Source organism: Pseudomonas laurylsulfativorans (assembly GCF_002906155.1).
In the GTDB taxonomy this organism is placed as follows: domain Bacteria; phylum Pseudomonadota; class Gammaproteobacteria; order Pseudomonadales; family Pseudomonadaceae; genus Aquipseudomonas; species Aquipseudomonas laurylsulfativorans.
This window is the reverse complement of the sequence record NZ_MUJK01000009.1, coordinates 1-57,671: the sequence shown is the minus strand read 5'-3', so window position 1 is coordinate 57,671 and position 57,671 is coordinate 1. Positions and strand designations below refer to the sequence as shown.

At 60.9% G+C, this 57,671-nt stretch carries 48 protein-coding genes, 1 tRNA gene and 1 pseudogene (1 of these 50 running past the window's edge); 13 read left to right on the top strand and 37 right to left on the bottom strand.

Annotated features, from left to right (window positions below; genetic code table 11):
• Positions 1-822: the 3' portion of a LysR family transcriptional regulator gene (locus tag B0D71_RS23285; protein ID WP_103396816.1), read on the top strand. 99 nt of this gene lie to the left of the window's left edge; 822 of the gene's 921 nt are visible here — the last part of the coding sequence; its start codon lies off the left edge, out of view; it ends in the stop codon at positions 820-822.
• 94 nt (positions 823-916) lie between these two features.
• Here the strand turns inward: B0D71_RS23285 and B0D71_RS23280 are convergent, their stop codons facing one another.
• Positions 917-1,930: an ABC transporter substrate-binding protein gene (locus B0D71_RS23280; RefSeq protein WP_103396815.1), complete on the bottom strand. Its 1,014-nt coding sequence runs from the start codon at positions 1,928-1,930 to the stop codon at positions 917-919.
• 390 nt (positions 1,931-2,320) lie between these two features.
• Between B0D71_RS23280 and B0D71_RS23275 the strand changes: the two genes are divergently transcribed.
• The 3 genes from B0D71_RS23275 to B0D71_RS23265 are packed head-to-tail and all read left to right on the top strand — an operon-like array spanning position 2,321 to position 6,357.
• Positions 2,321-3,919 carry an ABC transporter permease gene (locus tag B0D71_RS23275; RefSeq protein ID WP_103396814.1) on the top strand — a complete coding sequence of 533 codons (1,599 nt, stop codon included), beginning with the start codon at positions 2,321-2,323 and terminating at the stop codon, positions 3,917-3,919.
• Positions 3,916-4,731, top strand: a complete 816-nt coding sequence (locus B0D71_RS23270; RefSeq protein ID WP_103396813.1) for an ABC transporter ATP-binding protein — start codon at positions 3,916-3,918, stop codon at positions 4,729-4,731. The genes B0D71_RS23275 and B0D71_RS23270 overlap by 4 nt, the downstream gene beginning before the upstream one ends.
• 15 nt (positions 4,732-4,746) lie before the next feature.
• On the top strand, positions 4,747-6,357 hold the full coding sequence (locus B0D71_RS23265) for an arylsulfatase (RefSeq protein WP_103396812.1): 1,611 nt from the start codon (positions 4,747-4,749) through the stop codon (positions 6,355-6,357).
• Positions 6,358-6,487: 130 nt separating this feature from the next.
• Here the strand turns inward: B0D71_RS23265 and B0D71_RS23260 are convergent, their stop codons facing one another.
• Positions 6,488-7,561 (bottom strand): fatty acid desaturase, encoded by a 1,074-nt coding sequence (locus tag B0D71_RS23260; protein ID WP_103396811.1) that lies wholly within the window; start codon positions 7,559-7,561, stop codon positions 6,488-6,490.
• A 100-nt stretch (positions 7,562-7,661) separates the two neighbouring features.
• Between B0D71_RS23260 and B0D71_RS23255 the strand changes: the two genes are divergently transcribed.
• The gene (locus B0D71_RS23255; RefSeq protein ID WP_103396810.1) at positions 7,662-8,666 is read left to right on the top strand and encodes an AraC family transcriptional regulator; all 1,005 of its coding nucleotides are present in this window, start codon (positions 7,662-7,664) and stop codon (positions 8,664-8,666) included.
• Positions 8,667-8,741: 75 nt separating this feature from the next.
• Here B0D71_RS23255 and B0D71_RS23250 read toward each other — a convergent pair whose 3' ends face one another.
• The gene (locus B0D71_RS23250; RefSeq protein WP_103396809.1) at positions 8,742-9,428 is read right to left on the bottom strand and encodes a Crp/Fnr family transcriptional regulator; all 687 of its coding nucleotides are present in this window, start codon (positions 9,426-9,428) and stop codon (positions 8,742-8,744) included.
• Between the two features lie 83 nt (positions 9,429-9,511).
• On the opposite strand from B0D71_RS23250, the gene B0D71_RS23245 reads away from it, so the two are divergent.
• Positions 9,512-10,036: an Mpo1 family 2-hydroxy fatty acid dioxygenase gene (locus tag B0D71_RS23245; protein WP_103396808.1), complete on the top strand. Its 525-nt coding sequence runs from the start codon at positions 9,512-9,514 to the stop codon at positions 10,034-10,036.
• Between the two features lie 106 nt (positions 10,037-10,142).
• Here the strand turns inward: B0D71_RS23245 and B0D71_RS23240 are convergent, their stop codons facing one another.
• The 6 genes from B0D71_RS23240 to dibA all read right to left on the bottom strand — a co-directional run bounded on the left by B0D71_RS23240 (position 10,143) and on the right by dibA (position 16,294).
• Positions 10,143-11,132, bottom strand: coding sequence for a sulfate/molybdate ABC transporter ATP-binding protein (locus tag B0D71_RS23240; protein ID WP_103396807.1), 990 nt, complete (start codon positions 11,130-11,132; stop codon positions 10,143-10,145).
• A gap of 3 nt (positions 11,133-11,135) precedes the next feature.
• Entirely contained in the window at positions 11,136-12,005 is an 870-nt protein-coding gene (gene cysW, locus B0D71_RS23235; RefSeq protein ID WP_007972954.1) for a sulfate ABC transporter permease subunit CysW, read from the bottom strand.
• Between the two features lie 13 nt (positions 12,006-12,018).
• Positions 12,019-12,837 (bottom strand): sulfate ABC transporter permease subunit CysT, encoded by an 819-nt coding sequence (cysT, locus tag B0D71_RS23230; protein ID WP_007972956.1) that lies wholly within the window; start codon positions 12,835-12,837, stop codon positions 12,019-12,021.
• 69 nt (positions 12,838-12,906) lie between these two features.
• The gene (locus B0D71_RS23225; protein WP_103396806.1) at positions 12,907-13,920 is read right to left on the bottom strand and encodes a sulfate ABC transporter substrate-binding protein; all 1,014 of its coding nucleotides are present in this window, start codon (positions 13,918-13,920) and stop codon (positions 12,907-12,909) included.
• A 74-nt stretch (positions 13,921-13,994) separates the two neighbouring features.
• The gene (gene oscA, locus B0D71_RS23220) at positions 13,995-14,177 is read right to left on the bottom strand and encodes a sulfur starvation response protein OscA (protein WP_056726967.1); all 183 of its coding nucleotides are present in this window, start codon (positions 14,175-14,177) and stop codon (positions 13,995-13,997) included.
• A 197-nt stretch (positions 14,178-14,374) separates the two neighbouring features.
• On the bottom strand, positions 14,375-16,294 hold the full coding sequence (dibA, locus tag B0D71_RS23215) for a phosphodiesterase DibA (RefSeq protein WP_103396805.1): 1,920 nt from the start codon (positions 16,292-16,294) through the stop codon (positions 14,375-14,377).
• A 147-nt stretch (positions 16,295-16,441) separates the two neighbouring features.
• On the opposite strand from dibA, the gene desA reads away from it, so the two are divergent.
• Both desA and B0D71_RS23205 read left to right on the top strand, forming a co-directional pair.
• Positions 16,442-17,623 carry a delta-9 fatty acid desaturase DesA gene (desA, locus tag B0D71_RS23210; RefSeq protein WP_103396804.1) on the top strand — a complete coding sequence of 394 codons (1,182 nt, stop codon included), beginning with the start codon at positions 16,442-16,444 and terminating at the stop codon, positions 17,621-17,623.
• 101 nt (positions 17,624-17,724) lie between these two features.
• A pseudogene (locus B0D71_RS23205) lies at positions 17,725-17,919 on the top strand (GGDEF domain-containing protein); the annotation flags it as partial.
• A 45-nt stretch (positions 17,920-17,964) separates the two neighbouring features.
• Here B0D71_RS23205 and B0D71_RS23200 read toward each other — a convergent pair.
• The 3 genes from B0D71_RS23200 to gabD all read right to left on the bottom strand — a co-directional run bounded on the left by B0D71_RS23200 (position 17,965) and on the right by gabD (position 22,221).
• Positions 17,965-19,179 carry a response regulator gene (locus tag B0D71_RS23200; protein ID WP_103396803.1) on the bottom strand — a complete coding sequence of 405 codons (1,215 nt, stop codon included), beginning with the start codon at positions 19,177-19,179 and terminating at the stop codon, positions 17,965-17,967.
• 136 nt (positions 19,180-19,315) lie between these two features.
• Positions 19,316-20,593 carry a 4-aminobutyrate--2-oxoglutarate transaminase gene (gene gabT, locus B0D71_RS23195; protein WP_103396802.1) on the bottom strand — a complete coding sequence of 426 codons (1,278 nt, stop codon included), beginning with the start codon at positions 20,591-20,593 and terminating at the stop codon, positions 19,316-19,318.
• Positions 20,594-20,778: 185 nt separating this feature from the next.
• Positions 20,779-22,221 carry an NADP-dependent succinate-semialdehyde dehydrogenase gene (gene gabD, locus B0D71_RS23190; RefSeq protein WP_103396801.1) on the bottom strand — a complete coding sequence of 481 codons (1,443 nt, stop codon included), beginning with the start codon at positions 22,219-22,221 and terminating at the stop codon, positions 20,779-20,781.
• Between the two features lie 352 nt (positions 22,222-22,573).
• Here gabD and B0D71_RS23185 point away from each other — a divergent pair.
• Positions 22,574-22,650 (top strand) — tRNA-Arg (locus B0D71_RS23185).
• Between the two features lie 83 nt (positions 22,651-22,733).
• Here B0D71_RS23185 and B0D71_RS23180 read toward each other — a convergent pair.
• Together B0D71_RS23180 and B0D71_RS23175 are read right to left on the bottom strand one after the other, a co-directional pair.
• The gene (locus B0D71_RS23180; RefSeq protein ID WP_240635731.1) at positions 22,734-23,003 is read right to left on the bottom strand and encodes a hypothetical protein; all 270 of its coding nucleotides are present in this window, start codon (positions 23,001-23,003) and stop codon (positions 22,734-22,736) included.
• A 42-nt stretch (positions 23,004-23,045) separates the two neighbouring features.
• Positions 23,046-23,606 carry a YbhB/YbcL family Raf kinase inhibitor-like protein gene (locus B0D71_RS23175; RefSeq protein ID WP_103396799.1) on the bottom strand — a complete coding sequence of 187 codons (561 nt, stop codon included), beginning with the start codon at positions 23,604-23,606 and terminating at the stop codon, positions 23,046-23,048.
• Positions 23,607-23,745: 139 nt separating this feature from the next.
• Between B0D71_RS23175 and B0D71_RS23170 the strand changes: the two genes are divergently transcribed.
• Positions 23,746-25,275, top strand: a complete 1,530-nt coding sequence (locus B0D71_RS23170) for an FAD-dependent oxidoreductase (RefSeq protein ID WP_103396798.1) — start codon at positions 23,746-23,748, stop codon at positions 25,273-25,275.
• 72 nt (positions 25,276-25,347) lie between these two features.
• Here the strand turns inward: B0D71_RS23170 and B0D71_RS23165 are convergent, their stop codons facing one another.
• From B0D71_RS23165 to B0D71_RS23115, 11 genes are all read right to left on the bottom strand, one after another.
• Positions 25,348-26,853, bottom strand: coding sequence for a YdgA family protein (locus B0D71_RS23165; RefSeq protein WP_103396797.1), 1,506 nt, complete (start codon positions 26,851-26,853; stop codon positions 25,348-25,350).
• Between the two features lie 282 nt (positions 26,854-27,135).
• Entirely contained in the window at positions 27,136-27,771 is a 636-nt protein-coding gene (locus B0D71_RS23160) for an NADH:ubiquinone oxidoreductase subunit N (RefSeq protein ID WP_103396796.1), read from the bottom strand.
• Between the two features lie 93 nt (positions 27,772-27,864).
• The gene (locus B0D71_RS23155) at positions 27,865-29,313 is read right to left on the bottom strand and encodes an efflux transporter outer membrane subunit (RefSeq protein ID WP_103396795.1); all 1,449 of its coding nucleotides are present in this window, start codon (positions 29,311-29,313) and stop codon (positions 27,865-27,867) included.
• Entirely contained in the window at positions 29,310-30,197 is an 888-nt protein-coding gene (locus tag B0D71_RS23150) for an efflux RND transporter periplasmic adaptor subunit (protein ID WP_103396794.1), read from the bottom strand. The genes B0D71_RS23155 and B0D71_RS23150 overlap by 4 nt, the downstream gene beginning before the upstream one ends.
• Positions 30,194-30,403, bottom strand: a complete 210-nt coding sequence (locus tag B0D71_RS23145) for a DUF1656 domain-containing protein (protein ID WP_007987399.1) — start codon at positions 30,401-30,403, stop codon at positions 30,194-30,196. The genes B0D71_RS23150 and B0D71_RS23145 overlap by 4 nt, the downstream gene beginning before the upstream one ends.
• A complete protein-coding gene (locus B0D71_RS23140) occupies positions 30,400-32,472 on the bottom strand; it encodes an FUSC family protein (RefSeq protein ID WP_103396793.1) in 2,073 nt (690 codons plus the stop codon). The genes B0D71_RS23145 and B0D71_RS23140 overlap by 4 nt, the downstream gene beginning before the upstream one ends.
• Positions 32,469-32,897: a MarR family winged helix-turn-helix transcriptional regulator gene (locus tag B0D71_RS23135; RefSeq protein ID WP_205886030.1), complete on the bottom strand. Its 429-nt coding sequence runs from the start codon at positions 32,895-32,897 to the stop codon at positions 32,469-32,471. The genes B0D71_RS23140 and B0D71_RS23135 overlap by 4 nt, the downstream gene beginning before the upstream one ends.
• A 132-nt stretch (positions 32,898-33,029) precedes the next feature.
• Positions 33,030-33,311: a type II toxin-antitoxin system RelE family toxin gene (locus tag B0D71_RS23130; protein ID WP_103396792.1), complete on the bottom strand. Its 282-nt coding sequence runs from the start codon at positions 33,309-33,311 to the stop codon at positions 33,030-33,032.
• Complete coding sequence (locus B0D71_RS23125; protein WP_103396791.1) at positions 33,301-33,546, bottom strand: type II toxin-antitoxin system prevent-host-death family antitoxin; 246 nt, start codon at positions 33,544-33,546, stop codon at positions 33,301-33,303. Before B0D71_RS23125 ends, B0D71_RS23130 begins: the two co-directional genes overlap by 11 nt.
• An 81-nt stretch (positions 33,547-33,627) precedes the next feature.
• Complete coding sequence (locus B0D71_RS23120) at positions 33,628-33,873, bottom strand: DUF2789 domain-containing protein (protein WP_103396790.1); 246 nt, start codon at positions 33,871-33,873, stop codon at positions 33,628-33,630.
• 130 nt (positions 33,874-34,003) lie between these two features.
• Entirely contained in the window at positions 34,004-34,465 is a 462-nt protein-coding gene (locus B0D71_RS23115; RefSeq protein ID WP_103396789.1) for an aminoacyl-tRNA deacylase, read from the bottom strand.
• A 199-nt stretch (positions 34,466-34,664) separates the two neighbouring features.
• On the opposite strand from B0D71_RS23115, the gene B0D71_RS23110 reads away from it, so the two are divergent.
• Positions 34,665-35,198 (top strand): NfeD family protein, encoded by a 534-nt coding sequence (locus tag B0D71_RS23110; protein ID WP_103396788.1) that lies wholly within the window; start codon positions 34,665-34,667, stop codon positions 35,196-35,198.
• A gap of 2 nt (positions 35,199-35,200) precedes the next feature.
• Positions 35,201-35,959, top strand: a complete 759-nt coding sequence (locus B0D71_RS23105; protein WP_103396787.1) for a slipin family protein — start codon at positions 35,201-35,203, stop codon at positions 35,957-35,959.
• Between the two features lie 18 nt (positions 35,960-35,977).
• Here the strand turns inward: B0D71_RS23105 and B0D71_RS23100 are convergent, their stop codons facing one another.
• From B0D71_RS23100 to B0D71_RS23045, 12 genes are all read right to left on the bottom strand, one after another.
• Positions 35,978-37,561: a glycosyltransferase family 39 protein gene (locus B0D71_RS23100; RefSeq protein ID WP_103396786.1), complete on the bottom strand. Its 1,584-nt coding sequence runs from the start codon at positions 37,559-37,561 to the stop codon at positions 35,978-35,980.
• 117 nt (positions 37,562-37,678) lie between these two features.
• Positions 37,679-39,250 carry an efflux transporter outer membrane subunit gene (locus tag B0D71_RS23095; RefSeq protein ID WP_103396785.1) on the bottom strand — a complete coding sequence of 524 codons (1,572 nt, stop codon included), beginning with the start codon at positions 39,248-39,250 and terminating at the stop codon, positions 37,679-37,681.
• Positions 39,247-40,317, bottom strand: coding sequence for an HlyD family secretion protein (locus tag B0D71_RS23090; RefSeq protein WP_103396784.1), 1,071 nt, complete (start codon positions 40,315-40,317; stop codon positions 39,247-39,249). Before B0D71_RS23090 ends, B0D71_RS23095 begins: the two co-directional genes overlap by 4 nt.
• Before the next feature lie 26 nt (positions 40,318-40,343).
• Entirely contained in the window at positions 40,344-41,864 is a 1,521-nt protein-coding gene (locus B0D71_RS23085; RefSeq protein ID WP_103396783.1) for an MFS transporter, read from the bottom strand.
• A gap of 212 nt (positions 41,865-42,076) precedes the next feature.
• A complete protein-coding gene (locus tag B0D71_RS23080) occupies positions 42,077-42,997 on the bottom strand; it encodes a LysR family transcriptional regulator (RefSeq protein ID WP_103396782.1) in 921 nt (306 codons plus the stop codon).
• Between the two features lie 117 nt (positions 42,998-43,114).
• Complete coding sequence (locus B0D71_RS23075) at positions 43,115-43,981, bottom strand: ABC transporter permease (RefSeq protein ID WP_103396781.1); 867 nt, start codon at positions 43,979-43,981, stop codon at positions 43,115-43,117.
• Between the two features lie 21 nt (positions 43,982-44,002).
• Positions 44,003-44,863: an ABC transporter ATP-binding protein gene (locus B0D71_RS23070; protein WP_103396780.1), complete on the bottom strand. Its 861-nt coding sequence runs from the start codon at positions 44,861-44,863 to the stop codon at positions 44,003-44,005.
• A gap of 5 nt (positions 44,864-44,868) precedes the next feature.
• The gene (locus B0D71_RS23065) at positions 44,869-45,894 is read right to left on the bottom strand and encodes an ABC transporter substrate-binding protein (protein ID WP_103396779.1); all 1,026 of its coding nucleotides are present in this window, start codon (positions 45,892-45,894) and stop codon (positions 44,869-44,871) included.
• 18 nt (positions 45,895-45,912) lie between these two features.
• On the bottom strand, positions 45,913-46,800 hold the full coding sequence (locus tag B0D71_RS23060) for a TauD/TfdA dioxygenase family protein (protein ID WP_103396778.1): 888 nt from the start codon (positions 46,798-46,800) through the stop codon (positions 45,913-45,915).
• Positions 46,801-47,171: 371 nt separating this feature from the next.
• A complete protein-coding gene (locus B0D71_RS23055) occupies positions 47,172-48,536 on the bottom strand; it encodes an HlyD family type I secretion periplasmic adaptor subunit (protein WP_103396777.1) in 1,365 nt (454 codons plus the stop codon).
• Positions 48,526-50,682, bottom strand: a complete 2,157-nt coding sequence (locus B0D71_RS23050) for a type I secretion system permease/ATPase (protein ID WP_103396776.1) — start codon at positions 50,680-50,682, stop codon at positions 48,526-48,528. Before B0D71_RS23050 ends, B0D71_RS23055 begins: the two co-directional genes overlap by 11 nt.
• Before the next feature lie 42 nt (positions 50,683-50,724).
• Positions 50,725-52,077, bottom strand: a complete 1,353-nt coding sequence (locus B0D71_RS23045; protein WP_103396775.1) for a TolC family outer membrane protein — start codon at positions 52,075-52,077, stop codon at positions 50,725-50,727.
• Between the two features lie 357 nt (positions 52,078-52,434).
• Between B0D71_RS23045 and B0D71_RS23040 the strand changes: the two genes are divergently transcribed.
• Positions 52,435-57,671: retention module-containing protein (locus B0D71_RS23040; RefSeq protein ID WP_133160953.1), on the top strand; the 5,237-nt coding region annotated here is incomplete at its 3' end.

The window sequence follows — 57,671 nt, the reverse complement described above, 5'->3', positions numbered from 1 at the left end:
CGCAGTATTCAGGGGCTTGAGCACGAGTTCGGCTGCGTCCTGGTGGACCGTGGCAACAAGGATTTGCGCCCCACCCCCGAAGGCCTGGTGGTGCTGCAACATGCCCGCAGCCTGGTGCAGGGTGCGGCGTTGCTCAGCAGTGAAGTGACGCAGATGACCAAGCTCGATGCCGGTGAGCTGCGCTTCGGCTGCGGCCCGGCACCGGCGGTGAAACTGGTGCCGGATGCGGTGGCGCAATTCATCAACGCGCACCCGAGAGTGCGCACCTGCTTCGAGGTGGATAACTGGGAAAAACTCAGTCGCGCCCTGAGCCGTGAAGAGATCGAATTCTTCATCGCCGACATCCGCCATTTCGAGACCGACCCGAACTTCCAGACCCAGGCTCTGACGCCCAAGCGCGGCGTGTTTTTCTGCCGCCCCGGGCATCCGCTGCTGGCCAAGGAGAGCCTGTCGACCAACGACATGTTCGATTACCCGCTGGCGACCACGATGATCCCGCCAGGCATTCGCAAGCTGCTGGCAAACCTCAGTGGCCGGGTGGATTTTTCGCCGAGCATCCAGACCGAACATTTCCCGGCACTGGTGAAAGTGGTGCTGCAATCCAACGCCATCGGCGTGGGCACGGAGGAGGCGTTCATCGAGGACATTGCCCAGGGTTCGCTGGTGCTGCTGCACTGGCGCAATCTGCCGCAGAACATCGAAAGCATGAATGCACGATGCGGGATCGTCAGCCGCACGGGGTTCCGGTTGTCACCGGCGGCGCGGGCGATGATCGAGACGTTGGTGGCGGTGGACAGGCAGCAGATCAGCGTCGCGGTTTAGGGTCCTATCGCTGGCAAGCCAGCGCCTACAGGGACGCGGTGACCCTTGTAGGAGCTGGCTTACCAGCGATGAGGCCCGCTCAGACGCCGACAATTCAAAGCTTGGCAGCCGCCAACTCCGGCACCACCCAATCACTGACCTTGAACGACTTGCGAATCAGCTTCTGCTGCGAAGCCAGGTCCACGGCATCCTGCAATTTACCCAGGAACACCGGATCAAGCGTCGAAGGGAACACCTCACTCAACTTCTGATCCTTCAAATCCTGGCTGAGAATCACCGGTGGATAACTCGCCAGCCCCGATACCAGCTGAACGTAGGCGTCCTTGTTGCTGTCCTGGGTCAGCCACGCCACTGCCTGCTGCTGAGCCTTGAGCAATTTCGCCACGGCCTCGGGATGCTCGTCGACAAACTTCCCGGTCCCCACCAACACCGCCTGCACGCTACCGGCGCCACCCAGGTCCTTGGTACTCAGTGGCAACTCGGCCAGCCCCTTGGCCTGCAACCCCGTGAGCCCGGAACCGCCCCACGAAGCATCGATCTGCTTCGCCGCCAGTGCCGCGACCGCCGCGTTGAAGTCCAGATTGATGACTTTCACATCCTTCTCGCTCAAGCCCTGACTGGCCAGCGCCGCGTCGAAGGACAACTGGCTGGCAGTGCCACGGAAGATGGCCACGCGTTTGCCCTTGAGGTCTTGCAGGGTCTTGATCCCCGAACCCGGCACCACGCCGAGGTAGTGCTTCACCCCGCGCGCCGAGGCGCTGAGCAACCGCGTGTCCAGACCATTGGACTTGCCGATGATGGCCGCCAGATCGCCGAGGTAGGCCAGGTCAACCTGACCGTTGGCGAACGCCTCATTGATCACCGGGCCTGCGCCCTTGAAGAAGCTCCACTGAATCTTGATGCCCTGGTCGGCGAAAGCCTTTTCGAAGATCTGTTGATCGCGCAGCACATCCACCACACCGCCACCACTGTGCTGGGTACCGGCGCTCAGGTCCGGCACGGCGATGCGGATTTCCTTGAGTTCACCGGCATTGGCAGTGAGGGCCAACAGACCCGCCAGGGCCGGTACTGCGAACAGGCTGATGACGCGCTTGAAGGGAAGGTTCATGGGTGCGGCTCCTTGGGGCAACGGGCGTTGAGGAGCCGAAAGTAGGCCCAAGTAGATCCAGCACTTAAATACTATAAATTCACATTTTTAGATCATATCGATCTATATCAACACCTGCGGGCCTCTCCGCCAGGTATGCCTTGGCAGCATCGAAAATATTCTTCGAATGCATTGGATACAGCGGCTGATGGAGGCCTTAAATGGTCTCGCTTATCTCTAAATAGCATTTATTTGAATTTTTATAGATCAAAAACACATACCTGTAGGAGCTGGCTTGCCGGCGATCCCGGACAACCTGGTTGGTCAGACCCACCGCCTCGCTGGCAAGCCAGCTTCTACAGGGAGTCTGCGTTTTTCAAGACGCGTCCATTCCGACAACGGAGGTCACCCATGGCCCGTGTTTCCCTTCTGAGCCTGCCGCTGTCCGCACCTCGGCTTGATGGTCGACGGCATTGGCCGACGCTGAGCCAGCGGCTCTTGCCCTGGCTATTACCCTTCAGCCTGTTTGCGCTCTGGTGGCTCGCCAGCCGCAACCACTGGATGAGCGAGCAAATCCTGCCGGCGCCGACCCTGGTCTGGAACAGCGCCGTTGAATTGTCCCAAGGCGAGTTGTGGAGCCATTTGTGGATCAGCCTGCAACGTTTGTTCTGGGGGCTGCTGGCCGGGATCAGCGCCGGCGCTGTTTTGGGTGCGGCACTGGGTTTCAGTCGTCGGCTGGAGCGCTTGGTATTTCCAACCTTCGCCGGATTGGCGCAAGTCCCGACCCTGGCCTGGATTCCGTTGTTCATGGTGTTTTTCGGCATCGGTGAAGTGCTGAAGCTGGTGGTGTTGATCAAGGCGATCGTGGTGCCGGTGACCCTGCACACACTGGTCGGCGTGCGCGATGCGCAACCCAGGCTGCGCGAAGCCGCCGCCGTGTTGCGCCTGCCCAGGCACTTGTTGATCCGACGCCTGGTACTGCCTGCCGCGCTGCCGGCGTTCATGGCCGGTGTGCGCCTCGCGCTGGCCGCCGGCTGGACCTCGCTGCTCGCTGTCGAACTGCTCGCGTCCAGCGAAGGCATCGGTTATCTGATGGTCTGGGCGCGGCAGTTGTTCATGCTCGACATTGTGTTCGTGTGCATTGTGGTGATCGGCTTGATCGGCGTGGCGATGGATCGCGGCATCGGCCTGCTGGACAGAAAACTGGTGCACTGGCCGCACCCGGCCACCGCCGAAATCCGTCGCGGGCCGCGTTATCAAGGTTGGCAACGCCTGCAACCGTGGCTGCTGCCGTTGGCGCTGCTGGCGTTGTGGCAACTGACCTCGGATCAGCAATGGGTTGACGCGAACATTCTGGTCAGCCCGCTGGCCGTCCTGCAGACCACCCGGGATGGCTTGCTCGACGGCACACTGCTTGGCGGCATGGCCCTGAGCCTGGGCCGAACCCTTGGTGGATTGCTGCTCGGTGGCGGGCTCGGGTTTGCCTTGGGGTTGCTGCTGGGGTTGTCGCGCACCAGTGAACGCGTGCTCGGCCCGACCCTCGCCGCCCTTCGCCAGATCGCCATTTTCGCCTGGGTGCCGCTGCTCACTGCGTGGTTCGGCCTGGGTGAACTGGCCAAGTGGGTGTTCGTCGCCCTGGCCGCCTTTTTTCCGCTGTTCATCGCCACTCAACGCAGCGTCGCCAATCTCTCGCCACAACTCAACGAGGCCGCGCAGGTGCTGCGCCTGAATCTGCGCCAGCGCCTCGCTCGACTGGTGTTGCCGGGCGCGGCCCCGGGGATTTTTGCAGGACTTCGCCTGAGCCTGATCTACGCCTGGCTCGGCACCATCGGCGCCGAATATTTCATGCCGTCCAATGGCGGCATCGGCAGCCAGATGATCGGCGCCCAGCAACTGCTGCGCATGGACCTGATCATGGCCGGCATGCTGCTGGTGGGCCTGACCGGCGCCCTGCTCAACCTCATTGGCCAACGCCTGGAAATCCGCGCCACCCGCTGGAGACACGCATGAACGTACCCATTGTCAGCTTCAATCACGTAGGCAAAACCTTCGACGTCGACGGCTTCACACTGGAGGCCATTCGCGAATTCAACCTGGACATCGCCGAAGGCGAGTTCGTCGCCATCGTCGGCTCCAGCGGTTGCGGCAAATCCACTTTGCTGCGGCTGTTGGTGGGCCTCGATACGCATTTTCGTGGACAGATCACCGTGGACGGAAAAGCCGTCACCGGCATCGGCGGCGAACGCGGCATTGTCTTTCAGGAGCACCGCTTGTTCCCGTGGCTGAGCGTGGCCGACAACATTGGCCTGGGTCTGGTCAATGAACCGTTGAGCGTCGCGCAAAAACAAAAGCGCATCAGCGATTTCATCGAGTTGGTGGGCCTGGGCGACTTCGCCCGCGCCTATCCACACCAGCTCTCCGGCGGCATGGCGCAGCGCGTGGCCATTGCTCGCGGCCTGGTGGCCAGCCCACGGATTCTGCTGCTGGACGAACCTTTCGGTGCCCTCGATGCGCTGACCCGCCAGCAGATGCAGGACGAACTGTTGGCGATCCGCGCCCGGGCAAAAATCACCACCGTGCTGGTCACCCACGATGTCGAGGAAGCGATCTTCCTCGCCGACCGCGTAGTGGTGATGGCGCCGCGTCCGGGGCGGATCAAACAAGTGGTCGACATCGCCCTGCCGCATCCGCGCCAGCGCAGCAGCTTCGACTTCCACCAATTGCGCGAAGAACTGCTTCACGAACTCACCAGTGACGATCACTACCAGCCTCCCGTGCCGGTGCAGGTCCGCGATCTGCCGCTGTCCTTCATTGCCTACTGAAAAAGGAAATCATTGATGCCGCAACGTCCAAACTTTCTTGTGATCCTGGCCGACGACCTGGGCTTTTCCGATCTCGGCGCCTTCGGTGGCGAAATCAACACGCCGAACCTCGATGCCCTGGCCAACAATGGTCTGCGCCTGACCGATTTTCACACTGCACCGACCTGCTCGCCGACCCGTTCGATGCTACTCACCGGCACCGACCATCACATCGCCGGCATCGGCACCATGGCTGAAGCATTGACCCCGGACCTGATCGGCAAACCGGGTTACGAAGGACACTTGAACGACCGCGTCGTCGCCCTGCCCGAACTGCTGCGCGAGGCGGGTTACCAGACCTTGATGAGCGGCAAATGGCACCTGGGCCTGACCGCAGAACTGGCGCCCCACGCCCGGGGTTTCGAGCGCTCGTTTTCGCTGTTGCCCGGCGCAGCCAACCATTACGGCTTCGAGCCGACCTACGATGAAACGACGCCACGGCTGCTGAAATCCACCCCGGCGCTGTATATCGAAGACGACCAGTTCATCGATGAACTGCCCAAGGATTTTTATTCTTCCGATGCCTTTGGCGACAAGCTGCTGCAATACCTCAAGGAGCGTGACCAGACCCGGCCGTTCTTCGCCTACCTGCCTTTTTCCGCACCGCACTGGCCGTTGCAGGCGCCGGCCGACGTGGTGGAAAAATACCGCGGGCGCTATGACGCCGGCCCTGAAGTACTGCGACTTGAGCGCCTGGAAAAGCTCAAGCAACTCGGGTTGATCGAAGCCGATGTCGAACCGCATCCGCTGATCCAGTTGACCGCACAATGGGATGCCTTGAGCGACGAGCAGCGGCAGATTTCCGCACGGGCCATGGAGGTTTATGCGGCGATGGTCGAGCGCATGGACTGGAACATCGGCCGCGTCGTCGACTACTTGCGCCAGCAAGGGCAACTGGACAACACCTTCATCCTGTTCATGTCCGATAACGGCGCCGAAGGGGCGTTGTTGGAGGCCTTTCCGAAATTCGGCCCGCAATTGCTGACCTATCTCAACCAGCATTACGACAACAGCCTGGACAACATCGGCCGCGCCAACTCCTACGTCTGGTACGGGCCGAACTGGGCGCAAGTGGCGACCGCGCCGTCGCGGCTGTTCAAGGCCTTCACCACCGAAGGCGGGATTCGCGTGCCGGCGCTGGTGCATTACCCGCAGCTGTCGCTCAAGGGGCAGATCAGCCACGGTTTCGGCACCGTGATGGACATCACGCCGACCATTCTGGATCTTGCCGGCGTGCGCCATCCGGGCAAGCAATGGCATGGCAAACCCGTTGCCGAAGTCCGCGGAAAATCGTGGCTGGGGTTCCTGTCAGGCGAGACGGCGCAGGTGCATGACGAGCACACCGTCACCGGGTGGGAATTGTTCGGACGGCGAGCGATCCGTCAGGGGCAGTGGAAAGCGGTATACATCCCTGGACCCGTGGGGCCGGCAACCTGGCAACTGTATGACCTGGGCAATGATCCTGGAGAAATTCACGACCTGGCGTCGAGCCAACCGCAGAAACTCAGTGCCTTGATCGAGCATTGGCAGAAGTATGTGGATGAGACCGGGGTGATCTTGAGTGAGTCGCCGTTTCAGCCGGACTGATTCAGCCTGAACCGCCGCCATCGCTGGCAAGCCAGCTCCTACAATGACCGATGTGATGCGACGATCGCATTCACACCGATAACCCCTGTAGGAGCTGGCTTGCCAGCGATGAGGCCTTAACAGACAACCCTCATGCCTGAGCCGTACGCACCTTCTCCCCGGCCACTTCGTCCTTGCGTTCAAACCGATTCGCCCGCGCAAACGTACCGAAATCATTGAACCGCACGCCCATTTCGCGCATCACCTTGTGCCCGACCGGCACGGTCAACTGACGGATGTAGAAGGGTTCCTTCACCACAAAATGATGGATCCCGTGACTACTGCCGAAGTTGAAGCAGAACGCCTGCAACGGCCACAACCACCACGCGTTCAGCACCTGAGTCTGCTGCATTACGTTGCCCGGCTCCACGTCACCGTAGTAGTGCATGTTCGAGCTGATGAAGTGCAGGCAGAACGTGCGCAACACGTTCGGGCCGATGATCACGACTGCCGCGATGTCGATCACCTGCATCACCGACAACGTCGTCGTCGACCACTCGATCGGTGTGCCCATCAGATGCGCAACGCCGTTCGCTGCGTGGAAACCGAGAAACACATACCACGCTCCCCAATGCATCAGCGCCAGCGGCGCGTAGACCTTCAACGTGCGCTGGATAATGCTGAACTTCATAGCCCAGGTCTTGGCCCGCAGCATGCGGATGAACGACGACATGATGTTGTCGCCGATCATCAGGAACCGCGCGAAACCCCAAGGCTCGCCGTTGGTGATGGCGCGTTCTTCCATGTCGGCTTCGGAGCCGGAGACCTTGTGGTGGTTGAGGTGCAGGTGGCGGCGAATCCACGGATTGATGGTGCTGGGTCGCGCCAGCCATACCAGGCCCATCATCAGGTTGTGCGGCACTTTCTGCTTGCGGAAGTACATGCTGTGGATCAGGTCGTGTTCCAGCTCATGGGTCAACGAGGCGAAAAACGCGTTGAGCAGCAGGCACGCCCACCAAGCCATGTGCCCGGTCATGTAGAGCGCCGCCGAGCCGACCATGCCTACGAGAGCAAAGGCCAGAATGCCCGCGCCCATGGCGTCCTGATGCTTGAGAATCGGGTAGCGCTCACGCAACTCGACGCCTTTGGCCAGTACCACTTCACGGATATGGGCTGATCGCTGTGATGCATTCAGTCGCTGGGGGCTTGCAGAAGTACCGCTCATGCTTCCATCCTCTGGTTATTGATGGTTGCATCCTGCCTTGCGGACCCTCGCAACGCGGTAGCCGAGAACGCCAACCTGTTGACTGGAAGCGCCAATCAGCATGACTGAACCGACCTCTCTCGCCAGCTGGACCCGCGCCCTGCGCAAGCAACTCGATGCCCTGGGCATCGACAGCACCGCCCTGTGCCAGCAAGCGGGGCTCGACCCACAACTGATGGACGACCCGAACGCGCGCTACCCGTTGTCGGGCACCACGCACCTGTGGAGTCTGGCGGTGCAGGCCAGCGGCGACCCGGCGATTGGCTTACGGGTTTCACGTTTCGTCAGCCCGACCACTTTCCATGCGCTGGGTTATGCGCTGGTGGCCAGCGGTAGCCTGCGCGAAGTGTTCGAACGCATCGTGCGCTATCACCAGGTGGTCAGCGATGCCCTGGAACTGGAACTGACCCGCACCGATGATCGCTACTGTTTCCGCCTGAAAATCCCCACCGGCAACCCGGCCCCGGCCTTCGAGGCCATCGATGCCTTCATGGCGATTTACGTGCGCACTTGCCGCAATCGCCTGGGTCGCGACTATGCGCCGCTGGCGACCTACCTGCGCCGCCCGGAGCCGGAAGACGCGCACCAATGGCATAAAGTCTTTCGCTCGCCCGTGCACTTCGGCACCGACGAAGACCGACTGGAATTCGCCCTCATCGACTTCGACAGCCATCTGGACGACGCCAACCCGGAACTGGCCGAGCACAATGAAACCGTGCTCAAGCGCACCCTGGCGCAACTCAAACCGCTGACGTGGGAGCGCAAGGTCCGCGACGCTATTGAAGAACAACTGCCCGAAGGCGAACCCAGCGCCGAACACATCGCCAAGGCCCTGCACCTGAGCCTGCGCAGCTTGCAACGGCACCTGGCCGATGAAGGCTGCCGGTTCGATACGCTGCTCAACGAAAGCCGTGAAAACCTCGCGCTACTGCACCTGCGGGACCCGCAGGTGTCGCTGAGCGAAATCAGTTACCTGCTCGGGTTTGCCGACACCAGCAGTTTCAGTCGCGCATTCAAGCGCTGGACGGGGATGACGCCGGGGCAGTTTCGGGATGGGTTGCGGTGATTGATCCGGAGGGTGAGTTGGCCGATCTGGCCCCATCGCGGGCAAGCTCACCCCACAATGGGCCTGCGTGAACTGTTAAATCGCGGTCAATGCCCGCAACCGCTCGGCATCGAGGATTTCAATTTCGCCGTAACTCAACCCGATGATCCCCTGCCCCTGCAACTCCTTGAGGATCTGGTTGGTGGTCTGGCGCGACAACGACAACATGGCGGCAAGCTGCTCCTGGGGCAGTTGCAGGACGCGGCGGGGTTCGTCGAGTTCCCCATAGCCTTCGGCGATCATCAACAAGCGGTGCGCCAGCCGTGCCGGGGCCGGCAACAGGCTCAGTTGCTCAAGATTGATGAAGGTCATGCGCAGTTTCTGGCTCATTAGCAACGCCAGTTGCCGCCAGTGCTGCGGATGCTCGTCGAGCAGCGCCAGCAAGGTGTTCTGGGGAATGTGCAGCAGCGCGCACTGGCCCACGCCATAGGCATCGTGGGTGCGCGGCTGACCGTCGAACAGGCAGATTTCACCGAACCAATGCGGCGGCTCCACCAGGCTCAGCAACGCTTCCTTGCCCTGCTCGCTCACGGCACCCACGCGCACTGCGCCTTCAAGTACCGCGTACAGGCCACAGGGCGGATCGCCGCGCTTGAACAGCCGTTGGCCCGGCGACAAGCGCCGCACCCTGGCCACTGACAGCAGACTATCCTGTAGGGAAACAGGCAAATGGCTGAACCACTGTCCGCTCATCAAGCGCGGACGCCAGACCTGTATATCCATGAAAACTCCTAGAGATTGTCGCCTGGCTGACAGAGCGAGAAGTGGCCCCGGGGCATGATCAACGACCCCACAGGAGAACAACAATGAAAAGCCTCGTCGACCACCTCAGTCAATACGCCGCCTACCACCGTGACCCGCGCAACATCGCATCGCACTTTATCGGCATTCCGCTAATCGTTGTGGCCGTCGCGGTGTTGTTGTCCCGCCCGGAGTGGGCGCTGGGTGGTGCCTGGGTATCGCCGGCGGTGCTGGTTTCACTGGCCTCGGCGTGGTTTTACCTGCGCCTGGAGTTGCGTCTGGGCGTGCTGATGACCGTGTTGCTAGGGCTGAGTGTCTGGGCCGGTCATGCGCTGGCGCAACAAAGCACGCTGGTCTGGCTGAGCAGCGGCGTGGCGATGTTCGTGATCGGTTGGGCGATCCAGTTTGTCGGCCATTATTACGAGGGGCGCAAACCGGCATTTGTCGATGACGTGACCGGGTTGATTGTCGGGCCGCTGTTTGTAGTGGCTGAGTTGGCGTTCATGCTGGGGATGCGGCACGACCTGAAAGAGCAGATCGAGGCGCGGGCGGGAGGGGTGCGGGTCAATCGCAAAAACGCGGCAGCCTGAACGGATCTGTAGGAGCCGGCTTGCCGGCGATAGCGGTGCATATGACACACCGCGTTATCGTTGATCGCTGGCAAGCCAGCTCCTACAGGGTTTCCCTCGGCTAGCGTCAAATGTTGGCGAGTTTCTGCCAAACCTTCGGCTTGAAGAACAGCGTCTCACCTTTCGCCAACCCGATCAGACTGTCGTGATCCTTGACCACTTCGGCTTCGATCAGATCGCTCTGCCCTTCGACCTTCAACGTCACCCGTGTTGTCGCGCCCAGCGGACGAATATCGCGCACTTCAGCCGCGTGGTGATCTTCCAGCTCATGGCGCGACAGCGACACTTCGTGCGGGCGGAACAGCACGTGGTTGTCTTCGCCCAGGTGCAGACGGTTTGAATCACCGAGGAAGTGATAGACGAAATCGCTGGCCGGGTTTTCGTAAACGTCGCCCGGTGAGCCGATCTGCTCGATCACACCCTTGTTCATCACCACGATACGGTCGGCGACTTCCATCGCCTCTTCCTGGTCGTGGGTCACGAATACCGAGGTCAGGTTGATGTCTTCGTGCAACCGCGCGAGCCAGCGACGCAGCTCCTTGCGAACCTTGGCGTCGAGGGCGCCGAAGGGTTCGTCGAGCAGCAGCACTTTCGGCTCCACCGCCAGCGCCCGGGCCAACGCAATGCGCTGGCGCTGGCCGCCGGAGAGTTGTTCCGGGTAGCGGTCCGACAGCCAGTCCAGTTGCACCATGTTCAGCAGTTCGTGAACCTTGGTTGCGATTTGGCTTTCGCTCGGGCGCTGGTTTTTCGGCTTCATGCGCAGGCCGAACGCGACGTTGTCGAACACCGTCATGTGGCGGAACAAGGCGTAGTGCTGGAACACGAAACCGACGTTGCGATCCCGCACGTCATGGCCGGAAACGTCTTCACCGTGAAACACGATGTTGCCCTTATCCGGGGTTTCCAGGCCGGCGATGATCCGCAGCAGCGTGGTCTTGCCGCAGCCCGACGGACCGAGCAACGCGACAAGTTCGCCGCTGTGGATGTCCAGGCTGATGTTGTCCAGCGCCTTGAACGCGTTGAAATTCTTGCTGACGTTACGCACTTCGATCGACATGAATTATTCCTCCGCGGCGCTGGCGCGCAGGCGGTTAATACGGTTTTCGCTCCACTGCTTGAGCAGCAGGATGAAGAGCGCCAGGATCAGCAAAAGGCTCGCCACGGCGAACGCGGCCACGTGGTTGTATTCGTTGTAGAGGATCTCGACGTGCAGCGGCAGGGTGTTGGTCACCCCGCGAATGTGCCCGGAAACCACCGATACCGCACCGAATTCCCCCATGGCCCGCGCGGTGCACAGCACCACGCCGTAGATCAGGCCCCATTTGATGTTAGGGACGGTGACGTGCCAGAACATCTGCCAGCCGTTGGCCCCGAGCAGACGTGCAGCTTCCTCTTCCTGAGTGCCTTGCTCCTGCATCAGCGGGATCAGTTCACGAGCCACGAACGGCACCGTGACGAAAATCGTCGCCAGCACGATGCCCGGCAGGGCGAATACGATCTGGATGTCGTGATCCTGCAACCACGGGCCAAACAGGCCCTGGGCGCCGAACATCAATACATACACCAGACCCGCGATCACCGGCGATACCGAGAACGGCAGGTCGATCAGCGTCACCAGCATGCTCTTGCCGCGGAACGAGTATTTGCTCACGCACCAGGCGGCGCTGACACCGAACACCAGGTTCAGCGGCACCGAAATCAGCACGGCAATGACCGTGAGTTTCAGTGCCGACAGCGCGTCCGGCTCAAAGATCGCGGTGAAAAACGCACCGAGACCGAGCTTAAGCCCCTGGGACACCACGATGAACAGCGGCAGCAGCAGGAACAGGGCAAAAATCAGCCAGCCAAGGCCGATCAGGATTCGCCGCGAAGTCGCGCTGCCACGACGGGCAGCGTTCGAGGAAGCGGCAGCAATAGACGATTGGGACATGGGTGCCGCCTCCTTATGGGGTTTCGATGCGCCGCTGCAACAAGTTGATCAGCAGCAACAGGACGAAGGAAACCACCAGCATCAGTACACCAATGGAGGTAGCGCCGGTGTAATCGTATTGGTCGAGTTTGACCATGATCAGCAGCGGCAAGATTTCGGTTTTCATCGGCATGTTGCCGGCGATAAAAATCACCGAACCGTACTCGCCGACCCCGCGGGCAAAGGCCAAAGCGAAACCGGTAAGCCATGCCGGCAGCAGTGCCGGCAGCAGGATATGGCGGAAAACCTGCAATGGTTTTGCCCCCAGGCACGCCGCCGCTTCTTCGACTTCACGAGGAATATCGGCCAATACTGGCTGTACGGTACGTACTACGAATGGAAGTGTCACAAAAGTGAGGGCAAGGGTGATGCCCAGGGGGGTGTAGGCGATCTTGAAACCCAGATCCGCTGCAAACTGACCGACCAGGCCGGTAGGCGTGTACAACGCGGTCAGCGCAATACCGGCCACCGCCGTGGGCAATGCGAACGGCAAGTCGATCATTGCATCGATCACTTTTCGTCCAGGGAAGGTATAGCGCACCAATACCCAGGCCAGCAGCGTGCCGATGATGCCGTTGATGATCGCAGCACAAAGCGCCGTGCCGAAGCTGAGCTTCAGCGCGGCCAGCACCCGTGGCGCCGAGATGATTGCCCAGAACTGATCCCAGGTGAGTTGAGCGGCATGCACGAACATCGCCGCCAGTGGTATGAGCACAATCAGGCTGAGGTACACCAAGGTGTAGCCCAGCGTCAGCCCGAAGCCGGGTATGACGGGGGAGATACGACGCGACATAAAAGTCCTTGGTTGAGAACGCAATAAGCCCCGGAGGCGAATCCAGGGCTCGTTGATGGCTATTTAAGATTACTGCGCCTGGTAGATCTGGTCGAACACCCCGCCGTCATTGAAGAACTTCGGTTGCGCGGTTTTCCAGCCGCCGAAGTCCTTGTCGATGCTCACCAGCTCCAGTTTCGGGAACTGCTGGGCGTACTTGGCGGCCACGTCCTTGTCACGTGGACGATAGAAGTTCTTCGCCGCGATTTCCTGGCCAGCCGGGCTGTACAGGTGCTTGAGGTAGGCTTCGGCGATCTGCTCGTTGCCCTTTTTCTCGGCGTTTTTGTCGACCACTGCCACTGGCGGTTCAGCGAGGATCGACAGCGAAGGCACGACGATCTCGAACTTGTCGGCACCGCCTTCTTCTTTCAGCGCCAGGAAGGCTTCGTTTTCCCAGGCCAGCAATACGTCGCCCTGACCGTTGTTGACGAAGGTAATGGTCGAGCCGCGAGCGCCGGTGTCCAGCACTGGCACGTGCTTGAACAGGGTTTGCACATATTCCTTGGCCTTGGCTTCGTCACCGCCATTGGCTTTGAGGCCATAGGCCCAGGCTGCGAGGAAGTTCCAGCGGGCGCCGCCGGAGGTTTTCGGGTTCGGCGTGATCACCGAGACGTCATTCTTGACCAGGTCGCCCCAGTCCTTGATGCCTTTAGGGTTGCCCTTGCGCACCAGGAACACGATGGTCGAGGTGTATGGCGTGCTCGCTTCCGGCAGGCGCTTCTGCCAGTCGGCTGGCAGGGTCTTGCCAAGCTTGGCGATTTCGTCGATATCACCGGCCAGGGCCAGGGTCACGACGTCGGCACGCAGGCCATCGATCACTGCCCGGCCTTGCTTGCCCGAGCCGCCGTGGGATTGCTGGACTTTCACGGTGTCGCCGGCATGATCCTTCTGCCAGAACTTGATGAATTCGGCGTTGTAGTCCTGGTACAGCTCGCGGGTTGGGTCGTACGACACGTTGAGCAACTCGTAGTCCTTGGCAACTGCGGAACCGGCAAAAAGGGCGCTGGCCAGGGCGGCCAAAGCGAAGTGGCGAATCGACGACATGATGAAAGCTCCTGGAATTCTTGGTGTGTTGGCTTTTTCTTATGGATAACGGGAACCGCGATGCCTGTTTCGCCTCAGCCCGACTTATTGCCTGGCTGCTGCAAACGGAATTTTTCTTTGCGTTCGATCTGCACCACCTGGGCGTTGTGCACGGTGATTTCCACGGCACCAAAGCGCAGGTCGCGCAGGGCACTCTGGATTTCACGCAGGATGGTGGCTTCGTCTTGACCGTCGACGCTACGCAGGGATGCGCTCATATTGCTGCTCCTTCACTGAGAGGTTGCCTCGCAGTGTCGGCACTGCTTGCGGCGTGAGAGCAATACTAGAGGCGCGTTGATATTCTTAAAAAGACTATTTAAGAATGTTTATATAACCAGAAGAGATTACTTGAAGAGACAAGGGCTTGAGGGCAATCGCCCGCTTTCAAGCCCCAAAAAATTCCTGCGGGGTTAAATCAGGCGATAACCGGGGCATGAGCCCAATCCAGTTGCGCCGCCGGCACCGGCCGCCCGAACCAATACCCCTGCCCCAGATCACATCCCTGTTCGAGCAGAAATGCCGCCTGCTCAACCTGTTCGATCCCCTCGGCATGGACCTGCATGCCCATGCTTTGGGCCAGTGCAATGATCACCCGCGAGATCGCCGCATCATCCTCATCCCACGGCAGTCCAGCGACGAAGCCCTGGTCGATTTTCAACTTCTGCACCGGCAGACGCTTGAGCCGCAGCAGCGATGAGTAACCTGTACCGAAGTCGTCTATGGCCAGACGCACCCCCAACTCGCGTAGACGATGCATCTGTTCCAGCGCGACTTCCGGGTCCTCCATCACCGCACTTTCGGTAACCTCCAGTTCCAGATAAGCCGGCTCCAGCCCGGTTTCGCGCAGCACCTGCGCCACCTGCTGATACAGCTCACGACGGGCGAACAGGCGCGAAGAAACGTTGACCGCGACGAACGACAGCACCACCCCGTCCTGCTGCCAGTGGCACATCTGCTGGCACGCCTGCGCCATCACCCAGGCATCGATTTCGGCGATCAGGCCGGTTCGTTCGGCGACTGGAATGAACTCCGCCGGCGACACCAGCCCCCGCTGTGGATGCTGCCAGCGCACCAGCGCCTCGACGCCAATCAGGCGACCGCTCTTGAGGTCGTGAACCGGCTGGTAATGAACCCGCAGCTCTTGCTGGTCCAGGGCGCGGCGCAATTCGAAGGCGATCTCGACCCGTTGCTGGGCGTGGGCCGTCAGCTCTTCGGTGTACAAGGCATAATCATTGCGCCCCGAGCTCTTGGCCTTGAACAGCGCCGTGTCGGCGTTACGCAGCAGCTGCTCGACGCTCAGGGCATCACTGGGGAACAGGCTGATACCGATGCTGGTGTTGATGAACAGCTGGTGCCCATCAATGGGGAACGACTCTTTAAGGCCATCGATAATCCGCTGGGCCAACGCAGCGGCCTGAATCAGTTGCGGACAGCTTTCGGCGAGTACGGCGAACTCATCCCCACCCAGCCGCGCCAGGGTGATGCCCGGGCCGAACATGGCAGCCAGACGCCCGGCCACGGCCTTGAGCAACTGATCGCCGATGGTGTGCCCAAGGCTGTCGTTGATCATCTTGAAGTGATCGAGATCGATCATCAGCAGCGCGCAACCACGCTTGTGGACCTGTGCCGAGGCCAGGGCCTGTTCGGCGCGGTCGGTGAACAGCAGGCGGTTTGGCAGGTCCGTCAGCGGGTCGTGGTGCGCCAGGTGCATCAACTCGCGCTCAGAGCTCTTGATTGCACTGATATCGGAAAACACCGCCACGAACTGACTCGGCTGGCCGCTGTCATCACGGATCAGGCGGATCGTCTGCCATTGCGGGTAAATTTCACCGCTTTTACGCCGGTTCCAGATTTCCCCGCTCCACTCCCCGGTGCTTGCAAGCGCGGCGAACATCGCTTGATAGAATTGCGCTGGATGGTGTCCCGACTTGAACATATTGGGCCGCTGCCCCAGCACGTCCTCACAGCCATAACCGGTGATTTCCATAAAGGCCCGGTTCACATGGACGATCACGCCTTCCCGATTGGTGACCAGCACGCCTTCGCGAGTGCAGTCGAACACTGCCGCTGCCTGGCGCAGACGCTCGCGGTTGGTATTGCGCTCGCGCAAAGTGGCGCCGATGCCCAAGCACCGCAGCAACCGCGCCCGGGCAATGAAGATCAACCCGGCGCTAAACAGAACCCAAACGTAACCGTTGATCAGTTGCCATCGCAGTCGCTCGGCAGAGCTATCGAAGAAACTGTTCAATAAATAGCCACTGATCTGAAGCCAAATCACAGAAAGCAACAGATAGAGCAGCGCTGCACGCAAGGCATCGCGATAGGTGGCAGACATCCGGCAATCCATGTCCTTACAAAAAGGTTGGAATTATAGTCTAAAGACACACCCAGCCACTCTTATCTGAAAGGGCGACTGGTTTTCTGTGTGGGCTTAGTGATAATGCAACGGCTGCTTTTTTCTTTATCGAGGGCCCTATAGCCTATGTGGTACGAAGGTTTTCTTGGCTTGTCGCCCTGGTCTCTGGTGGCAGTTACCCTGCTGATGACTCATGTCACGATCATCGCCGTCACGGTCTATCTGCATCGTTACTCGGCCCATCGCTCTCTGGAGCTGAATGGGGGCCTCAAGCATTTCTTCCGATTCTGGCTGTGGCTGACCACGGCACAGAACACCCGCGAGTGGACCGCTATCCACCGCAAGCATCACGCCAAATGCGAAACCGTCGATGACCCGCACAGTCCGGTCGTCAAGGGTTTGTCCACGGTGCTGCGCAAAGGCGCCGAACTGTACCGCGCCGAAGCGGAAAACCCCGAGACGCTGCGCATCTACGGCAAGAACTGCCCCGAAGACTGGATCGAACGCAACCTCTACAGCCGCTTCCCGCTGCTGGGCGTGGCGATCATGGGCGTCATCGACCTGCTGCTGTTCGGCACCATCGGTATCACCATCTGGGCGATCCAGATGATGTGGATTCCGGTCTGGGCCGCCGGCGTGGTCAATGGCCTGGGCCATGCCATTGGCTACCGCAACTTCGAATGCCGCGATGCGGCGACCAACCTGGTGCCGTGGGGCATCCTGATTGGTGGCGAAGAACTGCATAACAACCATCACACCTACCCTAACTCGGCAAAACTGTCGGTGAAGAAGTGGGAATTCGACCTGGGCTGGGCGTGGATTCAAGTCTTCAGCTTCCTGCGCCTGGCCAAGGTTCAACGGGTTGCGCCGATTGCCCACCGTGTCGAAGGCAAGGGCAACCTGGACATGGACACCGCCATGGCGATCCTCAACAACCGTTTCCAGATCATGGCCCAGTACCGCAAACTGGTGATCGGCCCGCTGGTCAAGCAAGAGCTGGAAAAGGTCGATCATTCGGTGCGTCACCAGTTCCACCGGGCCAAACGCCTGCTTTCGCGGGAGACCAGCCTGCTGGATGACAAACACCACGTGCGCATCCAGAACATGCTCGAGCACAGCCAGGCGCTGAAGGTAATTTACGAGAAACGCCTGGCCCTGCAGCAGATCTGGGTCAAGACCAGCTCAAATGGTCACGACATGCTGGCGGCCATCAAGGACTGGGTACACGAAGCCGAAGCCAGCGGGATTCAATCCCTGCGCGACTTCGCCGATCAGTTGAAAACCTACTCTCTGCGTCCTGCTGCCTGACCTGTAGGAGCCGGCTTGTCGGCGATAGCGCCCTGAAAAACGCCATCGCCGGCAAGCCGGACTCCTACCGGCCCGCGTTATCCCGAACTGACCGTACCGTCCGGCAACAGGGCGAGCCGCTGTCGTTTCTGATGCTGGACATCGATGACTTCAAAACGATCAACGATACCTACGGTCACCAGGCAGGCGACAACGTGTTGCAACGCATTGCCGAAAGCGGCCGTGCAGCGTTGCGCCGGGGCGACTTGTTCGGGCGCATTGGCGGTGAGGAGTTCGCAGCGGTATTTCCCGGCTGTACGCGGCGATCCGACAAGCCAGCTCCTACAGGTCATGGGTCAGGACTATTTTTTGCGCAGGCGCATCAACTCCGGCAAGCCAATCTTGAGCAACCGCGCCGTCCGGCTCTTCGCCAGCGCCTCGATGCCCTCATGCTCGGTCAGGCGCGCCATTTGCGCCGCCATGTTCATCACCAACGCTTCGCGGGAGTAAACCCCGCCACCGAGCTGGTAGGCCGCCGCAATCAGCTCCCGCAACTCCAGTGGCAGACGCCAGCGCGTGCGCAGGGCAGAACCATAGGCCGCGCCATATTCAACCAGCGCTTCACCCACTTCCTCCAGCTCGTCGAGTTCGCCGCCAGCCTGTTTCCACTCCTGCAAACAGCGCAGCAACGCCAAATCGCCGAGACGATGCAACATGCCGGCGCAATAGCAGCGCTCCTGATCCAGATCGAGCAAACGCGCCAGGGTTCGGGCGTATTCGGCGGTGTGCAGTGACAGGCCCCAATAACGCTCGGCATAGTCGGCCAATTGCGGATCGCTGAGCCGGGCGCTGCGTTTGAGCGCCAGCCCGAGAATCAGGTTCATGCTCTGCCCGGTGCCCAGGCAATGCAGCGCCTGGGACAGGGTTTGCACCGCGACGCCGCGGTGCTGGGCCGCACTGTTGGCGGCGGCGATCAGCACCGCAGTGATCTGCGGATCGGTGCGAATTTCGTCTTCCAGCACCGTCAGGTCGAGACCGTTGGGATTGAGGCTGCGTTTGACCGCCACCTGCACGTCGGTCATCAGCGGCGCGCCGTCGGCCAATTCACGTCGACGCTCCAGATACACCGACAACGTCATGCCCGGCGCCAGCGACGGCACTTCGCACGAGACTTCTTCACCGGCGTTCAGCAGCAACCCCTGCAACCGATGAGTCAGGCTGTCCATGTTCAGGGGCTTGGTCAGGTACGCGGCCGGTGCCAGCGGCAAGGCCTCGCGCACGCTGGCACTGTCGTTGCGACTGCTCATCAGAATGAACGGCAAGGGTGGATTGCGTTTGCGCCGGCGGACGCTGCGCAGGACATTCAGGCCATCGACGCCCGGCAACTCCCAGTCGGCGATCACCAGGTCATAGGGGTTGGCAGCCAATAACTCCAGCGCTTGCTGGCCATCGGCGCACAAATCCAGCCGCGCATCGCAGCGTACGTTCAACAACACTTCCTTTAGCAGATCCCGAGACCATGGGTCGGCCTCGGCAATCAGTACTCTCGGAACCGCGGGTAAAATGACAGTTGTCATACAGCTCTCCCTGGCAATGCGGAAACCTTAGCCAATGCTGGCCATTCGATACAGCGTTAATGCGCAGGATGTGTTTCAAGGGGCATGAAAAAACCCGCCGAAGCGGGTTTTTTGTGGATCAGGTCACACTCGGTGATCAGAGCTCGGAGAAGCACTCTTCGATGATCGCCAGGCCTTTGTCCAGTTGCTCGTCCGGCGAGGTCAGCGGTACCAGGACGCGCAGAACGTTGCCGTAGGTGCCGCAGGACAACAGGATCAGACCCTTGTCGCGAGCCTTGGCCACAACGGACGCCACGGCTGCAGCGTTCGGCTTGTGGCTGTCGCCGTTTTCGAACAGCTCGACAGCGATCATCGCGCCCAGGGCACGGACTTCACCGATCACCGGGTACTTGGCCTGGATGGCCTTCAGGCCGGTTACCAGACGCTCGCCAACAGCCTTGCAACGATCCAGCAAGTTTTCTTCTTCGAACACTTCCATCACGGCCAGGGCCGCGGCGCAAGCGATCGGGCTACCCGCGTAGGTGCCGCCCAGGCCACCTGGAGCGATGGCGTCCATGTATTCGGCCTTGCCGCACACACCGGCCAGCGGGAAGCCGCCAGCGATGGATTTGGCGAAGGTGGTCAGGTCGGCAGCAACGCCCATCTGTTCCATGGCGAAGAAGGTACCGGTACGACCAGCGCCAGTCTGTACTTCATCAGCGATCAGCAGGATGCCGTGCTGGTCGCACAGGGCACGCAGACGCTTCATGAATGCTTGCGGAGCGACGTAGAAACCACCTTCGCCCTGAACCGGCTCGATGATGATCGCAGCGATGTCTTTCGGCTCGGCATCGTTCTTGAAGATCCGCTCGATGGAAGCGATCGAATCGTCGATGCTCACACCGTGCAATTCGTTCGGGTACAGCGCGCGGAAGATGCCGCCTGGCATCAGGCCCATGCCGGCCGAGTAAGGCACGACTTTACCGGTCAGGCCCAGGGTCATCATGGTGCGACCGTGGTAAGCGCCGGTGAACGCGATCACGCCGGCACGGCCAGTGGCGGCGCGGGCGATCTTGATCGAGTTTTCCACGGCTTCGGAACCAGTGGTCACCAGCAGGGTTTTCTTGGCGAAATCACCTGGCACCTTGGCGTTGATTTTTTCGCACACTTCCACGTACGGCTCGTAGGCCAGAACCTGGAAGCAGGTGTGGGTCAGCTTGTTCAGTTGCTCGGTCACGGCCGCGATGATTTTCGGGTGCACGTGGCCGGTGTTCAGCACAGCGATACCGCCGGCGAAGTCGATGAACTCGCGACCTTCAACGTCAGTCACGGTAGCGTTCTTCGCGGACTCGGCGAAGATCGGGTGAATCTGGCCAACACCACGTGGAACTGCATTGGTACGGCGGGCCATCAAATCAGCGTTAGTCTTGCTCATTACATTCCTCATTCGCCGCTCATCGGTCGGCGTGGTTCAAGGATAAAGCGACGGGGATCAACGGCGGCAGCATGCGATGATCGACTGCCACAGCGTTCCCGGTCACCGAGAATATTCCGGTTTGAAGCGGCGCAAAGGGACAGCGCTCTCGTGCCCTTTGCGCTTGAAGCAATGCTCTCCCCGGCTTAGATGCCCAGGCAGAGGTATTTGATTTCCAGGTAATCTTCGATGCCGTACTTGGAGCCTTCACGGCCCAGGCCCGAAGCCTTGATGCCGCCGAACGGCGCGACTTCGTTGGAGATCAGACCGGTGTTGACGCCGACCATGCCGTATTCCAGGGCTTCAGCCACACGGAACACACGACCCAGGTCGCGGGCATAGAAGTACGAGGCCAGGCCGAACTCGGTGTCGTTGGACATCGCGATCACGTCGGCTTCGTCTTTGAAGCGGAACAGTGGAGCCAGTGGGCCGAAGGTTTCTTCCTTGGCCACGGCAGCGTTGTTCGGCACGTTGGTCAGGATGGTCGGTTCGAAGAAGTTACCTTCCATCGACTTGCCGCCGGACAGCACGGTGGCGCCTTTGGAAACGGCGTCGGCAATGTGCTCTTGCACCTTGGCCACGGCTTTTTCGTCGATCAGCGGGCCAGTGGTGGTGCCGTCTTCCAGACCGTTACCGATCTTGAGCTTGGCCACAGCCACTTTCAGCTTCTCGGCGAACGCGTCGTAGACCGAATCCTGAATGTACAGGCGGTTGGCGCAGACGCAGGTCTGGCCGTTGTTGCGGTATTTGGAAATGATCGCGCCTTCGACGGCCTTATCCAGGTCCGCGTCGTCGAACACGATGAACGGCGCGTTGCCGCCCAGTTCCAGGGACACTTTCTTGATGTCCTTGGCGCATTCCGACATCAGTTGACGACCGATTTCGGTCGAACCGGTGAAGGACAGCTTGCGTACGATCGGGTTGCTGGTCAGCTCGCTGCCGATGTCGCCGGCGCTGCCCGAAACCACGCTGAACACGCCAGCCGGGATGCCGGCACGCTGGGCCAGTTCAGCCAAGGCGAAAGCGGAAAACGGAGTTTGCGAAGCAGGCTTGAGGACCATGGTGCAACCGGCGGCCAGGGCCGGGCCGGCTTTACGGGTAATCATGGCAGCCGGGAAGTTCCACGGGGTGATAGCAGCGGTCACGCCGATTGGCTGCTTGATCACGATCAGGCGCTTGTCTGGCTGGTGGCCCGGAATCACGTCACCGTAGATGCGCTTGGCTTCTTCGGCGAACCATTCGATGAAGGAAGCGGCGTAAACGATTTCGCCCTTGGCTTCGGCCAGTGGCTTGCCTTGTTCCATGGTCATCAGGCGAGCCAGGTCGTCCTGGTTCTCGATGATCAGCTCGTACCAGCGACGCAGTTTGCCTGCGCGCTCTTTGGCGGTCAGTGCACGCCAGGCCGGCAGCGCTTTGTCAGCAGCTTCGATCGCACGGCGGGTTTCGGCAGCGCCCATTTTCGGCACGGTGCCCAGAATTTCGCCCGTTGCCGGGTTGTTGACCTTGATCGTCTGACCATTGTCCGCATCAACCCACGCGCCATCGATGAAGGCTTGCTGGCGGAACAACTGGGTGTCTTTAAGCTGCATGTCGGCTTTCCTTAACAGCACCGCATTAAAGATGCGGAGCGAATTATGATTGTAGAAAGGCGCCTCGATAGGCTGCCGTCAGGGAAATCATTCACCGGGCTGAAGCACATAAATAGCGCACTGATTCAAATCGTGCGGTTCAGCACCCAGACAAGAGCGTTTGAAATCTCAAACGAATCCTAGGATCAAAGGGGGTAAAGGACAATAGCCTGTTCGAAAAAAAGAACGAAAACGACGCTTTTGCCCATATTTTCTGATCAACGTAGCAAACGTCCGTTACGCTTGTAATAAACGCAGGCGAATCAGCAGCATGGACGCCCGCAGTGCATATGAGTATCATGGCGCCCGCATTGCACCAGTAGCTCAGCTGGATAGAGTACTGCCCTCCGAAGGCAGGGGTCGTGGGTTCGAATCCCGCCTGGTGCACCATACCGCTGTAACGAGAAAGCCTCAGGCCTTATGGGTCTGGGGCTTTTTTGTGGCCCACAAAAAAACCGCCGAAGCGGTTTTTTTCATTCTGTCGTCCAGTCGAACTCGTCGTACTCATCATCGTCCTCGTCGTCGTCGAAAAACGCCTCTTCAAGGTCGTCGTCTTCAACAACGTCTTCTTCCGGCTGGTTCAGCAGAAAATCCTTGCGACTCTCGGTAATCGCTCGCCGAAGTTCTTCACCCTTTTGCGGGCAGTTGAGCATTTGGGCGATGCGGTCGATTTTTTTTGCCACGGCATCCTCCAACGCATCGGCTATAGCCTGATAGTGCGCGCTTTCGGGTCGGGATGCCAAATTCCCCGAGCGCGGCGCACTTCAGTTGATTCGTGAAGACGGTTAGCGGTGGTAGCGGCGCACCACACTGCTGTTGCGCAGCACGTGGCCTTTGATTTTTTCCAGCAGCTGCGCACGGGTCAGGCCGGCAGGCAAGGCGTCCGGGGCCAGGTCCAGGGCATAGATCTGGATGATGTAGTGGTGCGCGCTGTCGCCAACGGGCGGGCAAGGGCCGACGTAACCGGTGGTTGCCTTGCTGTTGGTGCCGCCGAAGCCCTCGAGGCCGGGTTTGCTCCCGGCGCCGGCCGGGATCTGGTGGGTGCCGGCCTTGATGCCGTAATGCACCCAGTTCTCGACACCCTGGCCTTTCTGGCCGTCCGGGTCGTGCATGACGATGGCGTAGCTTTGGGTGGCTGTAGGGCCGGCGTTCCAGCTCAACGCCGGGGACATGTTGTGCCCGCCACAGCCCGCGGAATCGCTCGCAGCGGCCGACGTGAACAGACGGTCATCGGAGACACCAGGAATGTTCAGGGTGAAGCGTTCCTGGGCCTGTGCCGGGAACTGCACGCAAAGGGCGACAACTACGGCCGCAAGCCAAGGGTTCATTGAGGTCAATCGGGGCATACCGGAGCACCTTGTGCGTGTTGGGCCGTCGTCGGCGTGCAAACTATAGCCGGACCGTTAACGCCTTGGCAGGGGGAATTGGCTGAACCTCACGATTAGCACCAGACTCATAAGTGAAACGTCTGTCTGGAGAGCAATCATGACTCTGCATCGCGTTGCGCGTGTCGCCAATGTGCCCGAAGACCGGGGTCTGGAAGTGCAGGTCCAGGGCAGCAAGATCCTGCTGTTGCGGGCCGGCGAACAACTGCGCGCTTATCAGGCCGAATGCCCGCATGCCGGCGCCCCGCTGGCTGATGGCGCGGTATGCAATGGACGCCTGACCTGTCCGTGGCACAAGGCGCAGTTCCGGATCGAGGATGGCGGGCTGTGTGAACCACCAGCCCTGGACAGCCTCAAGCGCTACCCCCTCGAAGTCCGTGACGGTGACATCTGGGTCGGCGACCAGCCGTTGCCGGACGCCCACACCCCACCGTCCGACGATTCGCGGACTTTCATTATTATCGGCGCTGGCGCGGCAGGCACGGCGGCGGCAGCCGCGTTGCGCGAGAAAGGCTTCGGTGGCCGGTTACTGTTGATCGACCGCGAAGCCGAAGCCGGATACGACCGCACCGCGCTGAGCAAATACGTGATCGCCGGGGAGATGCCGCTGCACGACGTCCCACCACTGCGGGACGAAGAGTTTTACCGCGAACAGCGGATCGAGCGCCTGCAAGGCGAAGTAGCCAGCCTGGATGCGCCAAACAGGACGCTGCGGCTGACTGACGGCCAGTCACTGACATACGACGCCGCGCTGCTGGCCACCGGTGGCATTCCCACCCCACTGACGCTGCCCGGCGCCGACCTGCCGCAGGTGTTCGTTTTACGCTCCAAAGTCCATGCGCAGCAGATTCTCGACAGCGCCAGCGCCGGCCAGCGAGTCGTGATCATCGGCGACAGTTTCATTGCCATGGAATCCGCCTCGTCCCTGCGCCAGCTTGGCCTGAATGTAACCGTGCTGGCCCGCCACGAAGTGCCGCTTGCCAAACAGTTCGGTGACACGGTCGGCAAGGCCATTCGCGCGCGGCATGAGGCCAATGGCGTCGTGTTTCATACCCAGGGCAATGCGGTACAGATCGAAGGGACGGACAAGGTCGAAGCCGTGCGCCTGGACAACAGCCAACGCTTGCCGGCGGATCTGGTGCTGGTCGGCGTGGGTGTCACGCCAGCCACCGACGCCTTCACCGGGCTGGCGAAAGAGCAGGATCACTCGCTGCGTGTGGACGGCGGTATGCGCGTGGCCGACGGCCTCTGGGCGGCTGGCGACATCGCCACGTTCCCGCTGAACAACCAGCACGTACGCATCGAACACTGGCGACTGGCCCAACAGCAGGCGCGGATCGCTGCGGCCAATATGCTGGGTGGCGACGAGCATTACCTCGATGTGCCGTTTTTCTGGACCTGGCATTTCGGTAAGACCTACGACTACCTCGGGCATGCCGAAGCCTGGGACGAAGTCGAATTCAATGGCGATCCTGACGATCCGCCCTTCATAGGCCTGTTCGGAAAAAACGGCGTGGTGTCGGCGGCGGTAGCCTGCGAGATGGACCGGGCCATGGCGATGCTCGCCGAGCGGATGAAACAGCCGTTGCGATGGGAAGAGGCATGGCGCCTGATCCGTGACGTGCCCTAGCGATGCCGGACAGCAAAACGCCCGGCGTCTGCGCGATGCAGAGGCCGGGCGTTACCGGGTAAAGGGCTGCCGTTATTCGGTGGCTTCAGCACCCGCGAACTTGCTCATGACAAATCCGGCAAACTCTTCAACGGTCATTTTCTGGCCGTTGAAGTCCACCTGGTTATTGGCGTAATGCAAGTTGGTGACGATGTTGTTGCCGTCCAGTTTTGCCAGTTGGCTGCCGACCGCCATGCTGCTGAACATGTCTGCGGTGGCAGTGGCTTGGTCGGCAATCAGCTTGGCGTCGGTCTGGCCGTCGATTTGCGATTGCACGGTAAGCACATCGACCAGCATGGGCTTGGACACTTGCAGCTTGAAGTCCAGCAGCGCGATCAACTGTCTGACCAACTGCTCGGTCGGCAGGTCGATGGCCTGTGGCTTGGTCAGGTCGAGCACCATGTTGGCGCGGCTCTCACCATTGGCAGTGTTGAACGACAGGTTCTCCAGGGCCACCTGCGGGCCGGCTGCCAGCAGTTTTTCCAGGCTGGACTTGAGCAGTGCTTCTTCGGCTTCGGTCAGTTTCAGCTCCGGTACCGGCAGGCCCGCTGCCGTCGCTTCGGCCGCCGCACGCTCATAGGGCTGCAGTTTGCTCTGGTAGACCTGCATCAACGACAGGGTGGCCGGAATGTCGAGGTTCTTCAGGCTCATGGCCAGCGCACCGGAGCCAATGGTCTTGCCGTTCAGGGACACTTCGCCAACTTTGTAATCGGCGCGCCCGGAAGCGTTGGTGCCCTTTTCTTCGGTCAGGTTTTTCATCTCGAATTTCTTGAAGTCCAGCACCGACTGCTTGACGCCAAAGGTCGACTTACCGCTGGCCAGCTCAAGGACGTTCTCGCCGATGTAGAAACCGTAGGTGCTTTTTGTCAGGTTGCTGGCCAGGGTCAGGCCATTCAATTCAACCTGCACCGGCGCCTGGTCTTCGGACACAGTGGTCACTTTCAGGCTGTCCATGTAGCCGCTGGCCTTGACCTTCTGCGCCTTGGCGCTGGCATCGACATCAATGCTCAAGCCGGAGAACTTCATGCTCGACTTGTCATCCAGCGCCATTTCCAGCGGCTGCAACTCGAGGGTGCCGCTGGTGGCGTTGTCATAGCCGATGTTGACCACGCCGGTCAGCGGGGATTTGTCCTTGGCGGCGGCAAACCACTTCTCGGTGAGCGGGGTCTTTTCCAGTTCGTAGTGACTGGTCGCCATGACCGGCAGCCACTTCAGCGACATCAGCCGCGAAAACGGCAACGGGCCGTGTTCGATGTGATCGACAAACAGCAACTCGATCGGCGTTTCGCCGAACATTTCGCCTTCGCCCTTGAGGCGGTAGTGCGCGGTGCTGCTGAATACCTGACGCTCCAGCGACACCAGCTCCAGCGACGCGGTGCCGTTGGAACCGACCATGGCCGCTTGCAGTTCCTTGTTGGCATCGGCAATCGAGGTGTTCAACACACCTTCGAGCCGGGTACCGGTGAACCAGGCCCCGCCTGCGCTGATGGCACCGATTGCGACAACAATTCCCAGTAGCACGCCTGCTGATTTATTCATGTATGACCCGTTCAATGTCCGTTGTTGAAAGTGTGGTCGTCTTCCCTGAACCCATGGCGGGTTGCGGCTCGACTGTGCTGAAAGTGGAATGGAGATTAGCACCGGGCGCGACGAACGGCCCAATGATTAAGGGTGAAAGAGTGTCTTGGGGGGGGCCATATAGGGCTGAGCATTTCGGTGGATGTTAGTTCGCCTTCGCGAGCAGGCTCGCTCCCACAGGGGAATGCATTCCAATGTGGGAGCGAGCCTGCTCGCGAAGGCGATCGAACAGCCAATATCAACTCAAGAGTATTGGACTTCTATCTCATCCAGCTGATGATCAAAGCTTTTGAGCCGCGCCGTCCAGGTGTACACCAGCACTTCGAAGTCGCGATTGATCACCGCCCCGCCCGTCACTTCCGCGCGCGGGTCGCAGACGTCCAGTTGATAGCGCTCGCGGGCCATGGCCGTGGCGACATCCGCCAGTTCCCGGGCATTGCTGAGCCAGTGCCGCCCGTCGTCAGCCACTTGCCGGTCCAGGGCCAGGCATTGTTTTTTCAGGGTTTCGAGGCTTTTTTCCAGCGGTGTGCCGGTCAACTCGCCCATGACTTCCTGAAACGTGCGCCCCGGTTGCCAGTAACTGCCCCAAAAATAGCGATCGAACACGGTTTCGACACGACGCAACGCCACCTTGGTGTCCCAGATCAGGACCAGGGTCTTGCCTTGTTCGAGTTGTCTTTTTTTGATGCGTTGATTCTGGACCGAGGCCCAGGCCACCACCGCAATGGACATCACCGCAATCAGCGCGACGGCACTGTCGAGGAACGCCAGAGCCTTATCGATCTGGTGGGCCAGCATGATGCCGTAGAAATAGGTGGCCGACAGCAGCACTAATGCCACGATGGCGCACCAGAAGCCGAGAGCATAAGGGTTTTTCATTATTGGTTTCCCCCTGACCTGCGCGAGCCTTGTGCGAAGAAAGGGCGCTTTGCACGGGGCGCCCTTCCAACACTTCAAAGCATAGCAACGGCCTCAGGGTTTGCCGGAGTTCGACGCTTGCGTTCGTCCGCTTTCCCAGCCGCCGCCCAGCGCGAGGAACAAATCGATCTGGCTGGCGGCAACCTGGGTGTTCGCAGCCGCCAGTTGCGCCGTGACATCGATGTAGGTGCGGGTGGCTTGCAGATCGGCCAGGAACGAGGCGCGGCCGGCCTGGAAGAAGCGGTGAGTCTGGTCGGCCGCCAGTTTGGCCGATTGCTCGGCATCGGCCAGGGCATCGCGGCGTTGCAGCAACGCGGTGTATTGGGCGAGGCCGGTCTGGGTTTCGCGAATGGCGTTGAGCACCACCCCATCGAAATGCGCCAGCGTCGCCTGGGTCACCGCTTCGGCTTCGCGGATTCGCGCCCGGGCGCCGTTGGTCGGAACGTTCCAGGTCAGCGACGGACCGAAACCCCAGCGGTTGGTGGACGGGTCGCCAAGATCGTCGAGGATACCGACGGTACCGATGGTCGCGCCGATGCTGATGTTCGGGTACAGCTCACCCGTGGCGACGCCAATACCGGCCGTCGCGGCCGCCAGTCGCCGCTCGGCCTGTCGTACATCGGGGCGACGCTTGAGCAACGCGGCGCCATCGCCCACCGGGATCAATTGGGCGATTTTTGGCAGCTCGTCGCAGGTGGCGGTGCCGGCCGGCAGTTGGTCCACCGGCTTGGCCAGCAACATCGACAAGCGGTACAGCCCGGCCTGACGTGCGGCCTCATAACGCGGCATATCGGCGCGCAGGGATTTGAATTGGGTTTGCGAACGGGTGACCTGGGTTTCGTCGCCACGCCCGGCATCGCGCAGGCGCTGGATCAGCGTGGTGCTCTGGGCTTGCAGGTCGAGGGAGTGCTGGGCAATTTCCCGTTCTTCATTGGCCGCGCACACCTGGGTGTAGGCACGCACCACGTCGGCCACTACGGTAATGCGTGCAGTATCAGCGGCAGCCTGCGTCGCATCGGCATTGGCCTTGGCCGCTTCGATGCCGCGCTGCAAGGTACCGAACAGGTCAAACTGGTACGACGCGCTGATGCCGATATCACCGATGTTGGCCACCGGCACTTTTTCCGGCAGCAAGAACGCCTGGCCAGACTCCTGCAAACGCTGGGCGCCCATCTGCACGCCGCCGCTCCAGCCGCCCGCCGCTTCGGCCTCATCGACCTGAGCGCGAGACCGCGACAGGCTGGCCGCCGCCATACGCAAATCGGTGTTGGAGGCCATGGCCTGCTGCACCAACTGGTCGAGTCGCGGGTCCTTGTACAGGCGCCACCAATCGGCCGGCACCGGCGCGGACACCACCGTTTTGCCGTCTACCGCCAGGTCGCCCTGGAAGTCCGGACGATGGACAGCGGCCTCTTCAGGCAAATGATAATCCGGCCCGACCATCTGGCACGCCGACAGCAGCAAGCCTAATCCGGCGACCGCCAAACCCGAGGCCTTGCTCATTGCACGGGCTCCCGGTTTTTGTCGTCAATGATCGAAACGGTGGCAGTACGCCCGGCGATCATGCGGAAATCCGCCGGTACGTCGTCAAAGGCAATCCGCACCGGAATCCGCTGGGCCAGCCGCACCCAGCTGAACGCCGGGTTGACGTTGGGCAGCAGGTTGTTGCCGCTGGTACGGTCGCGGTCTTCGATACCGGCGACGATGCTTTCCACATGCCCGCGCAGGCGCGCATTGTCGCCGATCACCCGGATGTCGACACTCTGGCCGATATGGATGCCGTTCAGTTTGGTTTCTTCGAAGTAGCCATCGATATGGAACGAGTTGCTGTCGACCACTGACAACACCGGACGCCCGGCGCTGACGAACTCCTGGGCCCGAGGCGCGCGGTCGTTGACGTAGCCGTCCACCGGGCTGCGGATCACCGAGCGGTCGAGGTTGAGTTGAGCGCTGTCCACCGCCACCTGGGCTTCCATCAACGCCACTTGGGCGCGGGCCACTTTCGACTGGCTTTCTTCCAGTTGCTCGCCCGGCACCAGGTTGCCCAAGCCCTTGTTGCGCTTGGCCTCGCGCTGGGCCTGGGCCAGGGTTTCTTCACGGTCGGCGACGGCCGCTTTCGCTTGGCGCAGGGCCAGCTTGAAACGGTCCGGATCGATGCTGAACAGCACCTGGCCGCGCTTGACCAACTGGTTATCGCGCACCTCCACTTGCTGGATCAGCCCGGAGACGTCCGGGGCGATTTGCACGATGTCGGCACGGATGTGCCCATCGCGGGTCCAGGGCGCGAACATGTAATACATCACCATGCGCCAGACCACGACAACGGCGAAGCTCACGATCAGCAGGGTCAGCACCACGCGACCAAGGGTTAGAAACGGTTTTTTCATGTCATCAGGTATCGACTGAGTGAATCCACGGCGCCAAGCAGCAAGGCGTAGAGAGCCACGTTGAACAATGCCCGGTGCCAGACCAGACGGTAAAAGTGCAGGCGCGTCAGCACCCCGTGCACCAACAGGTACAACACATACGTAATGCCCATCAGCACCAGCAGCGTGGGCAGGAACACCCCGCTCAGATCCAGGTCACCGATCATAAAGGCGCTCCATCAATGCCATGGGGAAGCGGTTCTTCGGGCTCGGCGGAACCGACGAATTCGACGCCGGGCAACAGTGCCAGGCGCAAGCCGCTCAGGGCGTGCAACAGATGCCGACGGGTTTCGTCATCGCCGGCACCGCTGAGGGCGCGACGGGTGCGGTCGAGGGTCATCAGCAGCGGGCTCGGTGCCGGCAGGCGTTCACCGGCCTTGAGACAGGCCTTGAAGTACTCGCCAACCTCGGCCACCACCTGGCGCAGCAGCACCTGCGGCACACCGAGGACCCGCGGCGTATAAGCGAGCAGGTCCAACAGATTCAGCGCCACTCGCACTTCCCGCAGCGCCACGCCGGAGTCCTGGCCGGTCATGGCCAGGCGCGGCAGGTGCTGCATCAGCCGATCGAGCATCCGTATGCCCAGTAGCCGATGCTCGGACAACGTGGCCGGCTCGGCGAGGCTGACAATGTCACGCCAGCTGAAACGGGTCAGACGCTTGGCCGCCAGCTCGGCACCGAACGGCCGGGCGATCAGGGTCCAGATGAATGCGAACAGCAGCCCCATGGGCCCGGCCAGGTTGGAGTTGGCGAAACTGAGGAAGTCCGCGTCGTAGGCACCCTGAATGCTGATGAAGGACGAGGTGTTGACCAGGGTCAGCAGCATGCCCAGGTAAAACTGCGGCTTGACCGTCAGGGTGCCGACGACGATGAACGGCACGGCAAACGCCAGCACCAGCATCGGAAAGTCATGCAGGTTGGGCAGCACCAGAAACAGATACAGGCTGGCGAACACCACCGACATCGCCGTCCAGAAAAAGAACCGGTAAATCTGCGGCGCCGGGTCGTCCATCGAGGCGAAGAAGCTGCACGCCACCGCCGCCAGGATCACTGCGCTGCCGCCATCGGTCCAGCCGAGCAGAATCCACAATACCGAGGCGACAATGATTGCCGTGACGGTCGATGCGGCGGAATAGAACATCAGGCCGCGATCCAGAAACGGTGTCAGCCGTCCCAGCCGCCAATGCCGATACACGGCGCGCCAGCTGTCCTGGCTTTCGCACTGGATGGCGTATTGCAGGCTGCGGCAGTCCTGCCACAAATCGATCCACTCGGCGAGACGGTAAATGGCGTTGGAGAACAGCAATTGCTTGCGGTCATCCAGCGCTTCGGGCGCGGGTTGCAGGGCCTCAAGTTGATCCTTCAGCGCATGCCAGCGCTCGAGATCGGCATCCTTATGCTCGAGCCATTCGCAGGTGGCGGCCAGCAACGGCGCGAACTTATCCACAAGCTCGGGGGTACGCCGTTCCAGTGCGTAAAGCGCATCGTCGAGGGCATCGATGACCGGCAGCAGGTGAATCATCCGCCCGCGCAACTCCTTGGTGTTGCGCACCGTCTGCGGACGCGAGCCTTCGTGGGGCAACTGACCGATCATCAACTCCAGGGAGTTGAAGGTGGCGACCATCGATGCACGCAACGCGCTGACTTCTTCAGGCTGCACGCTGCGGCTGAGGAAGCGCAGGCTGTAGGTCGAGGCATCGGCAAACCATTTGCTCACCGAATCATTGAACACCGGCGCCAGACGCCGGGGCCAGAACATCGCGCCCACCACTGCCGCCACGGCGATCCCGAGGAAGATTTCTTCGGTCCGTGCCTCGGCCACGTCCCACACCCCCAGCGGGTTATTCACCACCGGCAGGGCAATCAGCGGCAAGGTGTAACCGGCGAGCATCAAGGCGTAGTTGTTCGCGGTGCGCAAATGCAGGGACAGAAACAGCAGCGTACCGGTCCACAGCGCAATCACCACCACCAGCACGTAGGGGCTCTGCACGAATATCGGCACAAACAGAACCGCCGCCGCAGCGCCGATAAATGTGCCGATTGCCCGGTACAGCGCCTTGGAAGTGGTCGGGCCGAGGAATGGATTGGAAACGATGTACACCGTGGCCATCGCCCAGTACGGACGCGGCATTTGCATGAGCAGGGCGATGTACAGCGCGATCATCGATGCGGCGAAGGTGCGGACTCCGTAGAACCAGTCCCGCGCCGGGGGCATGCCAGAGAAAAATCCGTTCAAGAGTTGGCCACCGATGGCGGCGTGGCCGCTTCAAATGCTCTGAGTACCCGCAGCGTAGCTTCCAGATCACTCTGGTCAATGCCTTCAAGTACTTCCTGGCGCAAGCGCACCAGCTCCACTTCGACCGCCTGCACCAGCTCACGACCGGTATCGGTCAGGCTCAGGCATTTGGCGCGGCGGTCCTGTGCATCTTCGGTGCGGCACACGTAGCCGCCATGGCACAACTGATCGAGCAAGCGTACCAGCGACGGGCTCTCCATCCCTGCCGCCTGGGCCACCGTCACCTGACGCACACCCTCGCCCAGACGCCCGATCATCAACAGCGGAACGGCGCAGGCTTCGGAGATTCCATAGTTGGCCAGCGTGGTCTGGCAGATTTTGCGCCAATGCCTGGCGGCCACCACCATGGCACTGCTGATGTTCATCTGGAGAACGTCGAGGTTATTCGGCACGAGGGAAAACACACACTGTTAGTTTGCTAACTATCAATATCGCATTGGAGGGGATTTTCCGTCAAGTTTTGAAACAAATACGTAACAGCGACCTGCCGAGGGCCATCAACGTTTCTTGGCACGCTCATACACTTCACTGCGTTCGCGCTTTCCTACTGCAACGACAGAAACGACGACGCGCTCATCTATCACCTCGTAGACGAGTCGATACCCCGATGACTTCAGCTTGATCTTGTAGCAGTCGGGCATGCCATGGAGTGAATCGGAAGGGACTCGAGGCAGTTCGAGCCGTTCGGCCAACTTCTTTTTGAATTGCTCACGCAGCGTATGCCCCAGCTTGTCCCACTCTTTGCGTGCAGACGGCAGAAATTCGAGCTTATAAGTCATCCAGGGTTACCGGGATCGGCGTTTCATGACGACGAGAACGCACGATTTCCGCCAACTCCAAATCATCCAGGCGCTCCATCATGGCTTCGAACACATCGGCAGGAACCATATATCCCATGACACGATTGTGATTGAGCACTGCGACAGGCCCTCCGTGGGCGCTATTCAAAACGGCAGAGGGGTTTTTCTTTAGTTCAGACACGCTGACAGCCATATCAGCCAAAACACTTTGCATGATTAAGACCTCAAATAAGGTCTTAATTCTGGTCAATTATTGTGATCAGAGCAACCGCTGTGGATCACCGCCTATCAGTTTTTACACCCCCCGCCCCTTCCTCAACATCACATCCAGTTGATCCACCACCTCGGCCCAATCCGCGTCATCGAGAATCTCTTCACGCAGAAGTTCTGCCTGGCACGGGCTCCAGAAAAATGCATCCGCAAGGTGCAGTTCCGGTTTGAGCGGTGAATGGGTGGCGATGAATTTATCGATGCTTTCGGCGTCGTCCGGCAGGCCGAGTTGTTTGAACAGGGATGGAAGGTTGTGGGTTGGGTTTTCCATGTCTAACTCCTGTGAACCGATATAGGGACCGCTGCGCGGTCATCGCGGGCAAGCCCGCTCCTACAGGTTAATCGCAGTCTCTGTGGGAGCGGGCTTGCCCGCGAAGACGCCAGCATTGACGAAACAAAACTCAATGACTCAACTCCCGCACCTCGGCATGCGGCACCATTTTCAGGAACTCCGGCATGTCCATGCGCACCAGGTTGACGTGGTTGCCGGCCTCCAGATAGATGTCTTTCTGCCGGGTCAGCAGCGGATCGATAACCACCTCCAACCCATAGGACTCACCCAGCGCCGGAACGGCGCCGCGTTCGCAATCGTCGAACAGGTGCGCCAGATTGCTTTCGCGGGAAACCTGCCACTCACCGCTGTTGCGGACTTTGCTCAGGTCAAGGTGACGGCTGGCGGGCAGCACGGCCATCAGGTAATGCCCATGGTGATCGTCGAGGATCACCGACTTGGCCACCCGTTCGGCAGGAATACCTGCGACCCGTGCCGTTTCAAGACTGCTGGCCGAGTGTGGGTGGCTGACGATGTCGTAGTTGCATTGAGCCTTTTCCAGGCTGCGCTGCACGGTTCTTGCCATACGCATGATGCACCTCGGTGTCCGCAACAACCGCTGGCGGACGCTGGTTAACACTTTCTTTCGGTACTGAAAGTCTAGGCCCGCTGGCGCGTTCCGACGGGAAATCCGCCCATCGGACGTCGTCGACAATTGAGCAAAATTCATACAACTCGCGGGTCAACTAAACTGTCTACAGAGCCACCCCGAGACTCTCCCGGAGGGTCAAGTGAACACGCGTTGCTGTGCAGTTGCGTTGCTGTTGGCGTTGAGCGGATCGGTCTTTGCCACCGACACGGTTGTGCTGCTGGTGCCCAACCCCATCGGGATCTGGCTGATCACCTTCGGCATCGCGTTCCTGATCGCCGAGGCTGCCTTGCCCAACTACGGCGTGATCGGCCTGGGCGGCATCGTGATGTTCGTGATCGGCGCGGTGATCCTGACCAATACCGATGTGCCCGTGCCGTTGATGATCGGCCTGGGGCTGGTCAGCGCGCTGTTGCTGATCTATCTGGTGATTCACGCCCTGAAAACGCGACCGCGCCACACCGTCAGCGGTGATGCCGGACTGCTCGGCAGCGTGACGGCGGTGACGTCATTGCAGGCCGGCAACGCCTATGGCGGCTGGATTCATCTGCAAGGAGAACAATGGCAAGTGCTCAGCGCGACGCCACTGCAACCCGGACAACGGGTACGGGTGGTGGGACGCAAGGGTTTGCTGCTGCAAGTGGCCGCGGCTGACGCGGCGCCGGGCGGAGAATAGTCATGGGTTTGCAATTGGGTCTTGTCGCGCTCCTGCTGTTGCTCATCGCACTGGCAGGGTCGACGTTTCGCATCCTGCGCGAGTACGAGCGCGGCGTGGTGTTCCAGCTCGGACGCTTCTGGCAGGTCAAGGGACCCGGCCTGATCCTGCTGATTCCGGTGGTCCAGCAAATGGTCAGGGTCGATTTGCGCACCGTGGTGCTGGACGTGCCGCCGCAAGACGTGATCACCCGCGACAACGTGTCGGTCAAGGTCAACGCCGTGCTGTATTTCCGCGTACTCGATCCGCAGAAGGCAATCATCCAGGTCGAGGATTTCCTGGCCGCCACCAGCCAATTGGCGCAAACCACGCTGCGGGCGGTGCTGGGTAAACACGAACTGGACGAACTCCTGGCCGAACGCGAACGGTTGAACCTGGACATCCAGCAAGTGCTCGACGCCCAGACCGACGCCTGGGGCATCAAGGTCGCCAACGTCGAGATCAAGCACGTGGACCTCAACGAATCGATGATCCGCGCCATCGCCAAGCAGGCCGAAGCCGAACGGGAACGGCGAGCCAAGGTGATCCACGCCGAGGGTGAATTGCAGGCCTCTGAAAAACTCATGCAGGCCGCCGAAATGCTCGGCCGCCAACCGGGGGCCATGCAGCTGCGCTACATGCAGACCCTGAGTTCGATTGCCGGCGACAAGAGTTCAACTATCGTCTTTCCACTGCCGATCGAGTTGCTCAAGGGCATGGCGGACTTGTCGTCGAAACCCTGAAGGCTGCGATGACGCCACTCATTGCGCGGTATTGCCGGACAGGTACAGCCTCGCGGCAACACCACCGGCCTTCATCTGACGAGCGATCTGCCATTGCGCTGGCAACGGTGCGAACTCGTCAGGTACGTCGGCAGTGCCAATCAGCCAGACTCGTCCCGTGCCCTTGGGTAAATCGCTCAAGTGATCCAGATAAGCATCTGGCGTCGTCAAGGTACCGAAACCATAGTCGTTCGGCCGGCTCGAAGTGCCATCGGCCCGTGGCGGGGTGTACAGCAGGGGTTGGGTATTGGTGTGGTTGTAGTAGACGTAACTCAAGTACCAGAGCATGTCACTGGTGACGATCCGGTCCCCGGGCTGAAAATGCAGGTTGACGTCTTCCACCAGGACATTGACCTGATCATGGACGTCCACCGTCGCATTGTTTTTCAGGCCCACCAGTTCCACACCGACAAACAGGACCAGCACCGTCATGGCCAGCACCCGGGAACCAGAGTACAAGCGGTCGATTGCCAATGCTGCCAACAGCGGCAGGCCAAGGGCATAGGCGGTGAGATAGCGCTCGATGAATATCGGCGAAAAAAACGACACCGCAAACACCAGCAGCATCGGGACAAAGGTGTAGACCGCGAGCAGCGCACTGCCGCGGAACACGCTTCGATCACGTGTCAGCGCCACCCATGCCAGCAACGGCAAGGCCAGCGGCAAGGCAATGAATACCAGTGACGGCAGGGTTTCGCCGTCGTCCTGGGTCAGCAACGACCAGACCATCGACGGCAAGGAATCCAGGCTGACGGGCAATTCCCAGCCAACATCGCCATTGGCCTTCAACTGGTCAAGGTGCCGTAGCAGGTCGACAAACCCCGGCAACCACGGCAGATACAGTGCCACGATAGCCACATTGGCCAGCCACCAGTCACCCCGCTGGATGTGCCGCAGACGATGCCCCGGCTGCACACGGATGATCCCCAGGTACAACCAATGGCAGAGCACACACAGGGCCGTGAAGTAATGCGTGTAGAACGCCGCGCTCATCAGCACGACATAGATCACCAGGTAGCGCCGGCGCTGCGGCTTGCGGATCCAGTACACCAACGCAATGGTTGCCCCCAGCAACCACAGTCCCAGTAGCGAATACATGCGCACTTCCTGGCTGTAGCGCACCGCCGTGGGCAGCAGGGCCAACAGGACGCCGGCCACTATTGCGGCTCGGCGTGTGGCGAGCCGATCGACCAACCACACACCGAGCCAGACCGAGGCAATCCCCGGCAAGGCACTGAGGCAGCGGATCGACAATATGCCGTCGCCAAACATCGCGATCCAGCCGTGCAGCAGTATGAAATACAGCGGCGGATGCACGTCGTAGGCGGCATGCAACCAGATGTCAGGTAATGAGTAACGGGCCAGCAGCAGGCTGGAACCCTCGTCACCCCAAATCGCGGCAGCGGTCAGATCATAAAAGCGCACCAGCGCGGCCAATACCAGGATCGGCACCAGCCAATGCTCTCTCGCCCAACGGATCAGCGGTTGCGCGCCCCTGGCGAAACCAGGGTTGGCGTGCGGTCCCTGAGTGTCGTCCATCGGCGTTTCTCTGCGCGCCTCCATTGCCTCCCCTTGCGACGTTGAGTGAAGAGCCAGATTGTTTGCGCAACACTTTAGCCCTTCAGGTCGAGCAACGTCGATGCTGACCCGGTCGTGGAGCGATAGCCGGCGGTTGCACCGTCAGCGCTGCGCCGTCTCCACCACGGGATACACCGACTCCCAACCTCCGCCCAGCGCCTTGTACAACCCGACGGCCGCCAACGACACGCCGGTCGAACTCTCGACCCACTGCTCCTGCGTGGCCAGCAACGCCCCTTGCACGGTGAGTACGGTGACGAAATCCACCACGCCCTCGACGTACTGCTGTTGTGCGGTGTCCAGCGCAATCCGGTTCTGGCGCACGGCTTCGGCCAGGCTGTCGCGGCGCAACTGGCTAGCGTTGTAGGCGGTCAGCTGGTCATCGATTTCATGCCAGGCGCGCAGCACGGTTTGTTGATAGGCGATAGCGGCTTCCTGTTGTTGCGCCTCACGCAGGTTCAACACACCGCTCAAGCGGCCACCGTCGAACAACGGCAAGCTGAATTGCGGGCCAATCGCGAACGAACGCGAGCCCCAGGATCCAAAATCGCTCAGTTGCATGGCCTGGGAGCCGATGTTCCCCGACAGGGTGATGCGCGGGTAGAAATCGCCCTTGGCCACGCCAATGCTGGCCGTGGCGGCATGCAGCCGTGCTTCGGCCTGGCGAATGTCCGGACGCCGTTCAGCCAGTTGCGAAGGCAAGCCAATGGCGACCTGTCGCGGCGTTTGTGGCACCGGTGCGTCTGTGGATAACTCCGCCGCCAATGCCTGGGGCGGTTCGCCCATCAACAGACTCAAGGCGTTGATCAGTTGCCACTGCCGCTGCTCCAGCGCGGGCAGGCGCGACTCGATGGCGGCCACTTGCGCGGCGGCTTCGGCGACATCCAGATCCGTCGCGACACCGTCGGCCAGGCGCAGCTGCGAGAGCTTCAGGCTGTGGCGGGCGACTTCGAGGTTCTGTTCGGTAACGAGCCGAGTGTTCTGCACGCCGCGCAACTGAATGTAATCCTGCGCGGTTTCGGCCAGCACCGACAGCAGCACACCGCGTCGGTCGTTCTCGGCGACTTCCAGGTTGGCGTCGGCGGCTTCGGTTTCCCGACGCACACGGCCCCAGAAATCCAGCTCCCAAGAGGCGGAAAAGCCGGCGTTCCACAGGTTGAAGGCCGATTGGCCATGGTGACTCGACGGGTCGCTCAGACCTTCAGCACTGTTGCGATTGCGCCCGTAACTGCCGCTGGCGGCCGTGTTGGGGAAGCGGTCGGCGGTGATGACCTGGCGCACCGCACGACTTTGCTGCAAGCGGCTGCCGGCCAGCTTCAGGTCGAGGTTGTCGGTCAGGGCGCGCTGGCTCAAGGCCGAGAGTGTCGGGTCGCGGAACACTTCCCACCAGCGCTCGTCCATTGTTTCGGCGACGGCCTGGCTGGCGGCTGCCGTTGATGGTTTTGCCCATTCGGCGATTTGTGTGGTTTCGGGCTTTTGGAAATCGGGCCCTACGGTACAGGCGCTGACGGCCAGTAAGTTCAATGCCAAAACCGCTGACTGAACGAGTCTCTTGTGGCGAGAGGGCTTGCCCCCGTTGGGTCGCGAAGCGGGCCTGGCTTTGGCGAGCACTGCGCACTCGAACGGGGGCAAGCCCCCTCGCCACAGGCTCATATCACGATCGAAAAAATTCATCGCTGAGTCACCTCTCGCGCAGACGATGCATCGCTGCCGGTATCAATACTCGCCTCCACCGACATCCCCACCCGCAAACGTTCGGCCAGCGACTGTCCCGGTTCCAGCACGATCTTCACCGGTATCCGCTGCACCACCTTGGTGAAGTTGCCGGTGGCGTTGTCCGGTTTGATCGCGGCGAACGTCACCCCGGTGGCCGGTGCAATGCTTTCGACACGACCGTTGAGTGCCGCACCGCCCAGACTGTCAACGCGCACTTGCACAGCCTGCCCCGGCTGCACATCCGTCAGTTGGGTTTCCTGGAAGTTGGCCATCACATAAGCCTGCGCCAGCGGCACTACCGCGAGGATTTTGCTGCCCGGCGTGACATAGGCGCCGACCCGCACCGCGCGTTCGCCGACCATGCCGTCCTGTGGCGCGACGATCCGCGTATAGGACAACTCGTAGCTGGCCATTTCCAGCTTCGCTTGCGCCCGTTTCAGGCCCCCTTCGGCGGCATCGCGCTGGGCCGTGAGGATCTCCACTTGCTTGCGCTCCGCCGCCAGCACTGCCGTGGCATTGGACATTCGTGCGGACGCCTGGTCGATGCGCGTTTGCGCCTGTTGCGCATTTTGCACCGTGCCGGCGCCCACTCCGGCGAGGTGGTTGTAGCGGTTCAATTCATGCTCGGCAAAGGCCATTTCCGCCTTGGCCGAAACCACCGAGGATTGCGCCTGGGCAATCACCGAGGCCTGGCGCTCCAGGGTCGCCCGGGCGTTTTGCAGTTGCGCCCTGGCCACCAGCGTTTCGGCATCGGCGGCATCGGCGGCTGCGCGCAAATCCCGGTCATCGATCAGTGCCAGCAACTGCCCGGCCTTGACCTGCTGGTTGTCCTCGACCAGTACTTGCTTGATAAACCCGGCGACCCGCGGCACAACAAGGGTGAAATCCGCCGAGACATAAGCATCGTTGGTGTTCTGTTGGGTACGCTTGCCGAACAGGCCGGGCATTGCCAGGTACAACAACACCCCGACGGCCAATGCGGTGGCCACGGCAACCACGACTTTCTGCTTTGTTTGAGTGTTCATAAAAACCTTCTGTATCAGTGGAGCATTCAGGTCGGTGCGCGCGGCGGATAGATCCGCGTCGGCAGCCAGAAAATCAACAGGATCAAGGTCACGGCGATACCCGCCATGCACAGGTAAAGATCAGAGGAAGTGAGCACCAGCGCTTGCTCATGCAGACGATGAGCAAGGCTTGCGCTGTCGTGCTCGGCCAGCGGCGAGTTGCCGAGACGATCGACCAGCATGGTCGAGTGAAAATGCAGGCGTGCCGTGGTGAGCGCTTCGATCACCCCAGTGGCGATGACCGCCGACAGGCCTTTGACGGTGTTGAACCAGGCCGACGCGAACGGCCCCTCCATCGGGTTGATACTGCCGGTGGACAGCATCAGCAGCGGCAGCACCGCCATGGGCTGGCCGAAAATCTGCAGCCATTGCAACACGTAGAAATCGTCGCGAATCCATGCGGACGTCAGTTGCGAGCCGCCGACGCACGACAGCGCCAGCATGCTCAGGCCGATGCCCAACACCCAGCGGCAATCGACCCAGCGAAAGTTGCACAGCGCCGCCACCAACGGCAGCGCAATCAATTGCGGCAGCGCCGCCAGCAGCATGATCGGCGCGGTCTGCACTGGGCGATAACCCTGGACCTGCGCCAGGTAGCTGGACGGAATGATGATCACCGCCTGCAACACCACCAGCACGCCCGCCAGGGTCAGCAGGGCGAAAGACAGGTTACGGATGCCGAGCATCTGCATCTTGAAAAACGGTATCGGCTGCGACCACTCGCCGGCCAAAAACAGCACCAGCAGCAACAGCCCGCCACCGATCAATCCGCAGATCAGGCTGGATTCGAACCAGTCCAGGCGGTTGCCCTGCAAAATGCCGATCACCAGCATGCAAATAGCTGGGAAACCCAACAGCACCCCGCGCCAGTTGAAGGACTTGAAGCGTTCCAGGCGCAGCGGGTCCTGGGGCAAGCCATACGCCACCGCGGCCATGGCAATCAGGCACGGCGCGATGATTTGCCAGAAGGTCCACTGCCAGCCGACATACTCGGTCCACAACCCGGCCAACGGCGTGCCCAGGCCGGGGCCGAACGTCGCCGTCAGGGCATAACCGGCCAGGCCATATAACTTCACGTTGGCCGGCAGAAACCGCAGGGCCACGGTCATCAGCATGGGTGGCAATGCCCCGCCGGCCAGGCCTTGCAAGGTGCGCAGCAACAACAGGCTTTCGTAATTCGGGGCGAAAGGGCACAACACACCCAGCAGGGTGAACAGTCCGATGGCGCACAGGGTGAAACGCCGCAACGAGAACGTCACCGCACACCACGGCGCGAAGGCCATGGCCGCCACGGACGTCGCGGTGTAACAGGCCACGAGCCAGGTGCCTTCGTCGTAGCCGATGGCCAACGCACCGCGGATGTCGGCCAGGGCGACTTTGGTCACCATCTCGTTCAGGCCCGACACCAGCACCGCCAGCAGTACGCCTACCAGGCCGATGATGATCCGTGGGCCGAAGACGGGCGGAGCGGCTGCCGCAACAGGTACGGTGGCCGTAAGGGAAGTCATGTACTGCAAGCTCCGGCGTGGGAAGACCGAAGCATTCTAAAAAGTGCGATGCCTGACGAAAATCAACTTATTGGCAGGTTATAAGTGCGCCAGACGCAACGATACCCTCCTGCCCCTTGTAGGAGCGAGCTTGCTCGCGATAAACCCGAGAACGCCGCGGGGAACCTGCCAGCCAGTGTTATCGTTGACGACCATCGCGAGCAAGCTCGCTCCTACAGGGGTTGTGCAGCCAACCACGTTTCATCGCAGCAGGTTTTCAGTGTTTCACGCAGCCAGCGGTGCGCTGGATCCTTGTCGAAACGCGGGTGCCAGGCCTGGGTCAGCATGAGGGTCGGTAACGGAATGGGCAGGTCGAACGAGCGCAGCTTCAATCCCAGCCGCCGCACACTCAGCAAGGCCTCCTTGGGCACCGGCAGAATCAGGTCGGAATCAGGCAAGGCAAACATGGCCGCATGAAAGCTTGGGGCGATCACCGCCACCCGCCGCTCCAGCCCCAGGGCATTGAGCGCGGTATCGATCGGACCACGGGCAATGCCACGCCGGGACATGCTGATATGGGAATAACCGGCATAGCGCTCTGCCGTGATCTCTTCGTCCAGCAGCGGATGATCCTCGCGCACCAGGCCGACGAAGTGGGTGGAAAACAGGTTCTGAATCTTCACTTCCGGAGTCAATGGCCGGGTGTTGCTGACGCTCAGATCGATCCGCCCTTCGCGCAACGCCTCATCATCGCCGTCGCCTTCCGGGACGAAACGCAACTCGCAGTGCGGCGCCTGCCGGTCAAGGGTGTCGAACAGCTTGCCGCCGTAAACGCCGACAAAGAAGTCGTTGGCCCGAATACTGAATCGGCGCCGCAGCGAACTCAGCTCCACCGCATCGGCCGAGCGAAACAGCAGCCCGGCCTGTTCCACCACACTGCGCACTTGCTCGCGCAATTCCAGCGCCTTGGGGGTTGGCACCAGGCCACGGCCGGCGCGCACCAGGATCGGATCGCCAATGGCTTCGCGGATGCGCGTCAACGTCCGGCTCATGGCCGCCGGGCTCAGGTTCATCCGCCGCGCGGCACCCACCACACTGCCCTCGTCGAGCAAGGCGTCGAGGGCGACCAACAGGTTCATGTCCGGGAGTTGCATGGCAAGCACTCATATCTGATCAAGATTGATTCAAGCGCAATGCTAGCAAACATCCCATCTGGTTCGGTGATGATGGGTCGGCTGCCTTCGCGAGCCTGCTCGCGATTCGCGATTTTTTTACCGCACCATCCCCCACCGTTTCACCGTCACCCGCTCCAGCGAATCAAACACCAGGTTCTCCACCAGCAACCCAATCAGAATCACCACCGCCAAGCCAGCAAACACCTTGTCCGTGTACAGCTCATTGCGATTCTGAAAAATGTACCACCCCAGCCCACCCTTCCCACTGGTTGCACCAAACACCAGCTCAGCGGCAATCAACGTGCGCCAGGCAAACGCCCAGCCGATCTTCAGGCCGGCAAGGATCGACGGCAATGCTGCCGGGATCAGGATGAACAGCACAAAGCGCATGCCCTTGAGACCATAATTGCGCCCGGCCATGCGCAGGGTTTCCGAGACGCCGAGAAACCCGGCATAGGTGTTCAACGCCAAGGCCCAGAGCACCGAATGCACCAGCACGAAAATCAGGCTGTTCTGCCCCAGGCCGAACCACAACAGCGCCAGCGGCAGCAGCGCAATCGCCGGCAATGGGTTGAACATCGAGGTCAGGGTGCTGAGCAGGTCGCGACCGAACTGCGTCGACACTGCCAGCGTGGTCAGGGCAAACGCGAGGACGATGCCGATCAGGTAACCCTTGAGCAACACCACCAGGGAAATCCACACCTTGCCCAGCAATTCACCGCTGAACAGGCCGTCGTACAGTGCGTGAGTGGTCTGAAGAAAACTCGGCAGCAGCAGGTCGTTATTCTGATACCGCGCAACAGCTTCCCACAGCACCGCAAGCAAAATCAGGATCAGGCTTTTGCGCAACCAACCTTGCTGCCACAGGCGTTGGCCAAGGGGCAATTCACGCTCCAGCGGCACGCTGGTCAGTGGCTGCAAAAGTGTTTCGAACTCTTCACGCGGGGATGATAAATGGCTCATCGGGCCCTCCTCTCAACTGGCTCAATAAGCAATGCGGATGTCGGCGAAACCCAGCTCATGCTCGGTTTGCGCTGATTGGCCTTCATCGAACAGCAACCGATGGATGCGCCGTGCCGATTCCTGAAACGCCACACCGCCAAGGCTGTGCAAATCGTATTGATGACTGTGGACTTCCGCCCGCACTCGCCCCGGATGCGGTGACAGCAACAGGATGCGGTTGCCCACCACCAGCGCCTCTTCGATGGAGTGCGTGACGAACAGCAGCGTGAAGCGCACCTCTTCCCAGAGCAGCAACAGTTCCTCCTGCATCTTGCGTCGGGTCAGCGCATCGAGGGCGGCGAAGGGTTCGTCCATCAGGAGGATTTTCGGCTGCATCGCCAACGCCCGCGCAATGGCAACCCGTGCCTTCATGCCACCGGACAGGGTATGCGGATAAGCATCGGCAAACGCCGCCAAACCCACCTTCTCCAGATAATGCAGCGCTCGCACTTCGGCGTCTTTGCGCTTGAGGGTTTTCGAGGCCAGCAGCGGAAACATCACGTTCTGTTTTACGGTTTTCCACGGCGGCAGTTGATCGAACTCCTGGAACACCACGATCCGGTCCGGCCCCGGCGCATCGACGCGCCGGCCTTGCAGACGGATCTCGCCTTCCACGGGCTGAATGAATCCGGCGACGGCCTTGAGCAATGTCGACTTGCCGCAACCGGACGGCCCGAGCAGGACAAAACGATCCGCCGGGTCGATCTCGAAACTGACTTGATGGGTCGCCCGCACCACACGCTGCGGCGTGCGGTATTCGAGACTGACGTTATCGACCGACAGCAGCGCCTGGGCTGCCGCGATCGGTTTGCTGACCGTGTGGCCTTGCAAAGGGGCATTCATTTCGGTCAGCTCCCTTGCAGTGGCTTGGCGTCCTGGAAGAAGTAGTCCTTCCACGAATCCGGTTTGTTCTTGATAGCGCCAACGCGGTAGAGGAACTCGGCCAACGGGTAAGTATTTTTCGGCGTGACGCTGAATTCGAACTGCGGGTTGTCGATGATTTTCAGCAACGCGGCGCGGTCGATTTTGGCCTTGGTGACGCGGATGTAGGTGTCGGCTGCCGCGCCTTTGTCGTTCTGCGCGAATTGCGCCGCTTCGGTCAAAGCGTCAATAAACGCTTTGTAGGTTTTCGGGTTCTCATTGCGGAATTTCTCGGTAGCAAACAGCACCGTCGGCGAGTTCGGCCCGAGCAGGTCATAGGTGTTCAGCACCACGTGCACGTTAGAGTTGGCCAGTTCCTGATCCTGGAACGGCGGGTTGGAGAAGTGCCCGCTCAGCTCGGTGCCGCCGGCCACCAGCGCCGCTGTCGCGTCGGGGTGCGGAACAGCGATGGTGTACTTGTCGAGGCGATTGAACTCCTTGTCGCCCCACTGCTTGGCGGCTGCATATTGCAGGAAGCGGGACTGCACCGAAACACCCACGGCCGGCACCGCGATGCGGTCCTTCTCGGTGAAATCGGCGATGCTCTTGACCTTGGGGTTATTGCTCACCAGGTAGTACGGGAAGTTGCCGAGGGAAGCCACGGCCTTGACGTTCTGCTTGCCGTGGGTACGGTCCCAGATGGTCAGCAACGGACCGACGCCGGCACCGGCAATATCGATGGACCCGGACAGCAGCGCATCGTTGACCGCCGCGCCGCCCGAGAGCTGGGTCCAGTCGACCTTGATGTCGATACCTTCCTGCTTGCCGTACTTCTCGATCAGGTTCTGATCGCGCACCACGTTAAGTAGCAAGTAAACGATGCCGAACTGTTCGGCGATGCGGATTTCACCTTCGGCGTGGGCCACGGTCGGCGCCACCAGGCTGCCGGCGATCAGGCTGAAACCCAGGCCAATGGCGGCGGCCAGGGGTGCAAAGGGCAGACGTTTGGACATGGTCAAATCTCCGACAAATCAGAAAGGCGCGTCGCCCTGGATGGTGGTGCGATACAGCTTGCGGCGCAGATGGCTGGGGCAGCCGGCGGCGAGGTGGATCAGCGAACGGTTGTCCCAGAACACCAGGTCATGGGGCTGCCATTGATGGCGGTAAATGTTTTGCGGCAACACGCTGTGGGCGTAGAGCTCGGTTAGCAGTTGTTGGCTCTCGTCTTCCGGCAGGCCAACGATGCGGGTGGTGAACCCTTCGCTGACGAACAGTGCCTTGCGACCGTTTTCCGGATGGGTGCGCACGACCGGGTGGACGACTTCGGCCACCTGGGCCAGTTGCTCCGGGGTCAGGGTCGGGCGCCAGCTGCCTTCGAATTTGGTTTCGCTGTAACGCGCCGTGTAGGAGTGCGCGGCCGAGCGGCCTTCCACCGCTTTGCGCAGCGCCTCGGGCAGGCTGTCCCAGGCTTTGTGCATGTCGGCAAACAGCGTGTCGCCGCCCTCCGATGGCAGCTCCTGGGCGTGCAGCATCGAGCCAAGGCTCGGCAGTTCCTTGTAGGAGAGGTCGGAGTGCCAAAACTTGCCGGCATCGCCCAGGCCAATGTTCTGGCCATTTTCGACGATGTTGGAAACGATGAGGATTTCCGGGTGGTTTGCCAGCAGGAACTGCTTGAGTACATGGATCTGCAACACGCCAAAACGACGGCTGAAGTCGATGTGCTGTTCGGGGGTGATGCGCTGGTCACGGAACACCACCACGTGATGGTCCAGGTGCGCGCGGTGAATGCGTGCGAAGTCCTGGTCATTGATCGGCCGGGACAGGTCGAGACCGATGATTTCGGCACCCACCGCGCCGCTGAACGGACGGACTTCAAAAAATTGTGGCGCGATGCTTGGCGAAGCTGAAGCTGCAGACATAAATCACTCCCACGCACGGCACGCTCAAAGGCGCGCGCGTCGATCAGAAACTCACGGAGATCCCGTGTTGGTTCGTGTCGTGCGGCGCGCCGATTGGTCGGCAGGTACGCAGGGGATTAACTTTATAGATATAAGAATTGAAATTTAAATACCGTTAATGAATAACGATATGGCGATTGGTGAAGAATGGATGGGGATGATGAGTGACGTTTTGTGTCACTTTCTGACGCTGGCGGGGTGTTTCCACTGACGCCATCGCGGGCAAGCCCGGCTCCCACAGGTTTTTATGTGAATCACATGATCGTGTTTCAACAAAGAACCTTGTAGGAGTCGGGCTTGCTCGCGATGAGGCCAGTGAATCCACTAAAGGTCTAGCGCTCGTGCAGCGCCTCGGCCCGCGCCTTGATGATCGGCTTGATCAGATAGCTGAGAATGGTCTTCTTACCGGTAATGATGTCCACCGAGGCCACCATCCCCGGAATGATCAGCAACGGCTTTTCATCAGTGCCCAAGTGGCTACGGTCGGTGCGCAGCTTGATGAGATAGTAGGTGGTTTTCTTGTCTTCGTCGGTAATGGTATCGGCACCGATCTGCTCCAGCTTGGCCTTCATCCCGCCGTAGATGGTGTAGTCATAGGCGGTAAATTTCACCGTCGCTTCCTGCCCCGGGTGCAGGAACGCGATGTCCTGCGGGCGGATCTTCGCCTCGACCAACAAGGTGTCGTCCAGCGGTACGATTTCCACCAGGTCGCTGCCCGGCTGGATAACGCCGCCGATGGTATTGACCAGCAACTTGTTGACGATACCGCGCACCGGCGAAGTGACCAGCGTACGGCTGACCCGGTCTTCCAGGGCCTTGCCGGTGGCCTGGGCCTTGTTCAGGTCGGTGCGTGCTTCATTGAGCTGGGTCAGGGCTTCGCTACGGAACTTGCCGCGAGTTTCGTCGATCTTGCGCTGCACTTCCTTGATTGCCGATTCGGCTCGCGGAATAGCCAGGGTGGTGGCGTCGAGCTGACCACGGGTCTCCGCTTCGGCACGCCTGAGGCGCAGGACTTCCACCGGCGATACCGCGCCCTGGGCCACCAACGGCTCGGACATGTTGATTTCCTGACGCTGGAAGCCCAGTTGCTGGCGATACTGCGCCTGCTTGGAGGTGAATTCGCGCAGCTCTTGCTGGCGCTGGATCAATTGCTCCTGCAAGCCGCCAATCTCGTCATGCAACTGCTGGCGGCGGCTGATATAGAGCGACTCTTCGCTCTTGGCCTGACCCGGTATGGCCTTGAGCACATCCTCGGGGAAGTTCAGCGGGCGATCATCGACTTCGGCGCTCAGGCGCTCGACGCGCAGCACCATCGACATCCGATCGGCCTCGGTTTCGCCGACGTTCGAAGCAAATCGCGTGTCGTCCAGGCGAAGCAGCGGTGCGCCGGCTTCGACGATCTGGCCTTCCTTGACGAACAGTTCTGAGACGATACCGCCCTCAAGGTTCTGGATTTTCTGGATCTTCGACGATGGAATCGCCTTGCCGTCGCCCTTGGTCACTTCGTCGATGACCGCGAAATTGGCCCAGAGCATCAGGAACACAAAGAACGCGATGATCGCCCAGATCGTCAGCCGCACCACCCGAGGCGCATCCTCGATCAGCGCCTTGTTGACCTCCGGCAGCGGCTGGCCCTGCAGTGAAGCAGAGCCTTTGAAGTAGCGAAGGATCGAACCCTTACCCGACTTAAGCAACACTGATCTGCCCCTTCTTCAACGCTTCCATCACCGCGGCTTTCGGGCCGTCGGCGAGTATCTGCCCGCGGTCGATCACGATCAGCCGTTCAACCAGCGACAACAGCGATGCCCGGTGCGTTACCAGCACCATTGTCTTGTTCTCGATCACGGCTGCCAGACGCTGCTTGAGACGCTCTTCGCCGGTGTTATCCATGGCACTGGTCGGCTCGTCGAGCAACAAGATCGGCGGGTTGAGCAATAGTGCACGGGCCAGGGCGACGTTTTGCCGTTGACCGCCGGAGAGGTTCTGCCCGCGTTCGCCCACTTGCAGCTCATAACCCTGTGGATGCAGGCGCGCATATTCGTGGACGCCGGCCAGCTCTGCCGCTTGCAGTACCAGCTCGTCTTCGACATACCGTGCGCCGGAAACCAGGTTGTCGCGCAAGGTGCCGGCGAGCAACTGAATGTCCTGGGGCACGTAGCCGATGTTGTAGCGCAGTTCGCTGACGTCGATCTGGCGGATATCCACACCATCGACCAACAGCGCGCCTTCATCCGGCTGATACAGCCCCACCAGCAATTTTGCCAGCGAACTCTTGCCCGAGCCGCTTCGGCCAATGATCCCGACTTTTTCGCCGGGACGAATCGACAGGCTGATGTTCTTCAGCGCCGGGTTCTGCTGTTGCGGGTAGGTGAAGTTGAGCTGGCGGCACTCAATGGCGCCTTGCAGCACCTTGCGGCTGAGTGGACGCTCCTCGAAATTGCGCTCCTGGGGCAGCTCCATCATCTGGTCGACCGAGGTCATGGTCACCCGCGCCTGCTGATAGCGGGTCAACAAACCGGACAAGGACGCCAGTGGACTGAGCGCACGACCACTGAGCATGTAGCAAGCAACCAGGCCACCCATGCTCAGGTGACCGTCGATGATCTGGTACACGCCGAAGACGATCATGATCACCCCGGCCAGTTGCTGGATCAGCAAGGTGATGTTCATCGCCAGGCCGGAAAGCATTTTCACCCGCAACTCAAGGCGGCTGAGGGTGCCGATGGTCTGTTCCCACTGATACTGGCGTTCGCTTTCGGCGTTGTTGACCTTCACCGCATCCAGCCCGGCCAAGGTTTCGATCAGGCTCGACTGACGCTCGGCCCCCAGCGCCATGGTTCGCTCCATGGTCGCTACCAGGGGTTTCTGCAAGGCATAGCCAATGGCCAGTGCGATCGGGAACGCCAGCACCGGTATCCACACCAGATGCCCGCCGAGGATCGCAATGACGAGGAAAATCAGGAGGGTGAACGGCAGGTCGATCAGGCTGGTGAGGGTCAGCGAGGCGAGGAAATCGCGCAGGCTCTGGAACTCATGGATGTTCTGGGCAAAGCTGCCGACCCGCGCCGGCCGGTATTTCATGGCCATGCCGACGATACGCTCGAACAGCGTGGCCGAGATGATCAGGTCGGTTTTCTTGCCGGCCAGGTCCAGGCACAGACTGCGCAGGCTTTTCAGGATCAGGTCGAAGAGGTAGGCGCCAGAGATGCCGAGAGCCAGCACCCACAGCGTCGCTTCGGCCTGGTTGGGTACGACGCGGTCGTAGACGTTCATCACGAACAACGGCGCGGCCATGGCAATGATGTTGATCAGGAAACTGGCGGCGATGGCGTCGGCGTACAACCAGCGCGAACGCTTGAGGGTGTCGCGGAACCACGAGCGCGCACGCGGAATCAGCGTGCCGTGATTGACGTCGAATTTGTGCTGGGGCTGGGCGAAAAAGACCTTGCCGGTGTAGTCGTCGGCCAACAGTTCACGGCTGACCAGGGACTCACCACCATCGCTTTCGCTGAGCAGCACCCGCACCTGATCTTCGCCTTGCCAGCCGAGCAGGACGGCACTGCGACCGTCCTTGAGCAGCAACAATGCCGGCATGGCAATCGCCGGAATGTCCTGCAGCTTGCGTTGCAGCACCCGACCTTGCAGCCCCGCGCGAGCTGCCGCGCGAGGCAGCAAGTCGACACTCAAGCGTTGCTCGGGCAACGGCAGGCCGGTGGTGAGCATTGCCGCGCTGGCAGGCTTCTGGTGCAGCATGCAAAGAGCGAGCAGACCATCCAATAGCGGATCGTCGTGCAACGCGCGCGGATCATGAATGAGTTGAACCCGACTGACTTCTGATTCCACGCTCGGCACTCTTGGCTAACAATTGAACAATGAAGGTCCTGCTCAATTCATACCGGGCAATTGGACCTTGGGCTTCACGTCGTTCTGCACAACGGATGCCAATGGTGCGACCACTCCCTGGCTCTTGAGCAACTCGCCCATGGTCGCCTTGATTCGGTACTGAGTAAATAACTGAATGTTCTTGATCTCCGCCAGACGGCGAGAAGAGCTAAACAGTTCGTTCTCACTGTCGAGCAAATCCAGCAGGGTACGCTCGCCAAGGCTGAACTGGCGCTGGTAGGCGGTACGCACGGCGGTGCTGTGATCGACGTATTGCTGGGCGATCGGCACCTGCGCGTTGGCATTGTTCAGGGCGTTCCAGGCCAGGCCCAGTTCTTCATTCAATTGGCGCAAGGCGTTGTTGCGGATGTCCAGTGCCTGGTTCGACAGGTAGGACTTGGATTCCAGATCAGCCTTGTTGCTGCCGCCGGAATACAGGTTGAAGCGCATGCGCAGCATGGCTTGCCATTCGTTGTTGTGGCCGTTCTGGCCATCAATGTCGTTGTCCGCGGTGCGACCCAACTCAGCATCGAAGCGAGGGTAGAAAGTCGACTTGGCCGTGTCGTATTGCTTCTCGGCAGCGGCGATATCGGATTCGGCCGAGCGCAGGATCGGGCTGTTTTCCAGCATCTGCGCGCGGGCTTCATTCAGATTGGCCGGCATCAGCGCCAGGAAACTTGCCGGGCGCTCCAGTTGATCCGGCATTTGGCCGACAGCGGAGAGGTAGTTGGTTTCGGCGTCAGCCAGGTTGGTCTGCTCGGTGATCAGGTTATTGCGCGCCTGGGCCATCCGCGCCTCCGCCTGATCGAGGTCGGCGCCGCTGCCGACGCCGCGCTGGGTGCGCAGCTGGATCTGGTCGTAAATGCGTTGGTGACTTTTGAGGTTGTCCTCGGCCAGACGCACGAATTCGCGACGGGTCAGCACATCGAGATAAACCTGGGCCACGGTCAACCCGGTACGCTCGGAAGTACCCAGCAGCGAATAGGCGCGGGAGTTGACGGTGGCTTGTTGACGCCCTACTTCGCTGGACGTCGCAAAACCGTCAAAGACCATTTGGGTCAGGCGCAAACTCGACTCGCTGCGATTCAGGGTTTCCCAGTGATTGTTACTGCCGTCACCGCGCGTGGTCACGCTATCGGTGCCTTCGCGACCATAACCGCCCAGCAGGTCGACCCGTGGCAGGTATCCACCTTTCGCCGCCTTCAACTGATAATCAGCAGCCAACCGACTGTTGACGCCTGCCTGGACCGCCGGATGGACATCCAGCGCTTGTTGCATGGCTTCTGGTAAGGATTGCGCCTGGACGAAAGACGCGGCGAGGGCGAAAGGTATAGCCATGAACAAAGGCGAACGCATTGTAGGAATTTCCCAGGACTTCTTGTCTTGAATCACGGCAGAGAAACGCGCCGTGTCGGAAGATGGCAAGCCGAATGACCGTATGTCGGAAAGTTCAAAAAGCGGAACTGGATCACATACCGAGGACAGGTCACAGCTCAAATATCAATGTGACATTACTGGGGCGATTGTTTAGGATGACCCTAAGAAGGTCAATAGTTTGGCATAAAGTTAATAGCGAAAAAATATAGCCAAAAAACTGACGAATTGATGCGTCAAACTTGTGCATCTATCTTGCAATGTACGTCCAGACTGGTCGGCGCAAACGCCATCAGGTACATGGAAGCCAACTGAACGTGACACCCCGGAGAGTCTTCAATGAGCAGTGTTGTTGCCATCGTCAAAAGCATTGTCGGTCAAGTTTTCGTGGTGTCCCCAGAGGGCGTCCGCCGTGTTCTCGTTGAAGGCGACAAGCTGTTCGCCGGTGATCAGATCGACACCGGCCTTTCCGGTGCCGTGTCCCTGGAACTGGCCGATGGCCGCACCCTCGATCTGGGCCGTGACACCCAGTGGAGCGCCGACGCTCCGGACTCCGGCACTGACCTGGCAGCCGCCACCGCGCAAGCCGCGCCTTCGGTAGAAGAGCTGCAACAGGCCATTGCTGCCGGTGTCGACCCAACAAAAGACCTTGAAGCCACCGCCGCCGGCCCGACTGCCGCAAGTTCTGGTGGTGCCGCCGGTGGTGGTCACAGCTTCGTCATGCTCGACGCCACGGCTGGCCGCGTCGACCCGACCATCGGCTTCCCAACCACCGGTCCTGACGCCACGGCTACCCCTACTACGCTCGATACCGGCAACCAGACCATCACGACCACTGCGCCCATCACGTCCGTCAACGCTCCGAGCGTACTGACCGCGGATACTGGCACCCTGGCCGAAGACAGCGTCGCAACAGGCAATGTACTGACCAACGATAGCGATGCCGCGACGCCGCTCAGCGTCACCGGCTTCACCATCGCTGGTGTGACCGGCAGTTTCACCGCAGGCCAGACAGCGACCATCGTCGGCGTCGGTACGTTGACCATCGGCGCCAATGGCGACTACACCTTTACTCCGGACGCCAACTACAACGGTGCTGTACCGCAAGTTACGTACACCACCAACACCGGCTCCAGCAGCACACTGGATCTCACCGTGACGCCGGTCGATGATCCGAGCGTTTTGACTGCCGACACCCAAATCACTGCTGAAGACACCGCTGCGACCGGCAACGTGCTGAGCAACGACAGCGACATCGACAACGTGCTGAGCGTGGTTACATTCACCATTGACGGCGTCAATGGCACCTTCACAGCCGGCCAGACCGCGACCATCGCCAATGTCGGTACCCTGGTGATCGCAGCGAACGGGGCTTACACATTTACCCCGGCCGAGAACTACAACGGCACAGTGCCGACGGTGAGCTACACCGTGACCGACGGCTCCACCTCGACGCTGAACATCAGCGTTACGCCAGTCGATGACAGCTTCACCGATGCCAGTGAAAGCGTGACTACCAACGAAGACACCGCCGTGACCGGCAGTGTGTTGACTGGCACCTCGAGTGTTGATGGTCCGGTCAGCGTGGTTAACTTCAGCATCGACGGTGTTGCTGGCACTTTCACCGCCGGCCAGACCGCGACCATTGCCAACGTCGGTACTTTGGTGATCGGCGCCAATGGCGCCTACACCTTCACCCCTGCCGCCAACTACAACGGCGCGGTGCCAACCGTCACCTACACCGTCACCGACGGTTCCGGCACAGACGACACCTCGACCCTGAACATCAGCGTTACCCCGGTCGACGACAGCTTCACCGACGCCAACGAAAGCGTGACCACCGCCGAAGACACCGCCGTGACCGGCAGCGTCCTCACCGGCACCTCGAGCATCGACGGCCCGGTCAGCGTGGTCAACTTCACCATCGGTGAAACCACTTACGTCGCAGGCAGCACGGCGACCATCGCCAATGTCGGCACTCTGGTGATCGCGGCGAACGGGGCTTACACCTTCACGCCGGCCGCCAACTACAACGGCAGCGTGCCGACTGTTACCTACACCGTCACCGACGGTTCCGGTACAGACGACACCTCGACCCTGAACATCAGCGTTACGCCGGTCGACGACAGCTTCACCGACATCAGCGAAAGCGTGACCACCAACGAAGACACCGCCATCACCGGCAGCGTCCTCACCGGTACCTCGAGCGTCGATGGCCCGGTCAGCGTGGTGAACTTCAGCATCGACGGTGTTGCTGGCACTTTCAATGCCGGCCAGACTGCGACTATCGCTAACGTCGGCACCCTGGTCATCGCAGCGAATGGGGCTTACACCTTCACCCCGGCCGCCAACTACAACGGCACGGTGCCGACTGTTAGCTACACCGTCACCGACGGTTCCGGTACAGACGACACCTCGACCCTGAACATCAGCGTCACCCCGGTTGACGACGGCTTCACCGACATCAGCGAAAACGTGACCACCACCGAAGACACCGCCGTCACCGGCAGCGTCCTCACCGGTACCTCGAGCGTCGATGGCCCGGTCAGCGTGGTGAACTTCAGCATCGACGGTGTTGCTGGCACTTTCACCGCCGGCCAGACCGCGACCATCGCCAACGTCGGCATCCTGGTGATCGGCGCCAATGGCGCCTATACCTTCACCCCGGCCGCCAACTACAACGGCACGGTGCCGACCGTCACCTACACCGTCACCGACGGTTCCGGTACAGACGACACTTCGACGCTGAACATCAGCGTTACGCCGGTCGATGACAGCTTCATCGACGCCAACGAAACGGTCTCGACCCTGGAAGACACCGCCGTCACCGGCAGTGTGTTGACCGGTACCTCGAGCGTCGATGGCCCGGTCAGCGTGGTGAATTTCACCATCGACGGTGTTGCTGGCACTTTCACCGCCGGCCAGACCGCGACCATCGCTAACGTCGGCACCCTGGTCATCGGCGCGAACGGCGCCTACACCTTCACCCCGGCCGCCAACTACAACGGCACGGTGCCAACCGTCACCTACACCGTCACCGATGGTTCCGGCACAGACGACACCTCGACCCTGAACATCAGCGTCACCCCGGTCGACGACAGCTTCACCGACATCAGCGAAAGCGTGACTACCGCTGAAGATACCGCCGTGACCGGCAGTGTGTTGACGGGTACCTCGAGCGTCGATGGCCCGGTCAGCGTGGTTAACTTCAGCATCGACGGTGTTGCTGGCACTTTCACCGCCGGCCAGACCGCAACCATCGCTAACGTCGGCACCCTGGTGATCGGCGCGAACGGCGCCTACACCTTCGCGCCTGCCGCCAACTACAACGGCAGCGTGCCGACCGTTACCTACACCGTCACCGACGGTTCCGGTACAGACGACACCTCGACCCTGAACATCAGCGTCACCCCGGTCGACGACAGCTTCACCGATGCCAACGAAAGCGTGACCACCGCTGAAGACACCGCCGTCACCGGTAGTGTGTTGACTGGCACCTCGAGCGTCGACGGTCCGGTCAGCGTGGTTAACTTCACCATCGGTGAAACCACTTACGTCGCGGGCAGCACGGCGACCATCGCTAACGTCGGTACTCTGGTGATCGGCGCCAATGGCGCCTATACCTTCACCCCGGCCGCCAATTACAACGGCACCGTGCCGACCGTCACCTACACCGTCACCGACGGTTCCGGTACAGACGACACCTCGACCCTGAACATCAGCGTTACGCCGGTCGATGACAGCTTCACCGATGCCAACGAAAACGTGACCACCGCTGAAGACACCGCCGTCACCGGCAGTGTGTTGACCGGCACCTCGAGCGTTGACGGTCCAGTCAGCGTGGTGAACTTCACCATCGGTGAAACCACCTACGTCGCTGGCAGCACGGCGACCATCGCTAACGTCGGCACCCTGGTGATCGGTGCCAACGGCGCTTACACCTTCACCCCGGCCGCCAACTACAACGGCAGCGTGCCAACCGTCACCTACACCGTCACCGACGGCTCCGGTACAGACGACACCTCGACCCTGAACATCAGCGTCACGCCAGTCAACGACAACTTCACCGACGCCAACGAAACGGTCTCGACCCTGGAAGACACCGCCGTCACCGGCAGTGTGTTGACCGGCACCTCGAGCGTTGACGGTCCAGTCAGCGTGGTGAACTTCACCATCGGTGAAACCACCTACGTCGCTGGCAGCACGGCGACCATCGCTAACGTCGGCACCCTGGTGATCGCCGCGAATGGGGCCTACACCTTCACCCCGGCCGCCAACTACAACGGCGCGGTGCCAACCGTCACCTACACCGTCACCGACGGTTCCGGTACAGACGACACTTCGACCCTGAACATCAGCGTTACGCCGGTCGATGACAGCTTCACCGATGCCAACGAAACGGTCTCGACCCTGGAAGATACCGCCGTCACCGGCAGCGTCCTCACTGGCACGAGCAGCGTCGATGGGCCAGTCAGCGTGGTTAACTTCACCATCGGTGAAACCACTTACGTCGCGGGCAGCACGGCGACCATCGCTAACGTCGGTACTCTGGTGATCGGCGCCAATGGCGCCTATACCTTCACGCCGGCCGCCAATTACAACGGCACGGTGCCGACCGTTACCTACACCGTCACCGACGGTTCGGGCACAGACGACACTTCGACCCTGAACATCAGCGTCACGCCAGTCGATGACAGCTTCACCGACGCCAACGAAAGCGTGACCACCAACGAAGACACCGCCCTCACCGGCAGTGTCCTCAGCGGCACCTCGAGCGTTGACGGCCCGGTCAGCGTGGTGAGCTTCAGCATCGACGGTGTTGCTGGCACTTTCACCGCCGGCCAGACCGCGACCATCGCCAACGTCGGCACCCTGGTGATCGCGGCGAACGGGGCTTACACCTTCACCCCGGCCGCCAACTACAACGGCACGGTGCCGACTGTTAGCTACACCGTCACCGACGGTTCCGGTACAGACGACACCTCGACCCTGAACATCAGCGTCACCCCGGTTGACGACGGCTTCACCGACATCAGCGAAAGCGTGACCACCAACGAAGACACCGCCGTGACCGGCAGCGTCCTCACCGGTACCTCGAGCGTCGATGGCCCGGTCAGCGTGGTGAACTTCAGCATCGGCGAAACCACCTACGCCGCCGGCCAGACCGCCACCATCGCCAACGTCGGCACCCTGGTGATCGGCGCGAACGGCGCCTACACCTTCACCCCGGCCGCCAATTACAACGGCACGGTGCCGACCGTTACCTACACCGTCACCGACGGTTCGGGTACAGACGACACTTCGACCCTGAACATCAGCGTCACGCCGGTCGACGACAGCTTCACCGATGCCAACGAAAGCGTGACCACCGCCGAAGACACCGCCGTCACCGGCAGCGTCCTCACCGGCACCTCAAGCGTCGACGGCCCGGTCAGCGTGGTCAACTTCACCATCGGCGAAACCACCTACGCCGCCGGCCAGACCGCCACCATCGCCAACGTCGGCACCCTGGTCATCGGCGCGAACGGCGCCTATACCTTCACGCCTGCCGCCAATTACAACGGCACCGTGCCGAC

Excerpts from the sequence above, each read along its gene's own strand:
- B0D71_RS23075 (WP_103396781.1), bottom strand. The coding sequence starts at position 43,981 with ATGAGCCATTTATCATCCCCGCGTGAAGAGTTCGAAACACTTTTGCAG.
- B0D71_RS23165 (WP_103396797.1), bottom strand. The coding sequence starts at position 26,853 with ATGAATAAATCAGCAGGCGTGCTACTGGGAATTGTTGTCGCAATCGGT.
- cysW (WP_007972954.1), bottom strand. The coding sequence starts at position 12,005 with ATGTCCCAATCGTCTATTGCTGCCGCTTCCTCGAACGCTGCCCGTCGT.
- B0D71_RS23260 (WP_103396811.1), bottom strand. The coding sequence starts at position 7,561 with ATGAGCGGTACTTCTGCAAGCCCCCAGCGACTGAATGCATCACAGCGA.
- B0D71_RS23080 (WP_103396782.1), bottom strand. The coding sequence starts at position 42,997 with ATGCAACTCCCGGACATGAACCTGTTGGTCGCCCTCGACGCCTTGCTC.
- B0D71_RS23090 (WP_103396784.1), bottom strand. The coding sequence starts at position 40,317 with ATGAACACTCAAACAAAGCAGAAAGTCGTGGTTGCCGTGGCCACCGCA.
- B0D71_RS23070 (WP_103396780.1), bottom strand. The coding sequence starts at position 44,863 with ATGAATGCCCCTTTGCAAGGCCACACGGTCAGCAAACCGATCGCGGCA.
- B0D71_RS23115 (WP_103396789.1), bottom strand. The coding sequence starts at position 34,465 with ATGCGTATGGCAAGAACCGTGCAGCGCAGCCTGGAAAAGGCTCAATGC.
- B0D71_RS23085 (WP_103396783.1), bottom strand. The coding sequence starts at position 41,864 with ATGACTTCCCTTACGGCCACCGTACCTGTTGCGGCAGCCGCTCCGCCC.
- B0D71_RS23120 (WP_103396790.1), bottom strand. The coding sequence starts at position 33,873 with ATGGAAAACCCAACCCACAACCTTCCATCCCTGTTCAAACAACTCGGC.
- gabT (WP_103396802.1), bottom strand. The coding sequence starts at position 20,593 with ATGAGCAAGACTAACGCTGATTTGATGGCCCGCCGTACCAATGCAGTT.
- B0D71_RS23135 (WP_205886030.1), bottom strand. The coding sequence starts at position 32,897 with ATGAACATCAGCAGTGCCATGGTGGTGGCCGCCAGGCATTGGCGCAAA.
- B0D71_RS23275 (WP_103396814.1), top strand. The coding sequence starts at position 2,321 with ATGGCCCGTGTTTCCCTTCTGAGCCTGCCGCTGTCCGCACCTCGGCTT.
- B0D71_RS23105 (WP_103396787.1), top strand. The coding sequence starts at position 35,201 with ATGGGTTTGCAATTGGGTCTTGTCGCGCTCCTGCTGTTGCTCATCGCA.
- B0D71_RS23065 (WP_103396779.1), bottom strand. The coding sequence starts at position 45,894 with ATGTCCAAACGTCTGCCCTTTGCACCCCTGGCCGCCGCCATTGGCCTG.
- B0D71_RS23240 (WP_103396807.1), bottom strand. The coding sequence starts at position 11,132 with ATGTCGATCGAAGTGCGTAACGTCAGCAAGAATTTCAACGCGTTCAAG.
- oscA (WP_056726967.1), bottom strand. The coding sequence starts at position 14,177 with ATGAGCGCATCCCTGCGTAGCGTCGACGGTCAAGACGAAGCCACCATC.
- B0D71_RS23145 (WP_007987399.1), bottom strand. The coding sequence starts at position 30,403 with ATGATCGGTGACCTGGATCTGAGCGGGGTGTTCCTGCCCACGCTGCTG.
- gabD (WP_103396801.1), bottom strand. The coding sequence starts at position 22,221 with ATGCAGCTTAAAGACACCCAGTTGTTCCGCCAGCAAGCCTTCATCGAT.
- B0D71_RS23060 (WP_103396778.1), bottom strand. The coding sequence starts at position 46,800 with ATGTCTGCAGCTTCAGCTTCGCCAAGCATCGCGCCACAATTTTTTGAA.
- B0D71_RS23125 (WP_103396791.1), bottom strand. The coding sequence starts at position 33,546 with ATGCAAAGTGTTTTGGCTGATATGGCTGTCAGCGTGTCTGAACTAAAG.
- B0D71_RS23245 (WP_103396808.1), top strand. The coding sequence starts at position 9,512 with ATGAAAAGCCTCGTCGACCACCTCAGTCAATACGCCGCCTACCACCGT.
- B0D71_RS23100 (WP_103396786.1), bottom strand. The coding sequence starts at position 37,561 with ATGGAGGCGCGCAGAGAAACGCCGATGGACGACACTCAGGGACCGCAC.
- B0D71_RS23225 (WP_103396806.1), bottom strand. The coding sequence starts at position 13,920 with ATGTCGTCGATTCGCCACTTCGCTTTGGCCGCCCTGGCCAGCGCCCTT.
- B0D71_RS23150 (WP_103396794.1), bottom strand. The coding sequence starts at position 30,197 with ATGAAAAAACCGTTTCTAACCCTTGGTCGCGTGGTGCTGACCCTGCTG.
- B0D71_RS23160 (WP_103396796.1), bottom strand. The coding sequence starts at position 27,771 with ATGAAAAACCCTTATGCTCTCGGCTTCTGGTGCGCCATCGTGGCATTA.
- B0D71_RS23170 (WP_103396798.1), top strand. The coding sequence starts at position 23,746 with ATGACTCTGCATCGCGTTGCGCGTGTCGCCAATGTGCCCGAAGACCGG.
- B0D71_RS23250 (WP_103396809.1), bottom strand. The coding sequence starts at position 9,428 with ATGGATATACAGGTCTGGCGTCCGCGCTTGATGAGCGGACAGTGGTTC.
- B0D71_RS23155 (WP_103396795.1), bottom strand. The coding sequence starts at position 29,313 with ATGAGCAAGGCCTCGGGTTTGGCGGTCGCCGGATTAGGCTTGCTGCTG.
- B0D71_RS23130 (WP_103396792.1), bottom strand. The coding sequence starts at position 33,311 with ATGACTTATAAGCTCGAATTTCTGCCGTCTGCACGCAAAGAGTGGGAC.
- B0D71_RS23265 (WP_103396812.1), top strand. The coding sequence starts at position 4,747 with ATGCCGCAACGTCCAAACTTTCTTGTGATCCTGGCCGACGACCTGGGC.
- B0D71_RS23255 (WP_103396810.1), top strand. The coding sequence starts at position 7,662 with ATGACTGAACCGACCTCTCTCGCCAGCTGGACCCGCGCCCTGCGCAAG.
- B0D71_RS23095 (WP_103396785.1), bottom strand. The coding sequence starts at position 39,250 with ATGAATTTTTTCGATCGTGATATGAGCCTGTGGCGAGGGGGCTTGCCC.
- B0D71_RS23270 (WP_103396813.1), top strand. The coding sequence starts at position 3,916 with ATGAACGTACCCATTGTCAGCTTCAATCACGTAGGCAAAACCTTCGAC.
- B0D71_RS23200 (WP_103396803.1), bottom strand. The coding sequence starts at position 19,179 with ATGACAACTGTCATTTTACCCGCGGTTCCGAGAGTACTGATTGCCGAG.
- dibA (WP_103396805.1), bottom strand. The coding sequence starts at position 16,294 with ATGTCTGCCACCTATCGCGATGCCTTGCGTGCAGCGCTGCTCTATCTG.
- B0D71_RS23175 (WP_103396799.1), bottom strand. The coding sequence starts at position 23,606 with ATGCCCCGATTGACCTCAATGAACCCTTGGCTTGCGGCCGTAGTTGTC.
- cysT (WP_007972956.1), bottom strand. The coding sequence starts at position 12,837 with ATGTCGCGTCGTATCTCCCCCGTCATACCCGGCTTCGGGCTGACGCTG.
- B0D71_RS23280 (WP_103396815.1), bottom strand. The coding sequence starts at position 1,930 with ATGAACCTTCCCTTCAAGCGCGTCATCAGCCTGTTCGCAGTACCGGCC.
- B0D71_RS23045 (WP_103396775.1), bottom strand. The coding sequence starts at position 52,077 with ATGCGTTCGCCTTTGTTCATGGCTATACCTTTCGCCCTCGCCGCGTCT.
- desA (WP_103396804.1), top strand. The coding sequence starts at position 16,442 with ATGTGGTACGAAGGTTTTCTTGGCTTGTCGCCCTGGTCTCTGGTGGCA.